This window comes from Streptomyces sp. NPDC101393 (assembly GCF_044767385.1).
Lineage (GTDB): Bacteria > Actinomycetota > Actinomycetes > Streptomycetales > Streptomycetaceae > Streptomyces.
Genome location: NZ_JBIWNU010000004.1, coordinates 1 through 57,047, shown reverse-complemented (window position 1 = coordinate 57,047; position 57,047 = coordinate 1). Strand labels below are relative to the sequence as shown.

Annotated in this window: 48 protein-coding genes, 2 tRNA genes and 2 pseudogenes (1 of these 52 running past the window's edge); 13 read left to right on the top strand and 39 right to left on the bottom strand. The window is 71.7% G+C overall.

The annotated features are described in order from the left end of the window. Both ACIRQ7_RS13735 and ACIRQ7_RS13730 read right to left on the bottom strand, forming a co-directional pair. Positions 1-422, bottom strand: the 5' portion of a protein-coding gene (locus ACIRQ7_RS13735) for an MBL fold metallo-hydrolase (protein WP_404262377.1). 208 nt of this gene lie to the left of the window's left edge; the window shows 422 of its 630 coding nt (coding positions 1-422); the start codon lies at positions 420-422; its stop codon lies off the left edge, out of view. Further along, on the bottom strand, positions 422-1,507 hold the full coding sequence (locus tag ACIRQ7_RS13730; RefSeq protein WP_403670248.1) for an S-(hydroxymethyl)mycothiol dehydrogenase: 1,086 nt from the start codon (positions 1,505-1,507) through the stop codon (positions 422-424). The genes ACIRQ7_RS13735 and ACIRQ7_RS13730 overlap by 1 nt, the downstream gene beginning before the upstream one ends. Positions 1,508-1,768: 261 nt before the next feature. Between ACIRQ7_RS13730 and ACIRQ7_RS13725 the strand changes: the two genes are divergently transcribed. Beyond that, entirely contained in the window at positions 1,769-2,362 is a 594-nt protein-coding gene (locus ACIRQ7_RS13725; RefSeq protein WP_404262376.1) for a hypothetical protein, read from the top strand. 9 nt (positions 2,363-2,371) lie between these two features. On the opposite strand, the gene ACIRQ7_RS13720 is transcribed toward ACIRQ7_RS13725, so the two are convergent. Then, on the bottom strand, positions 2,372-3,694 hold the full coding sequence (locus tag ACIRQ7_RS13720; RefSeq protein ID WP_404263118.1) for an MFS transporter: 1,323 nt from the start codon (positions 3,692-3,694) through the stop codon (positions 2,372-2,374). A gap of 205 nt (positions 3,695-3,899) precedes the next feature. After that, positions 3,900-5,234 (bottom strand): glucarate dehydratase family protein, encoded by a 1,335-nt coding sequence (locus ACIRQ7_RS13715; RefSeq protein ID WP_404262375.1) that lies wholly within the window; start codon positions 5,232-5,234, stop codon positions 3,900-3,902. Between the two features lie 226 nt (positions 5,235-5,460). Here ACIRQ7_RS13715 and ACIRQ7_RS13710 point away from each other — a divergent pair, with 226 nt between their 5' ends. Together ACIRQ7_RS13710 and ACIRQ7_RS13705 are read left to right on the top strand one after the other, a co-directional pair. Next, positions 5,461-6,255 (top strand): IclR family transcriptional regulator, encoded by a 795-nt coding sequence (locus tag ACIRQ7_RS13710; RefSeq protein ID WP_404262373.1) that lies wholly within the window; start codon positions 5,461-5,463, stop codon positions 6,253-6,255. A 176-nt stretch (positions 6,256-6,431) separates the two neighbouring features. Then, on the top strand, positions 6,432-7,256 hold the full coding sequence (locus ACIRQ7_RS13705; protein ID WP_404262372.1) for an HAD family acid phosphatase: 825 nt from the start codon (positions 6,432-6,434) through the stop codon (positions 7,254-7,256). A 15-nt stretch (positions 7,257-7,271) separates the two neighbouring features. On the opposite strand, the gene ACIRQ7_RS13700 is transcribed toward ACIRQ7_RS13705, so the two are convergent. Next, positions 7,272-8,177, bottom strand: coding sequence for a ribonuclease Z (locus tag ACIRQ7_RS13700; protein ID WP_404262370.1), 906 nt, complete (start codon positions 8,175-8,177; stop codon positions 7,272-7,274). A gap of 25 nt (positions 8,178-8,202) precedes the next feature. After that, on the bottom strand, positions 8,203-8,559 hold the full coding sequence (locus tag ACIRQ7_RS13695; protein ID WP_401471596.1) for a histidine triad nucleotide-binding protein: 357 nt from the start codon (positions 8,557-8,559) through the stop codon (positions 8,203-8,205). 362 nt (positions 8,560-8,921) lie between these two features. Between ACIRQ7_RS13695 and ACIRQ7_RS13690 the strand changes: the two genes are divergently transcribed. Then, positions 8,922-9,350, top strand: a complete 429-nt coding sequence (locus ACIRQ7_RS13690) for an OsmC family protein (RefSeq protein ID WP_404262368.1) — start codon at positions 8,922-8,924, stop codon at positions 9,348-9,350. A gap of 124 nt (positions 9,351-9,474) precedes the next feature. Here the strand turns inward: ACIRQ7_RS13690 and ACIRQ7_RS13685 are convergent, their stop codons facing one another. The 4 genes from ACIRQ7_RS13685 to hrcA all read right to left on the bottom strand — a co-directional run bounded on the left by ACIRQ7_RS13685 (position 9,475) and on the right by hrcA (position 13,548). Beyond that, positions 9,475-10,218: a 16S rRNA (uracil(1498)-N(3))-methyltransferase gene (locus ACIRQ7_RS13685; protein WP_404262367.1), complete on the bottom strand. Its 744-nt coding sequence runs from the start codon at positions 10,216-10,218 to the stop codon at positions 9,475-9,477. Further along, positions 10,215-11,303: a nitronate monooxygenase gene (locus ACIRQ7_RS13680; protein WP_404262366.1), complete on the bottom strand. Its 1,089-nt coding sequence runs from the start codon at positions 11,301-11,303 to the stop codon at positions 10,215-10,217. The genes ACIRQ7_RS13685 and ACIRQ7_RS13680 overlap by 4 nt, the downstream gene beginning before the upstream one ends. Before the next feature lie 97 nt (positions 11,304-11,400). Beyond that, on the bottom strand, positions 11,401-12,537 hold the full coding sequence (dnaJ, locus tag ACIRQ7_RS13675) for a molecular chaperone DnaJ (protein WP_401471584.1): 1,137 nt from the start codon (positions 12,535-12,537) through the stop codon (positions 11,401-11,403). Beyond that, a complete protein-coding gene (gene hrcA / locus ACIRQ7_RS13670) occupies positions 12,538-13,548 on the bottom strand; it encodes a heat-inducible transcriptional repressor HrcA (RefSeq protein ID WP_401471581.1) in 1,011 nt (336 codons plus the stop codon). Positions 13,549-13,764: 216 nt separating this feature from the next. Here hrcA and ACIRQ7_RS13665 point away from each other — a divergent pair, with 216 nt between their 5' ends. Continuing rightward, positions 13,765-14,499 carry an MBL fold metallo-hydrolase gene (locus tag ACIRQ7_RS13665; protein WP_404262364.1) on the top strand — a complete coding sequence of 245 codons (735 nt, stop codon included), beginning with the start codon at positions 13,765-13,767 and terminating at the stop codon, positions 14,497-14,499. Positions 14,500-14,588: 89 nt separating this feature from the next. After that, positions 14,589-15,422, top strand: a complete 834-nt coding sequence (locus tag ACIRQ7_RS13660; protein ID WP_404262363.1) for a DUF3097 domain-containing protein — start codon at positions 14,589-14,591, stop codon at positions 15,420-15,422. Here ACIRQ7_RS13660 and ACIRQ7_RS13655 read toward each other — a convergent pair. The 5 genes from ACIRQ7_RS13655 to lepA all read right to left on the bottom strand — a co-directional run bounded on the left by ACIRQ7_RS13655 (position 15,400) and on the right by lepA (position 23,824). After that, a complete protein-coding gene (locus tag ACIRQ7_RS13655; protein ID WP_404263116.1) occupies positions 15,400-15,978 on the bottom strand; it encodes a Uma2 family endonuclease in 579 nt (192 codons plus the stop codon). The two genes, ACIRQ7_RS13660 and ACIRQ7_RS13655, sit on opposite strands and share 23 nt — an antisense overlap. Before the next feature lie 99 nt (positions 15,979-16,077). After that, positions 16,078-17,310, bottom strand: a complete 1,233-nt coding sequence (gene hemW, locus ACIRQ7_RS13650; RefSeq protein WP_401471572.1) for a radical SAM family heme chaperone HemW — start codon at positions 17,308-17,310, stop codon at positions 16,078-16,080. A gap of 62 nt (positions 17,311-17,372) precedes the next feature. Beyond that, the gene (locus tag ACIRQ7_RS13645; protein WP_404262361.1) at positions 17,373-19,373 is read right to left on the bottom strand and encodes a SpoIIE family protein phosphatase; all 2,001 of its coding nucleotides are present in this window, start codon (positions 19,371-19,373) and stop codon (positions 17,373-17,375) included. A gap of 340 nt (positions 19,374-19,713) precedes the next feature. Continuing rightward, positions 19,714-21,603 carry an AMP-dependent synthetase/ligase gene (locus ACIRQ7_RS13640; protein ID WP_401471566.1) on the bottom strand — a complete coding sequence of 630 codons (1,890 nt, stop codon included), beginning with the start codon at positions 21,601-21,603 and terminating at the stop codon, positions 19,714-19,716. Positions 21,604-21,949: 346 nt separating this feature from the next. Then, complete coding sequence (gene lepA, locus ACIRQ7_RS13635) at positions 21,950-23,824, bottom strand: translation elongation factor 4 (RefSeq protein WP_404262359.1); 1,875 nt, start codon at positions 23,822-23,824, stop codon at positions 21,950-21,952. Between the two features lie 216 nt (positions 23,825-24,040). Between lepA and rpsT the strand changes: the two genes are divergently transcribed. Then, positions 24,041-24,307: a 30S ribosomal protein S20 gene (gene rpsT, locus ACIRQ7_RS13630; protein WP_401471560.1), complete on the top strand. Its 267-nt coding sequence runs from the start codon at positions 24,041-24,043 to the stop codon at positions 24,305-24,307. Between the two features lie 382 nt (positions 24,308-24,689). Further along, positions 24,690-25,559 carry a hypothetical protein gene (locus ACIRQ7_RS13625; protein ID WP_404262357.1) on the top strand — a complete coding sequence of 290 codons (870 nt, stop codon included), beginning with the start codon at positions 24,690-24,692 and terminating at the stop codon, positions 25,557-25,559. Between the two features lie 96 nt (positions 25,560-25,655). On the opposite strand, the gene holA is transcribed toward ACIRQ7_RS13625, so the two are convergent. After that, the gene (holA, locus tag ACIRQ7_RS13620; RefSeq protein WP_404262356.1) at positions 25,656-26,642 is read right to left on the bottom strand and encodes a DNA polymerase III subunit delta; all 987 of its coding nucleotides are present in this window, start codon (positions 26,640-26,642) and stop codon (positions 25,656-25,658) included. Between the two features lie 169 nt (positions 26,643-26,811). Between holA and ACIRQ7_RS13615 the strand changes: the two genes are divergently transcribed. Then, the gene (locus ACIRQ7_RS13615) at positions 26,812-27,066 is read left to right on the top strand and encodes a hypothetical protein (protein ID WP_401471551.1); all 255 of its coding nucleotides are present in this window, start codon (positions 26,812-26,814) and stop codon (positions 27,064-27,066) included. Positions 27,067-27,302: 236 nt separating this feature from the next. On the opposite strand, the gene ACIRQ7_RS13610 is transcribed toward ACIRQ7_RS13615, so the two are convergent. Then, the gene (locus tag ACIRQ7_RS13610; protein ID WP_404262354.1) at positions 27,303-27,722 is read right to left on the bottom strand and encodes a DUF3224 domain-containing protein; all 420 of its coding nucleotides are present in this window, start codon (positions 27,720-27,722) and stop codon (positions 27,303-27,305) included. 105 nt (positions 27,723-27,827) lie between these two features. Between ACIRQ7_RS13610 and ACIRQ7_RS13605 the strand changes: the two are divergent. Next, positions 27,828-28,787, top strand: a pseudogene (locus tag ACIRQ7_RS13605) (helix-turn-helix transcriptional regulator); the annotation flags it as partial. Positions 28,788-28,959: 172 nt separating this feature from the next. On the opposite strand, the gene ACIRQ7_RS13600 reads toward ACIRQ7_RS13605, so the two are convergent. The 8 genes from ACIRQ7_RS13600 to ACIRQ7_RS13565 form a co-directional block, all read right to left on the bottom strand. Beyond that, positions 28,960-29,778, bottom strand: coding sequence for an arylamine N-acetyltransferase (locus ACIRQ7_RS13600; RefSeq protein WP_404262353.1), 819 nt, complete (start codon positions 29,776-29,778; stop codon positions 28,960-28,962). Further along, entirely contained in the window at positions 29,778-32,954 is a 3,177-nt protein-coding gene (locus tag ACIRQ7_RS13595) for a ComEC/Rec2 family competence protein (RefSeq protein WP_404262352.1), read from the bottom strand. Before ACIRQ7_RS13595 ends, ACIRQ7_RS13600 begins: the two co-directional genes overlap by 1 nt. Further along, a complete protein-coding gene (locus tag ACIRQ7_RS13590) occupies positions 32,951-33,712 on the bottom strand; it encodes a helix-hairpin-helix domain-containing protein (protein WP_404262351.1) in 762 nt (253 codons plus the stop codon). The genes ACIRQ7_RS13595 and ACIRQ7_RS13590 overlap by 4 nt, the downstream gene beginning before the upstream one ends. 835 nt (positions 33,713-34,547) lie before the next feature. Next, complete coding sequence (locus tag ACIRQ7_RS13585; RefSeq protein ID WP_404262350.1) at positions 34,548-35,393, bottom strand: DegV family protein; 846 nt, start codon at positions 35,391-35,393, stop codon at positions 34,548-34,550. Positions 35,394-35,591: 198 nt separating this feature from the next. Further along, on the bottom strand, positions 35,592-36,362 hold the full coding sequence (locus ACIRQ7_RS13580) for a hypothetical protein (RefSeq protein WP_404262349.1): 771 nt from the start codon (positions 36,360-36,362) through the stop codon (positions 35,592-35,594). A 194-nt stretch (positions 36,363-36,556) separates the two neighbouring features. Continuing rightward, the gene (locus ACIRQ7_RS13575; RefSeq protein WP_404262347.1) at positions 36,557-39,478 is read right to left on the bottom strand and encodes a leucine--tRNA ligase; all 2,922 of its coding nucleotides are present in this window, start codon (positions 39,476-39,478) and stop codon (positions 36,557-36,559) included. Between the two features lie 276 nt (positions 39,479-39,754). Further along, the gene (locus tag ACIRQ7_RS13570) at positions 39,755-41,713 is read right to left on the bottom strand and encodes a protease pro-enzyme activation domain-containing protein (protein WP_404262345.1); all 1,959 of its coding nucleotides are present in this window, start codon (positions 41,711-41,713) and stop codon (positions 39,755-39,757) included. Positions 41,714-42,046: 333 nt separating this feature from the next. Then, positions 42,047-42,119, bottom strand: a tRNA-Ala gene (locus ACIRQ7_RS13565). Positions 42,120-42,270: 151 nt separating this feature from the next. On the opposite strand from ACIRQ7_RS13565, the gene ACIRQ7_RS13560 reads away from it, so the two are divergent. Beyond that, a complete protein-coding gene (locus tag ACIRQ7_RS13560) occupies positions 42,271-43,623 on the top strand; it encodes a glycosyltransferase 87 family protein (RefSeq protein WP_404262344.1) in 1,353 nt (450 codons plus the stop codon). Positions 43,624-44,156: 533 nt separating this feature from the next. Here ACIRQ7_RS13560 and ACIRQ7_RS13555 read toward each other — a convergent pair. From ACIRQ7_RS13555 to ACIRQ7_RS13515, 9 genes are all read right to left on the bottom strand, one after another. Then, positions 44,157-44,390 carry a hypothetical protein gene (locus ACIRQ7_RS13555; RefSeq protein WP_004571982.1) on the bottom strand — a complete coding sequence of 78 codons (234 nt, stop codon included), beginning with the start codon at positions 44,388-44,390 and terminating at the stop codon, positions 44,157-44,159. A 3-nt stretch (positions 44,391-44,393) separates the two neighbouring features. Next, entirely contained in the window at positions 44,394-44,642 is a 249-nt protein-coding gene (locus ACIRQ7_RS13550) for a hypothetical protein (RefSeq protein ID WP_404262342.1), read from the bottom strand. A gap of 184 nt (positions 44,643-44,826) precedes the next feature. Then, a tRNA-Ala gene (locus ACIRQ7_RS13545) sits at positions 44,827-44,899 on the bottom strand. Positions 44,900-45,010: 111 nt separating this feature from the next. Next, positions 45,011-45,664, bottom strand: a complete 654-nt coding sequence (locus tag ACIRQ7_RS13540; protein ID WP_401472322.1) for a histidine phosphatase family protein — start codon at positions 45,662-45,664, stop codon at positions 45,011-45,013. Next, the gene (gene rsfS / locus ACIRQ7_RS13535; protein ID WP_401471516.1) at positions 45,661-46,095 is read right to left on the bottom strand and encodes a ribosome silencing factor; all 435 of its coding nucleotides are present in this window, start codon (positions 46,093-46,095) and stop codon (positions 45,661-45,663) included. The genes ACIRQ7_RS13540 and rsfS overlap by 4 nt, the downstream gene beginning before the upstream one ends. A gap of 209 nt (positions 46,096-46,304) precedes the next feature. After that, positions 46,305-48,161, bottom strand: a complete 1,857-nt coding sequence (locus tag ACIRQ7_RS13530; RefSeq protein ID WP_404262339.1) for an LCP family protein — start codon at positions 48,159-48,161, stop codon at positions 46,305-46,307. Positions 48,162-48,185: 24 nt separating this feature from the next. Further along, positions 48,186-48,797: a nicotinate-nucleotide adenylyltransferase gene (nadD, locus tag ACIRQ7_RS13525; protein WP_404262338.1), complete on the bottom strand. Its 612-nt coding sequence runs from the start codon at positions 48,795-48,797 to the stop codon at positions 48,186-48,188. A gap of 52 nt (positions 48,798-48,849) precedes the next feature. After that, positions 48,850-49,011: a hypothetical protein gene (locus tag ACIRQ7_RS13520; protein ID WP_404262337.1), complete on the bottom strand. Its 162-nt coding sequence runs from the start codon at positions 49,009-49,011 to the stop codon at positions 48,850-48,852. A 115-nt stretch (positions 49,012-49,126) separates the two neighbouring features. Next, complete coding sequence (locus tag ACIRQ7_RS13515) at positions 49,127-49,282, bottom strand: hypothetical protein (protein WP_401471507.1); 156 nt, start codon at positions 49,280-49,282, stop codon at positions 49,127-49,129. A 130-nt stretch (positions 49,283-49,412) separates the two neighbouring features. Here ACIRQ7_RS13515 and ACIRQ7_RS13510 point away from each other — a divergent pair, with 130 nt between their 5' ends. Continuing rightward, the gene (locus tag ACIRQ7_RS13510) at positions 49,413-50,540 is read left to right on the top strand and encodes a M48 family metallopeptidase (RefSeq protein WP_404262336.1); all 1,128 of its coding nucleotides are present in this window, start codon (positions 49,413-49,415) and stop codon (positions 50,538-50,540) included. Here ACIRQ7_RS13510 and ACIRQ7_RS13505 read toward each other — a convergent pair. From ACIRQ7_RS13505 to proB, 5 genes are all read right to left on the bottom strand, one after another. Beyond that, entirely contained in the window at positions 50,503-51,636 is a 1,134-nt protein-coding gene (locus ACIRQ7_RS13505) for a hypothetical protein (RefSeq protein WP_404262334.1), read from the bottom strand. The two genes, ACIRQ7_RS13510 and ACIRQ7_RS13505, sit on opposite strands and share 38 nt — an antisense overlap. 58 nt (positions 51,637-51,694) lie before the next feature. Then, the gene (locus ACIRQ7_RS13500; RefSeq protein WP_404262332.1) at positions 51,695-52,378 is read right to left on the bottom strand and encodes a hypothetical protein; all 684 of its coding nucleotides are present in this window, start codon (positions 52,376-52,378) and stop codon (positions 51,695-51,697) included. Positions 52,379-52,440: 62 nt separating this feature from the next. Next, complete coding sequence (locus tag ACIRQ7_RS13495; protein WP_404262330.1) at positions 52,441-53,709, bottom strand: glutamate-5-semialdehyde dehydrogenase; 1,269 nt, start codon at positions 53,707-53,709, stop codon at positions 52,441-52,443. Positions 53,710-53,839: 130 nt separating this feature from the next. Next, positions 53,840-54,334, bottom strand: coding sequence for a hypothetical protein (locus ACIRQ7_RS13490; RefSeq protein ID WP_401471492.1), 495 nt, complete (start codon positions 54,332-54,334; stop codon positions 53,840-53,842). Positions 54,335-54,643: 309 nt separating this feature from the next. After that, positions 54,644-55,741: a glutamate 5-kinase gene (gene proB / locus ACIRQ7_RS13485; protein WP_401471489.1), complete on the bottom strand. Its 1,098-nt coding sequence runs from the start codon at positions 55,739-55,741 to the stop codon at positions 54,644-54,646. Between the two features lie 562 nt (positions 55,742-56,303). Between proB and ACIRQ7_RS13480 the strand changes: the two are divergent. Then, positions 56,304-57,047, top strand: a pseudogene (locus ACIRQ7_RS13480) (hypothetical protein); the annotation flags it as partial.

Genomic DNA, 57,047 nt, shown 5'->3' with positions numbered 1-57,047 from the left:
CCCAGGTCGGGCGCGTAGAGGCAGACGGCGCCCGGCGCGTGGCCGGGGGTGTGCAGCACCGTCAGGTCGGTGCCGGCGATGGTCAGCACCTGCCCCTCCGACAGTTCCGCGTCCGGCGCGGTGTCCGGGTGGGTCTGCTTCCACAGCGGCAGGTCGTCCGGGTGCAGATGGATCAGCGCCCCCGTACGCAGTGCCAGGGCCGGGGCGGCGTCGATGTGGTCGTTGTGCGCGTGGGTGCAGATGATGGCGCGCAGGGTGCGGCCGCCGAGCGCTTCGAGGATGGCGTCGGCGTCATGGGCGGCGTCGATGACGATCGCCTCGTCGTCGTCGCCGACGATCCAGACGTTGTTGTCGACGTCCCAGGTGCCGCCGTCGAGGGAGAAGGTGCCGGAGGTGACGAGGTGGTCGATGCGGGCCGCCATCAGAGGGTCACCACCGAGCGCAGGACGTCGCCCGCGTGCATCCGCTCGAAGGCCTGCTCGACGTCGTCGATGCCGATGGTCTCGGTGACGAAGGCGCCGAGGTCGATCCGGCCCTGCTGGTGCAGGTCGATCAGCATCGGGAAGTCGCGGGACGGCAGGCAGTCGCCGTACCAGGAGGACTTGAGGGCGCCGCCGCGGCCGAAGACGTCCAGGAGGGGAAGGTCCAGGGTCATCTCGGGGGTGGGGACGCCGACCAGGACGACGGTGCCGGCCAGGTCGCGGGCGTAGAACGCCTGCTTGTAGGTCTCGGGGCGGCCGACCGCCTCGATGACGACGTCGGCGCCGAAGCCGCCGGTCAGCTCGCGGATCGCCTCGATGGGGTCGGTGTTGCGGGAGTTGACGGTGTGGGTGGCGCCCATGGAGCGGGCGGTTTCCAGCTTCCGGTCGTCGACGTCCACCGCGATGATCTTCGCGGCGCCGGCCAGCCGGGCACCGACCACCGACGCGTCGCCGACACCGCCGCAGCCGATCACCGCGACGGTGTCACCGCGGCCGACGTTGCCGGTGTTGATGGCGGCCCCGATGCCCGCCATGACGCCGCAGCCCAGCAGTCCGGCGACGGCCGGCGAGACCTCCGGGTCGACCTTGGTGCACTGTCCGGCGGCGACCAGCGTCTTGTCGGCGAACGCGCCGATGCCGAGCGCCGGGCTCAGCTCGGTGCCGTCCTTGAGCGTCATCTTCTGCTTCGCGTTGTGCGTGTCGAAGCAGTACTGCGGGCGGCCGCGCAGGCATGCCCGGCACTGTCCGCACACCGCGCGCCAGTTGAGGACGACGAAATCGCCGGGTGCGACGTCCGTGACGCCGTCACCGACCGACTCCACCACTCCCGCCGCCTCGTGGCCGAGCAGGAAGGGGAAGTCGTCGTTGATGCCGCCCTGTTTGTAGTGCAGGTCGGTGTGGCACACCCCGCACGCCTGGATCTTCACCACGGCCTCGCCCGGCCCCGGATCCGGCACCAGGATCGTCTCCAGCCGGACGGGTTCGTTCTTCCCCGGCGCGATGACGCCGCGCACTTCCTGTGCCATCGGTACAGCCCCTCTCAAAGATCACTTACGGGACCACTGTGGCGCACTGCCACTGAGCCGTGCCACACCGTACGCGCGCGGGGCGGCGGCGCACAGGACCACGGCCGGGCCATGATCTTCCGGGGCCGGCTGACCGCCGGGGCCCGGCGGCCCGCCCCGGACGTTAGCGGGACGTTAGCCGTACGGTGACAGTTCATCAGCGGCGGCCGACAGTCTTGTTCCACGAACCCGAAGCGCCAGTTGAAAAGAACGGGAAGACCCATGTCGCAGACCACACTCCGCCTCGCCCGCAAGGCCGCCGCCGCCATGGTGATCACTGTCGCCGCGTTCGGGCTCACCGCCTGCCAGGACGGTGGCACCGACAACGCCTCGTCGTCCGCGGCTTCCGCACAGAGCGGCAAGCCCGCCGACCCCACGGCCAAGGACGCCAAGGGCACCGCCGCCGAGGTGCCGGCCGGCACGTCCGCGGAGTCCGGGACGAAGTGCACCGACCAGATCAACTACGCGGGCGACAGCCGCTCCAACGCCGAGATCAACAGCATCGGCGAGGACACCGGCCACTGCCCGACGCCGGAGAAGGGCGACAAGCCGAAGGGCACCCCCGAGAAGTCCGGCACCAGCTGCACCGACCAGATCAACTACGCCGGCGACAGCCGCTCCAACGCCGAGATCAACACCATTGGCGAGGACACCGGCCACTGCCCGACACCGGAGAAGGGCGACAAGCCGAAGGGCACCCCCAAGAAGCCCGGCACCAGCTGCACCAACCAGATCAACTACGCCGGCGACACCCGCTCCAACGCCGAGATCAACACCCTTGGCGACAAGACCGGCTACTGCCCACCGGTCCAGTGAGCCGGGGACTCAGGCACCCGCGGGCGCCGCGTCCGGCGGTGGATCGGCGGCCCCCGCCCCGCCGGTGGCACTGTGGGTGACCGGCGCGGGCCCGGTGGCGGTGCGCCGTCCGCGCGGCCGTTCGTTGCGGCCGCCGCCGCGGATCAGCGCGACGCCCATCGCCGCCAGTACCCCGACCACCGACAGCCCGATCAGCCCGCCGCGGGTCGAACCGGTGGCGTCCTGGAGGATGCCGAAGGCGGTCGGTGAGACGAAACCGCCGAGGTTGCCGAGGGAGTTGACCAGAGCGATGGCGGGCGCCGCGACCCGGGCGTCCAGGTAGCTCTGCGGGATGGTCCAGAAGACCGGTGAGGACGTCTTGAAGCCCATCGCCGCCAGGCACAGCGCGGCCAGCGCCAGCCACGGCGAGACCATGGTGGCCAGCAGGGTGCCGACCGACCCCAGCAGCAGCGCGCCGACCAGGAAGGGGCGCCGCCTGCCGATACGGTCCGAGGCCCGCCCCGCCACGTACACCGCCGCGATCGCGCACAGCCAGGGCACCGCGACCAGCAGCCCGACCTCGAACTCCGAGAGCCCACCGATGTCGTCGACGATGCTCGGGAGCCAGAAGGTGACCGCGTACAGCGCGATGGAGATGGCGAAGTACAGCCAGCAGAACAACAGCATCTGCGGGTCGGTCAGCAACCGCAGCCGGGAGACCTTCGCGGTGCCGCGCGCGGCGGTACGGGCAGCCTGCTCGGCGTCGATCGCCGCCGTCAGCGCGGCCTTCTCCGGCCCGGTGAGCCAGGTGGCGTCCTCCAGGCGGTTGTCCAGGAAGCGGAAGACGACCAGTCCGAGCAGGACGGACGCGATGCCCTCCAGGAAGAACATCCACTGCCAGCCGCTGTGCCCCAGCAGCCCGTGCATCTCCAGCAGCGCGCCGGACAGCGGCCCGGCGATGACCGAGGCGGTGCCCGAGCCCATCAGGAAGATGGCGGTGGCCCGGCCGCGGTCGGCGTCCGGCAGCCACCGGGTGAAGTAGTAGATGACCGCCGGGAAGAACCCGGCCTCCGCGACCCCCAGCAGGAAACGCAGCGCGTAGAACATCTCGGTGCTGGTCACGAAGGCCATCGCGGAGGCCACCAGGCCCCAGGTGATCATGATCCGGGTGAGCCAGATCTTGGCCCCGAAGCGCTCCATCAGCATGTTGCTGGGCACTTCGAAGATCGCGTACGCGACGAAGAACAGACCGGCGCCGAAGCCGAAGGCCGCGGCCGAGATGCCGACGTCGGCACGCAACTGGTCCTGCGCGAAGCCGATGTTGACCCGGTCGACGTAGTTGGCGACGAACATCACGAAGAACAGCGGGACGACCCGCTTGAAGATCTTGCCGACGGCGCTGCGCACCTGGGGATGGGACGGCTCCGGTGCCGGTACGGACGCGGAGGGTGCGGGTTCGGTGCTCACATGCGACTCCGTTGTCGGATGGGCGTCGGTCGGAGGGGCCGGTGTCCGGTGGCCACCTCCGGGGGCGGGGAAGGGCGCCGCGCGCCCCCCTTCACCAGCGCGGGACGGCGGGGGTCAGCCAGTCGGGGTCGGCCACCCGCATGGCCGCGGCGTCGTCGCGGGAGTGCTGGCCGCCGTCGTCGTCCAGCCAGCGGCGGTGCAGGACGGCGAGCCGGTCCCGGTCGAGGACGACGCCGAGACCGGGGGCGTCGCTGACGTCCAGCCGGCCTTCGCGGAAGGTGAGCCGCTCGGTGAGGACGTCCTCGGTCTGCCACGGGTAGTGGCTGTCGCAGGCGTAGTCGAGGTTGGGGACGGTCGCCGCGACGTGGGTCATCGCGGCGAGGCTGATACCCAGGTGGGTGTTGGAGTGCATGGACAGGCCGACGCCGAAGGTGCGGCAGACGGCAGCGAGTTCACGGGTGTTGCGCAGACCGCCCCAGTAGTGGTGGTCGGAGAGCACGACCTGCACGGCGCCGCGGCTGAACGCCTCGGCGATCTCGTCGAAGGTCGTCACGCACATGTTGGTCGCCAGCGGCAGCCCGGTCCCCGCCGCGACCTCCGCCATCCGCGCGGTGCCGCTCGCCGGGTCCTCCAGGTATTCCAGTACGTCCGCCAGCTCCTGCGCCACCTTCAGCGAGGTGCCCACGCTCCAGGCGCCGTTGGGGTCGAGCCGCAGCGGCTGCCCGGGGAATTCCGCCGCCAGCGCGCGGATGGCGGCGACCTCTTCGGCGGGCTCGAAGACACCGCCCTTGAGCTTGAACGACGTGAAGCCGTAGGTATCGGCGAACCGGCGGGCCTGGGCGACGACCCCGGCCGGGTCGAGCGCCGCGCCCCAGTCGTCGCGCTCGCCCCGCCCGCCCGGGTGCTCGGCCCACCGGTAGAAGAGATAGGCGCTGTATTCGACGCGGTCACGCACCTTGCCGCCCAGCAGCGCGTGCACGGGCAGCCCGACGGCCCGGCCCCAGGCGTCGAGGCAGCCGACCTCGAACCCGGAGAGCACCGACAGCCGCAGCTTGTCGGCGGTCTGCACGCCCCGCAGCCCGCCGACGTCGACCGCGTCGGCGCCGGTCGCGGCGGGCGAGTCGCCGCACACCCGGGCGGCGAGCGCGGGCAGCGAGTTCAGGTCCGTGACCGGCCGGCCGACGAGTGCGGCCGCCAACGGGCGGGCGATTTCCAGGTACTTGGTGTCCCCATAGGTCTCGCCGAGTCCGATGGCGCCGCCCGCCGTGACCACCTCGATGATCAGCCGGGGGGTGTACGGCTGGTGCACGCCCTGGGTGTTCAGCAGGGGCGGGTCGGCGACCAGGATCGGGGTCAGCCGGACCTCGGTGATGGTGAGGTCGGCGGCGGCGCCCAGGGGGGCGGCGGTGCCGGCGTGGCGGGTCATCGGGTGGCTCCTACGGGGTCGAGGCCGCTGCCGGGCAGGGCCGCCGGTGCAACGAGGCCATGCGGTCCGGGCGGTGCGCTGCTTCCGCCACGCCGCTCACCCGTCTCCGTATGTAGATGCTGTCCACACATGAAGATGGAGAGTAGGGAGCGCCCGAGCGGCCGTCAATACCCCTGACCGCAAAGGCCCTTGGCCTGCCACGACGCCCGCCCCTTACGATCGGCCCATGGCGGAGACCGGCGGAGTGCGCGAGGTGAAGTCGGCGGGTCGCACCGTCGAGCTGCTGGAACTGCTCGCAGCCCGCGGCGACCGCCCGGCCAGGCTGCGCGAACTCGCCGAGGAGCTGGGCGTCCCGCGCAGCTCGATGTACGCACTGCTGCAGACCCTGATCGACCGCGGCTGGGTACGCACCGACGCGACCGGCTCGCTCTACGGCATCGGCATCCGCGCCCTGCTGACCGGCACCAGCTACCTCGACTCCGACCCCCGGGTACGGGCCGCCCGGCCGTATCTCGACGAGGCGTCCGAGGCCCTGGGCGAGACCATCCACCTCGCCCGGCTGGACGGCCCGGACGTGGTCTACCTCGCCACCCGCGAGTCCCACGAATACCTGCGCACCTTCAGCCGGGTCGGCCGCAGGCTCCCGGCGCACGCCGGAGCCCTCGGCAAGGCCCTGCTGGCCGACCGCGACCCGGCCCGGCTCCCGCTCCCGGAAGGTGAGTTGGCGCAGCTCACCGGGAACACCCACACCGACCGGGCGGCGCTCGCCGCCGACCTGGCGGCGGTCCGCGCGCGCGGTTACGCGATCGACCGCGAGGAAGGCGTGGCCGGCATCGCGGGCTTCGGGTTCGCGCTGCGCTGCGACTCCCCCGCCACCGACGCGATCAGCGCCTCGGTGCCGCTCGCGCGGCTGACCGCCGCCCATGAGCGCCGGATCGTCGCCGTCATGCAGGAGATCCGGGCGAAGATCGAGGCGATCGTGCCGCACGCCCAGGGCCCCACCGCCCCCGACTGGCGCTGACCAGGGCCGGGCGGCCCCCCGCGCTTTCCCCGAGCCTTTACCAAGCGTTGAATCTTCGCGCGTAGATACCGAAATAAGGCTCTGTTAAACCTACTTGGGTCGCCAGAGGTCGTCAGACCTGCCGGGGCCGCACGATCCGCCCCGGTCCCCACCACCGACTTCCCAAGGAGCCGCGCATGCCCCGCCTCGCCCCCTCCCTTCCTGCCCTCTCCCGCCGCGCCCGCACCGGCACCGCGGTGGTCTGCGCCCTCGTCGCCGGCAGCGCCGCGTTCGGCGTCGGCCAGGCGACCGCCGAGCACTCCGTGCCGCGCACCGACAAGGAGATCCCCAACCTCACCCAGGTGCAGGACAAGATAAAGGCGTACTACGGCGACACGGTCACGGCCGACGGGCAGCACTACGCGTCCCCGCACAGCAACTACGCCCGCCAGGTCCGCGGCATCGAGGCGCGGGCCGACCGCTACCTCGACAAGGTGCTCACCCACCAGGGGACGCGGGGCGGCCACGGCGCGCACAAGAAGCCGGCCATCGTCCTCGACATGGACGACACCACGCTGCTCACCTACAACTTCGAGCTGCAGATCGGCTTCGCCTTCAACGAGAAGGCCCAGGACGCCTACCTGAAGAGCACCGACATGGACCCGGTCTTCGGCATGGACACCCTGGTGAACCGCGCCCGCGCCAAGGGCGCCGAGGTCTTCTTCCTCACCGGCCGCAAGGAGGCCCAGCGCGACTGGAGCACCCGCAACCTGAAGAACGTCGGCTACGACGTGCCGCTGGACCGCACGCACGTCTACCTCAAGGACAAGGAACACCCGCCGGCCTACCTGCCCTGCGGCGCGGACTGTACGACCGTCGAGTACAAGTCCGGGACCCGCAAGCACATCGAGTCCCTGGGCTACGACATCGTCGCCAACTTCGGCGACCAGTACAGCGATCTGCAGGGCGGTGCAGGCGACCGGACCTTCAAGCTGCCGAACCCGATGTACTACCTGCCGTAGGCAACACCGCGGCCCTCAGCGCCTCTTGGGGAGCGGCACGCGCATCAGGTCCCGGGCGACGGTGAGTTCGCCCGTGAAGCCCGCTGCGCGTGCCTGCCGCTCGAACTCCTCGGGGTCGGAGTAGCGCTGCGAGAAGTGCGTCAGCACCAGATGCCGCACGCCGCCCCGCACGGACACCTGACCGGCCTGCCCCGCGGTCAAATGGCCGTGATCGGCGGCCAGTTGGGCGTCCTCGTCCAGGAACGTCGACTCGATGACGAGCATGTCGGCGCCCTCCGCGAGGGTGTGCACGCCCGCACACAGCCGGGTGTCCATCACGAACGCGAACCGCTGGCCGGGCCGGACCTCGCTCACCTCGTCCAGGCTGACGCCGTTCAGCTCCCCGGCCCGCAGCAGCCGGCCGACATCGGGCCCGGCGATGCCGTGCGCCGCCAGCCGGTCCGGCAGCATCCGGCGGGCGTCCGGCTCCACGAGGCGGTAGCCGTACGACTCGACGGGGTGCGAGAGCTTGCACGCCGTCAGGACGTACGACGCCGACCGGTCCAGCTCACCGTCGGCGGCGACCGGCCGTTGCGTGAGCCGGACCGTCTCGCGGTAGGCGGTGGCGTAGCGCAGCCGGTCGAAGAAGTGCTGGCCGCTCGCCGGATAGTGCGCGGTGACCGGGTGCGGCACCCGGTCGAGGTTGATCCGCTGGATCACCCCGGCCAGTCCCAGCGAGTGATCGCCGTGGAAATGCGTGACACAGATCCGGTTGAGGTCATGGGCGGCGACCCCGGCGCGCAGCATCTGCCGCTGCGTCCCCTCACCGGGGTCGAAGAGCACGCCCTGCCCGTCCCACCGCAGCAGATAGCCGTTGTGGTTGCGGTGCCGGGTGGGCACCTGACTCGCGGTGCCGAGGACGACCAGTTCGCGTACGGACAACTCCCGCTCCCGACCCTCTGCCCCGTCAGACCAGGCGCTGGAGGTCGCGGCCGCCCAGCACATGCGCATGGGCGTGGAAGACGGTCTGGCCCGCGCCGGGACCGGTGTTGAAGACGATGCGATAGCCGGTCTCGTCGACCTTCTCCTCACCGGCCACCACGCCCGCCTCGCGCAGCACATCACCGGCGATCAGCGGCTCCGCGGCGGCCAGCTCCATGGCGTTGGCGTAGTGGACCTTGGGGATCACCAGGACGTGCGTCGGGGCCTGGGGGTTGATGTCGCGGAACGCGACGGTGGTCTCGGTCTCCCGGACGATGGTCGCCGGCACCTCCCCCGCCACGATCTTGCAGAACAGGCAGTCGGCCTGCGGTTCTCCCGCCACCGGTGAGCTCCTCCCAAGTCTTCGGCCGCCGCCGCCGAGCGCCGGACGGGCCGTTTCGAGCCGCGCCGGCCGCCCCGGCCGGGTCGCTGCCCGGCGTGGCCACCATGCGCCGTACACAGGACGCGTACGCCTCTGGATGCTACCGGGCGCCCCCGACCGGCCCCCGCAGCGACCGGGTGGCCACCCGGTCGCTGCGGTGTGGCGACGTGGTGGACCGATGAGGTGACCCGGTGACAGACGGCCGCGTGTGTGTGCGGACGGCCGGGCCGGGCAGGCGGTCCCGATCAGCCGGTCACGAGGCCGCGGGATCACTAAGCTGGGCCCGCAGACCGCTTTTCGCCCACAACCGGGAGTTATGCACCATGGCAACCACGCGCACCGCCAAGACCCACTGGGAAGGCAACCTCCTGGAGGGCAAGGGCACCGTCGCCCTGGAGTCCTCCAAGGTCGGCACCTATGACGTGAACTGGCCCGCCCGCGCGGAGCAGCCGGGCGGCGTCACCAGCCCCGAGGAGCTCATCGCCGCCGCCCACTCCGCCTGCTACTCCATGGCCTTCTCGCACGGCCTGGCCGGCAAGGGCTACACCGTCGAAAAGGTCGACACCCAGGCCGATGTGACGTTCCAGCCCGGCGAGGGCATCACCGGCATCGTCCTGAACGTCCGCGCCACGGTCCCCGGCCTGTCCGAGGACGACTTCCAGGCGGCCGCCCAGGACGCCAAGGCCAACTGCCCGGTCAGCCAGGCGCTGGCGGGCGTCAAGAACATCACGCTCAAGGTTCAGCTGGTCTGATCCGCCCGGAGCCGCGGCGGCCCTGGCGGCCGCTCCGCCCGGAAAGCAACAGCGGTGCGCCGGCGGGCCCCTGAGGGCCGGCCGGCGCACCGCCGCGTGGCACTCGGCCCCGCCGGGCCCGCGGTCAGCTCCAGCGCCCCGTACGGCCCAACAGCAGCGCCGTCGCGGCCGTACCGGCGGTGGAGGTGCGCAGCACGGTGCTGCCGAGACGGTAGGGCCCGGCGCCCGCCTCGGCGAAGGCGGCCAGCTCCTCCGGCGAAACGCCGCCCTCGGGACCGACGACGAGCACGATGCGGCCGGCGGCGGGGAGTTCGGCGGTGGCGAGCGGGGCGCTGCCCTCCTCGTGGAGGACGGCGGCGAAGTCGGCGTCCGCGAGCAGCGCCGCGACCTGCTTGGTCGTCAGCGGGTCGGCCACCTCGGGAAAGGTCAGCCGACGCGACTGTTTGCCCGCCTCACGGGCCGTGGCCCGCCATTTGGCCAGCGACTTCGCGGCCCGCTCACCCTTCCACTGGGTGACGCAACGCGCCGCCTGCCAGGGGACGATGGCATCGACGCCGGTCTCGGTCATCGTCTCGACGGCCAGCTCACCCCGGTCACCCTTGGGCAAGGCCTGGACGACGGTGATCAGCGGGGCCGCCGGGTCCTCGGTCCGCACCTCGGTCACCGAGACCGTCAGCCGGTCCTTGCCCTCGACGGCCGCGACCGTGCCCCGCGCACCGGACCCGCCGCCGTCCGTCAGCACGACCTCCTCGCCGACCCGCAGCCGGCGCACGGACACCGCGTGCCGCCCCTCGGGGCCGTCCAGGATCAGCGTGCCGCCGGCCCGGACGTCCGCGAGCGAATCGACGAGGAAGACCGGCGCGGTCATGACGCGGCCCCGGGACGGCTCAACGCCGCGCGCGCCGCGTCGAGTTCGGCCACCAGCACCTCGACCAGCTGCCCGGCCGGCAGCTCACGCGCCATGCGGTGCCCCTGTCCGGCCCACAGCGCCATGCCCTGGGCGTCGCCCGCCTTGGCCGCGGCCTTGCGCAGTCCGGAGGTGAGGTGGTGGACGGCCGGGTAGGCGGCCGGGGCGTACGGGCCGTGCTCGCGCAGGAATCGGTTGACCAGGCCGCGGGCCGGCCGCCCGGAGAACGCCCGGGTCAGTTCGGTACGGGTGAACAGCGGGTTGGTCAGCGCCTGCTTGTGCAGGGTGTTGGCACCCGACTCGGGAGTGACCAGGAAGGCCGTGCCGAGCTGCGCCATGGAGGCGCCCGCCGCCAGCACGGCGGCGATCTGCGCACCGCGCATCAGCCCGCCGGCCGCGATGATCGGGATCTGCACGGCCTCGTAGACCTGCGCGACCAGCGAGAGCAGCCCGATACCGGCGCCGGTGCCGTCGGCCTGCGGGTCGTCGCGATGGGTGCTCTGGTGGCCGCCGGCCTCGATGCCCTGGACGCAGACCGCGTCCGCGCCGGACCACTGCGCGGCCTGCGCCTCGGCCGCGGTGGTGACGGTCACGACGGTGTAGGTGCCGACCGCGGCGAACGCGTCGAGGACCGCGCGGGAGGGGCAGCCGAAGGCGAACGAGACGACCGGCACCGGGTCGTCCCGCAGGATCGCCAGCTTGGCCTCGTAGCCGTCATCGACGCCGCCGTACGGGTCGATCTCGCCGAGCGGGGTCTCGTACCAGGTCGATTCGCCGGCCAGCTGCTCGCGGTAGACCTCGACGGCGGCGACATCGGCGAGCGTGGGCTGCGGCATGAAGAGGTTCACGCCGAAGGGCCGGTCGGTCAGCCCACGCAGCTGTTTGATCTCCTGATACATGCCGTCGGCGGTTTTGTAGCCGGCGGCGAGGAAGCCGAGACCGCCGGCTTCGCTGACGGCGGCGGCGAGCTCCGGACGCGCGGAGCCGCCCGCCATCGGGGCCTGCACGATCGGGTAGCGGCAAAGATCGGTCAGCGCGGTGGGCATGACCACATCGTGTCACGTCCACTGTCACACCCCGAACCGGGTCCGCGCCGGTCCCGGGGTCTCCCCCGGAACCGGCGCGGACTCGAACAGCTACGGACTACCGCCCGTTGAAGGCATCCTTCAGCCGCGAGAAAAGCCCTTGCTGCCCCGGCTGAAAGGTGCCCGTGGGGCGTTCTTCACCCCGGAGCTTTGCCAGCCGCCGCAGCAACTCTTCCTGCTCGGGATCGAGCTTGGAGGGGGTCTGCACCTCAACGTGGACGATCAGGTCGCCCCGGCCGCCGCCGCGCAGATGGGTCACGCCGCGTTGGTGCAGCGGGATCGACTGACCGGACTGGGTGCCGGGCCGTACGTCGATCTCCTCCACCCCGTCGAGCGTCTCCAGCGGGCACTTGGTGCCCAGCGCGGCCGCCGTCATCGGGATGGTCACCGTGCAGTGCAGGTCGTCACCGCGGCGTTGGAAGACCGGGTGCGCGACCTCGTGGATCTCGACGTAGAGGTCACCGGCGGGGCCGCCGCCGGGGCCGACCTCGCCCTCGCCCGCGAGCTGGATCCGGGTGCCGTTGTCGACACCGGCCGGGATCTTGACCGTGAGGGTGCGCCGGGAGCGGATGCGTCCGTCGCCCGCGCACTCCGGGCACGGCGTCGGGACGACGGTCCCGAAGCCCTGGCACTGCGGGCAGGGCCGCGAGGTCATGACCTGGCCCAGGAAGGACCGGGTGACCTGCGAGACCTCGCCGCGGCCGCGGCACATGTCGCAGGTCTGCGCCGAGGTGCCCGGCGCGGCGCCCTCGCCGCTGCATGTGGTGCAGACCACGGCGGTGTCGACCTGGATGTCCTTGGTCGTGCCGAATGCCGCTTCGTTGAGCTCGATGTCCAGCCGGATCATGGCGTCCTGGCCGCGGCGGGTGCGCGAGCGCGGTCCGCGCTGCGACGCCGTGCCGAAGAAGGCGTCCATGATGTCGGAGAAGTTGCCGAAGCCCGCGCCGAAGCCGCCGGCTCCCTGGCCGCCGCCCGCCTGCGAGAGGGGGTCGCCGCCGAGGTCGTAGACCTGCTTCTTCTGCGGGTCGGACAACACCTCGTAAGCGGCGTTGATTTCCTTGAAGCGTTCCTGAGTCTTGGGATCAGGGTTGACGTCCGGGTGGAGCTCACGCGCCAACCGCCGGAATGCCTTCTTGATCTCGTCCTGCGAAGCGTCGCGGCGCACGCCGAGTACGGCGTAGTAGTCCGTGGCCACTTACGACTCCGCCAGGATCTGTCCGACGTAACGTGCCACTGCGCGTACCGCTCCCATCGTTCCGGGGTAGTCCATGCGGGTCGGTCCGACCACGCCGAGTTTGGCGACTGCCTCGTCGCCCGAACCGTAGCCGACCGCGACGACCGATGTGGACGCCAGGCCTTCATGAGCATTCTCATGCCCGATACGTACGGTCATGCCCGAGTCCTCGCCGAGCAGCTTGAGCAGCACCACGTGCTCCTCAAGGGCCTCCAGCACCGGCCGGATGGTCAGTGGGAAGTCGTGCCCGAAGCGCGTGAGATTGGCGGTGCCGCCAATGACCAGCCGCTCTTCGGTCTCCTCCACCAGAGTCTCCAGCAACACCGACAGCACTGTCGAGACCGTGCCGCGGTCCTCCTGCTCGAAGGATTCCGGGAGATCCTGCACCAGTTGCGGCACATCCGCGAACCGGCGCCCCACGACACGGCTGTTGAGCCGCGCCCGCAGGTCCGCCAGGGACGTCTCGCCGAACGGCGCCTCGCAGTCCACCAGCCGCTGCTCGACCCGCCCCGTGTCGGTGATCAGCACCAGCATCAGCCGGGCCGGGGCCAGCGACAGCAGCTCGACATGACGGACCGTGGACCGCGTCAGGGACGGGTACTGCACGACCGCCACCTGCCGGGTCAGCTGCGCCAGCAGCCGGACCGTGCGGCCCACCACGTCGTCGAGGTCGACGGCGCCGTCCAGGAAATTCTGGATGGCCCGCCGCTCCGGCGAGGACAGCGGCTTCACGCCGGCCAGCTTGTCGACGAACAGGCGGTAGCCCTTGTCGGTGGGGATCCGCCCGGCGCTGGTGTGCGGCTGGGCGATGAATCCCTCGTCCTCCAGGACCGCCATGTCATTACGGACCGTGGCCGGGGAGACCCCGAGCTGGTGGCGCTCGGTGAGCGCCTTGGAGCCGACCGGCTCCTCCGTCCCGACATAGTCCTGGACGATGGCGCGCAGCACTTCGAGCCTGCGTTCGCTGAGCATCCCGCGCACCTCCACTCCGGCCGTCCTGCCGATTCGTCTCGCGTTCGTCCTGCCTGGCACTCACACGGGCCGAGTGCCAAACACTGAGCCAGTGTACGGCCGGGTAGCACGGGCACGTAAAGGGCGGCTGATCGGCGGCCGTCCCGGCGCGGGCGCCTTGACCGGGTTCGGTGTATCTGCCGGGCAACGCTATCGCGATGGAGCTAGCGTCTCGGTATGCACAGTGGATGGGAAGAGGCCGGTTGGGAACGGCTCGGTGACGGTGTGGCCAGGCGGCGGATGCCCGGCTGGGACGAAACGGTCGGCGTCATCACCGGGTCCGCCGGCGTGATGATCGTCGACACCGGTGCGACGCTGCGCGACGGCGCGGATCTGCGCCGCGCGATCCGCGGCGTGGTGGGCAGAGAAGTGACACATGTCGCTCTTACCCACCCGCATTTCGATCATGTGCTGGGCACCGCCGCCTTCGCGGGCGTCGAGGTCTTCGGCGCGGCCGGTCTCGACGAGCTGCTGCTGCGCGAGCGGGACGCGCTGCGACTGTCCGCGGTGCGGCACGGCGTCGACCCGGACGCGGCCGCGGAGGCCGCCGACCTGCTGGTCCGCCCGCACCACCTCGTGCACGGTGAGCTGACCGTCGATCTCGGCGGCCGCTCGGTGCTGCTCGCCAATGTCGGCCCCGGTCACACCGCCCACGACATGGCCGTCCTGGTGCCGGGCCGGCACGGCGCCGCCGAGATCGTCTTCTGCGGCGATCTCGTCGAGGAGTCCGGTGAGCCGCAGGCCGGCCGGGACGCGCAGCCGCTGCGGTGGCCGGGGGCGCTGGACCGGCTGCTGACACTCGGCGGGGAGGACGCGGTGTACGTACCGGGGCACGGCGCCGCGGTGAATGCCCGTTTCGTCCGTGAGCAACGCGACGCCCTGGCCGCCCGCTTCGGCGTGTCCCCCGCCTGAGCGCGGCCGTCCCCTTATCTTCCGTCCCGTCCCCTGCCCGTCCCGTCCTCCCGGCGCCGCCGTCGGTCACAGAACAGGTCCCGTTCCCCATGCAGAGCAAGCGCTACAGCCCCGACCTCACCCCGTCCTGGAAGAAGCAGCGCCCCGCACCCGAGGTGCCGGCCGATCCCGATCTGGTGGTCGAGGAGGTGGTGACGGGCTTCTGCGGCGCCGTCATCAGCTGCGAGAAGTCGTCACAGGGGCCGACGGTCACCCTGGAGGACCGCTTCGGCAAGCTGCGGGTCTTCCCCATGGAACCGCGAGGCTTCCTGCTGGAGGGCAAGGTCGTCACGCTCGTACGCCCCCGGAGCACGCCCGCCGCCAGCGCCCCGGCGCGTACGGCGTCCGGCTCGCTCGCCGTCCCCGGTGCCCGTGCCCGGGTGGCGCGGGCCGGCCGCATCTATGTCGAGGGCCGGCACGACGCCGAGCTGGTCGAGCGGGTCTGGGGCGACGACCTGCGCATCGAGGGTGTCGTCGTGGAATACCTGGAGGGCATCGACGATCTGCCGTCGATCGTCCGCGGCTTCTCGCCCGGCCCGGACGCGCGCCTCGGGGTCCTCGTCGACCACCTGGTGCCCGGCTCCAAGGAGTCCCGGATCGCGGCCGAGGTCACGGACCCGGATCTGCTGGTCGTGGGGCACCCGTACATCGACGTCTGGGAGGCGGTGAAGCCGTCCTCCGTCGGGATCCCCGCCTGGCCGACGGTGCCGCGCGGCCAGGACTGGAAGACGGGCGTCTGCCGGGCTCTGGGCTGGCCGGAGAACACCGGCGCCGCCTGGCAGCGGATCCTGTCCTGCGTCCGCTCCTACAAGGACATCGAACCGGCCCTGCTGGGGCGGGTCGAGGAGCTGATCGACTTCGTCACGGCCGGCGGTGCGGCCTGACGCCGGGGAGGATGCCGAAGTCGCCGGTGTCCAGCTCGATGCCGAGCAGGTCCAGCGGCACACGGTCGCCGAACTTGGTGATCCGCTGCACCGTGTAGTCGGCCTCGTCGCCGCCGCCGACAGGCTCGGTGAGCAGCACGCAGTGGGCCACGATGGGGTCGATGATCAGGTACGCGGGCACCTTGCCCGCGGCGTAGATCGAGCGCTTGATGCCGTAGTCGCGGTCCACGCTGGTCTTGGAGACGACTTCCACGAGCACCGTGACCACCGCGGACGGCAGGAGGCGCCCGGACTCCGGCCCGGCGTCCCGTTCCAGCACCACGAGATCGGGAACCGGTTCGCTCTGCTCGCTCAGGATGTCGATGTCCTGGGTCTGAAGGCGTTCCCACTTCTGACGCGGGATCTGATCCATGACCTCCTGCACGATCCGGTTATGGACCAGATCCGGCCCCGCCACCATCACAATTTCCCCCCGGAGGAGCTCAATCTTCACGCCCTCGGGAACCTCAATGGTCTCGAAGAGCTCCCTCATCCGGCGTTCGTCCACAGCGGTCATCTCCATGGTTTCGCTTACCGTCGCCGTGTTGGGCGGCCCGGCCAGGGGGAGCCTAGGCAGGTTCGGAGGCCCGTCGCATCGGTTCACTCATTCGGTGACTCAGTCCACCAGATCCCGCACCACGGCGTCAGCCAGCAGCCGTCCCCGGAGTGTCAGAACGGCCCGGCCGGCCTCGTACGGGCCCGCCTCCAGCAGCCCGTCGGCCAGGGCACGCGCCGCCGCACGCGCCCCGTCCGGGGCGAGCAGGTCCAGCGGGCAGCCGTCGGCCAGCCGCAGTTCCAGCAGGATGCGCTCGACGCGGCGGTCCTCGGCGGGGAGGATCTCGCGGCCCGCGCCCGGGGAGCGGCCCTCGGTCAGGGCCTGGGCGTAGGCGCCGGGGTGCTTGACGTTCCACCAGCGCACGCCGCCGACATGGCTGTGCGCGCCCGGTCCGGCGCCCCACCAGTCGGCGCCGGTCCAGTACAGCTCGTTGTGGCGGCAGCGGGCGGCCTCCGTGGTGGCCCAGTTGGAGACCTCGTACCAGGTGAAGCCGGCGGCGGCGAGGCGTTCGTCGGCGATGAGGTAGCGGTCGGCGTGCACGTCGTCGTCGGTCATCGGGACCTCGCCGCGGCGGATCCGGCGGGCCAGCTGGGTGCCCTCCTCGACGATCAGGGCGTACGCCGAGATGTGGTCGGGTCCGGCGCCGAGCGCCGCGTCCAGGGTGGCGCGCCAGTCGTCGTCGCTCTCGCCCGGGGTGCCGTAGATCAGGTCGAGGTTGACGTGGTCGAATCCGGCCGCGCGGGCCTCCGCCACACAGGCCTCGGGGCGGCCGGGGGTGTGCGTGCGGTCGAGGATCTTCAGGACGTGCTGCCGGGCGCTCTGCATGCCGAAGGAGACGCGGTTGAAGCCGCCTTCGCGCAGCTCGGTGAGGTAGCGCGGGTCGACGGATTCCGGGTTGGCCTCGGTGGTGATCTCGGCATGCGGGGCGAGGCCGAATTCGTCCCGGATGGCGGCGAGCATCTTCGCCAGATCGGCGGCGGGCAGCAGGGTCGGGGTGCCGCCGCCGACGAAGACGGTCTCGACGGGCCGCGGGTCGTCGCCGAGGACCTTGCGGGCCAGCCGGATCTCCTCGACGAGAGTGTCGGCGTAGTTGTCGCGGGAGGCCAGGGCGCCGCCGGAGCCGCGCAGCTCGTTGGCGGTGTAGGTGTTGAAGTCGCAGTAGCCGCAGCGGGTGGCGCAGTACGGGACATGCAGATAGAAGCCGAGGGGCCGCCCGGCCGCCCCCGTCAGCGCATGACCGGGCAGCGCCCCGTCCTCGGGCATCGGCTCACCATCAGGCAGTGCGGAAGGCATGAGGACCATTGTCCGTCATGGCGGGGCGGGGTCGGGCCGCGCGGCCGGGCCGGGGGCGGTGGCTACGGTTTCCGGTCGGCCGCCTGCAGGACCAGCAGCGCCAGATCGTCGTCCGGCGGGGTGAGGGCGAAGGCGTGCACGGTTTCGCGGATGTGTTCCGCGATGGCGGTGGCGGCCAGTCCTTTGCAGGCGGCGAGGGCCGTGGCCAGGCCGTCCTCGTCGTCGAACTGGCTGCGGCCGGAGCGGCGCTCGGTCACCCCGTCGGTCACGCACAGCAGCGTCTCCCCGGGGCAGAGGTCGAACGACTCGCTTTCGTACGCCGCGTCCTCGACGACTCCCAGCAGCATCTGCGGTGCCGCGACGACCCGGACCGCGCCGTCCGCGCCGAGCACCAGGGGCAGCGGGTGGCCGGCGCTGGCGAGGGTGCAGCGGGCACCGCCGGAGCCGCCGGCGTACGGCACGATCTCGCCGTAGAGGAGGGACAGAAAGCGGGCCTGTTCGCCCTCGTCGCGGATCTCGACCGGTGACTCGGCGCCCGCACCGGCCGCGGCCACCGCCGCGGCGACCGCGGCGACGGAGTCCGCGGCCTCCCGGGCCATGGTCTTGTTGAGCCGGTCGAGGACCTCGGCGACTCCGAAACCGTCCCGGGCCAGCAGCCGCAGGACGGGCCGGGCCAGGCCGGTCACCGCGGCGGCCTCGGGGCCGCTGCCGCAGACATCGCCCAGGGCGAAGCACCAGCGGCCGTCGCCGGCGTCGAAGAGGTCCCAGAAGTCGCCGCCCGCCCAGGCGCCCTCGCGCGGTTCGTAGACCACCGCCGACTCGACGCCCGGCACCTGCGCACGGCCCCTCGGCAGCAGCCTGCGCTGCAGGACCTGGCTGATGCGTTCCTGCCGGCTGTAGGCACGGGCGGTGGCGACGGCGCGGGCGACCCGGCGGCACAGGTCCTCGACGAGGCCGACGACCTCGTCGGGGAAGCGCAGCAGGCCGCTCCGGCCGAGCACCAGGGTGCCGAGGTGGCGGCCGCCGGCGATCAGCGGGCAGGCCAGGGAGGCGCCGCCGGGGCCGTAGCCGCCCGGTTCCTGCGGCCAGGGCCAGGGGACGGCGGTGGCGGCGTTGCGCAGCGCCCCACCGGGGTCGCGGACGTTCAGGACCGGCGGGTCCTTCTCCAGGGCGGCGCGCAGCGAGTCGATGCGGCTCTCGGAGTAGTGCCAGACGCGGGCGAGCCGCTGCGCCCCGTCGTCGGTGCCGAGGCCGCGGCCGGGCGCCCCGCCGTCGCCGTCGTACAGCCACACCGCGCACCAGTCGGCGAGCCGCGGGACGGTCAGCTGGGCGGCGAGGGAGGCGACCTGGTCGGCGTCGAGCTGTCCGGAGAGGAGGTCGGAGGCCTCGGCGAGGAAGGACAGTGCGCCCTGGTTGATCCAGTCGGCGTCGGAGTGCGGCCCGGCGGGCCGGCGCGGCGCCGGGGCGAGGAGTTCGGCGGCGCGCAGTCCGCGCTGCAGCATCTGGTTGTCGAAGACGTCCTCGGGCTCGGGCCGGCCCGCGGAGCCGCTGACGAGCAGCCGGAACCACACGGTCTTCATGGTGCGGCGGTAGGTGACGCCCCAGGATGCGGCGACCGCGCCGACCAACTGCAGGCCGTGGCCGCCGCTTTCGGAGGCCGGGCCGTCCTCGCGGCCGCGCACCGGCCGGGCCGGGTGGTGGTCGGAGACCTCGATGACGACGCCGGGAACCCCGTCGTCGAAGTCCGGGTCCGTACCGGATCCGCCGGTCTCCGGCGTGGCCGCCCGCCCGTCGCCCGCCTCCAGCCGGCAGCGCAGTTCGACGGTGGTGCCGGCGTGCACCACGGCGTTGGTGACCAACTCGCTGACCAGCAGCACCGCTTCGTCCGCGAGCCGCTCGGTGAGGTCCTCGGCGCCGGGCAGCCGCCGGGCACTCCAGTCGGCGAACGCGGTCCGGACGAACTGCCGGGCGGCGGCCGCGGCCCTCGGGTCCCCGGGCAGGCAGGCCCGTCGGGAGAGGACCGCCGTGATGTCGTCCCGTCGTGATGAAGTTGTCGTCGTCATGAGCAACTCCCCAGCAGCTCCGCACGGCGCCGGATGCGCCACCGACAGAGTGACAGACCGAGCGCAGCCATAAGCACCGAGTCACCGAACTGGGTGGTCGCAGCCGTGATCCCGGCCGGCGCGGAACGGAGTCGCCGATGCGTACGGGAAACCTGTATGGACACCTGCGGGCGTGGGGGCGCTGGGGCCGCTGGTGCGAAATCCCAGTGGCCCATGGGGGCTCACGCGCCCGCCGCGCCCTCTCGCGCACCGGCGCAGCACAACGGGGCGGCGCACAGGAGGCGGACTCCTGCGCACCGCCCCGTGAGGCAGCGAGCCGCGGCGTGCCCGCGGCGGTGGGTCACGCCTCGCGCGAGCCCGCGTACATCTCGTCGAGCAGGTCCTTGAACGTCCGCTCCACGACAGGCCGCTTGACCTTGAGGCTGGGCGTCACCTCGCCGTGCTCGATGTCCAGGTCACGCGGCAGCAGCCGGAACTTGCGGATCTGCTGCCAGCGCTGCAGGCCTTCGTTGACCCGCTCGACATAGCCGTCGATCAGCTCGCGGGCCCGGTCGGTGGCGACGACCTCGGCGTACGTCTTGCCCTCCAGGCCGTTCTCCTTCGCCCAGCCCATGATCGTCGGCTCGTCGAGGGCGATCAGCGCGGTGCAGAAGTTCCGGTTGGCACCGTGCACCAGCACGTTGGAGACGAACGGGCAGACGGCCTTGAACTGGCCCTCCACCTCGGCCGGGGCGATGTACTTGCCGCCCGAGGTCTTGATCAGGTCCTTCTTGCGGTCGGTGATGCGCAGGAAGCCGTCATCGGACAGCTCGCCGATGTCGCCGGTGTGGAACCAGCCGTCCGACTCCAGGACCTCGGCGGTCTTGTCGGGCAGGCCGTGGTAGCCCTCCATGATGCCGGGGCCGCGCAGCAGGATCTCGCCGTCCTCCGCGATCCGTACCTCGGTGCCGGGCAGCGGCTTGCCGACCGTTCCGGTGCGGTAGGACTCGCCGGGGTTGACGAAGCTGGCGGCGCTGGACTCCGTCAGGCCGTAGCCCTCCAGGATGTGGATGCCGGCGCCGGAGAAGAAGTAGCCGATCTCGGGCGCGAGCGCGGCCGAGCCGGAGACGGCGGCGCGCATCCTGCCGCCGAAGGCCTCCCGGAGCTTGGAGTAGACGAGCGCGTCGGCGACCTTGTGCTTGGCGCCGAGCGCGAAGGGCACCGAGGCGTTGCCGGTGCGCCGGAAGTTGTCCTGGGAGACCTTGGCGTACTCGCGGGCCACCTCGGCCGCCCACTGGAAGATCTTGTACTTCGCGCCACCACCCGCGCGCGCCTTGGCCGCGACGCCGTTGTAGACCTTCTCGAAGATCCGCGGGACGGCCGCCATGTACGTGGGGCGGACGATCGGGAGGTTATCGATGATCTTGTCGACCCGGCCGTCGACGGCGATCACATGGCCGACCGAGATCTGGCCGGCGGTCAGCACCTTGCCGAAGACGTGCGCCAGCGGCAGCCAGAGGTACTGGGTGTCTTCCGCGGTGACCAGCCCGGTCGCCTGGATCGCGCTCGCCATGTAGGACCAGCAGTCGTGCGGCAGCCGGACGCCCTTGGGGCGGCCGGTGGTCCCGGAGGTGTAGATCAGGGTGGCCAGCTGGTCGGCGCGCAGCGCACCGACCCGCTCCTTGACGCAGCCCGGGTTCTTCTCCAGGTGGTCGGCGCCGCGGCGCTCCAGCTCGGCGAGCGAGAGCACCCAGCCGTCCGGGTCGCCTTCGGCGGGCTGTGCGTCCGCCTCCTCGATGACGACGACGTGCGCCAGGTCGGGCAGCTCGGCGCGCTTCTCGCGGGCCTTGGCGAGCTGCGAGGCGTCCTCGGCGATCAGCACCCGGCTGCCGGAGTCGGCCAGGATGTAGGCGGTCTCCTCGGTGTTGGTGCTGGGGTAGACCGTGGTGGTGGCGGCGCCGGAGCACAGCACACCGAGGTCGGCGAGGATCCATTCGACGCGGGTGGCGGCGGCCAGTGCCACCCGCTCCTCGGGGCGTACGCCCAGGGCGATCAGGCCTGCGGCCGCGGCGTAGACGCGCTGGGCGGCCTCGGCCCAGGTCATCGCCTTCCAGTCGTCCGGCCCCTCGCCCGAGGCGGCCGGGACCGGATAGCGATAGGCCTCGATATCGGGCGTGGTCGCGACCCTCTCCAGGAAGAGGGTCGCCACTGAAGGCGGCCGGTTCTCGATCAGCGTGTGGGTGTCCGTCACGGCATCCTCCGGGGCCCGCTTCGTTGCTGGTGACTCGCGAGTAACCTTTGAGCAGTGATCAGACTAGAGCCCGTATCGCCGACGCGTAAGGGGCTACGGCCGACTCGTTCACGATGTGACCAGTGCGATAGGTGTACATAGCATGATCGCTACCCGCCCGAGAGCCGCGCACACCGCGAATTCCCAGGCCAGAGACCGTGTCACGAACCGCCCGACCCCGGAACGCCACGCTCCGCATTTGCTCCGACACCCACCCGGACAGCCGACAGGGCGCCGGCCCCCACGGGAGCCGGCGCCCTGACCGGACGCTCGGAAACGGCCGCCGCGCACCGCGGCCGCCGGCGTCCTACTTCTTCGACTTCGCTTCGCCGTCGGAGTCCGAGGACAGCACCGCGATGAAGGCCTCCTGCGGCACCTCGACGCTGCCGACCATCTTCATCCGCTTCTTGCCTTCCTTCTGCTTCTCCAGCAGCTTCCGCTTACGGGAGATGTCGCCGCCGTAGCACTTGGCGAGCACGTCCTTGCGGATGGCACGAATGGTCTCGCGGGAGATGACCCGGCTGCCGATGGCGGCCTGGACCGGGATCTCGAAGGCCTGCCGCGGGATCAGCTCGCGCAGCTTGGCGACCAGCCGCACGCCGTACGCGTACGCCTTGTCCCTGTGCGTGATCGCGGAGAACGCGTCGACCTTGTCGCCGTGCAGCAGGATGTCGACCTTCACCAGGTCGGCGGCCTGCTCGCCGGTGGGCTCGTAATCCAGCGAGGCGTAGCCGCGCGTCTTGGACTTGAGGGCGTCGAAGAAGTCGAAGACGACCTCGGCGAGCGGCAGGGTGTAGCGGATCTCGACCCGGTCCTCGGAGAGGTAGTCCATGCCGAGCAGCACACCGCGGCGGTTCTGGCACAGCTCCATGATCGAGCCGATGAACTCGCTCGGCGCCAGGAGCGTCGCCCGGACGACCGGCTCGTGCACCTTGTCGATCTTGCCGGTCGGGAACTCGCTGGGGTTGGTGACGATGTGCTCGGCGCCGTCCTCCATGTCCACGCGGTAGACGACGTTCGGCGCGGTGGCGATCAGGTCGAGCCCGAACTCACGCTCCAGGCGCTCGCGGACGACCTCCAGGTGCAGCAGGCCGAGGAAGCCGACGCGGAAGCCGAAGCCGAGGGCCGCGGAGGTCTCCGGCTCGTAGACCAGCGCGGCGTCGTTGAGCTGGAGCTTGTCCAGCGCCTCGCGCAGCTCCGGGTAGTCCGACCCGTCCAGCGGGTACAGCCCCGAGAACACCATCGGCTTGGGGTCCTTGTAGCCGCCCAGCGCCTCGGTCGCACCCTGGTTGAGGGTGGTGATGGTGTCACCGACCTTGGACTGGCGGACGTCCTTCACACCGGTGATGAGATAGCCCACCTCACCCACGGACAGGCCGTCGGCGGCCTTCATCTCCGGGGAGTTGGTGCCGATCTCCAGCAGCTCGTGGGTGGCGCCGGTGGACATCATCCGGATGCGCTCACGCCTGTTCAGCGTGCCGTCGACGACCTTCACATACGTCACGACACCCCGGTACGCGTCGTAGACCGAGTCGAAGATCATCGCGCGGGCGGGCGCGTCCTTCACGCCGACCGGGGCGGGGACCTCGCGCACCACCTTGTCCAGCAGCTCGGCCACACCGACGCCCGTCTTGGCGGACACCCGCAGCACGTCCTCGGGCTCGCAGCCGACGAGGTTCGCCAGCTCCGCGGCGAACTTCTCGGGCTGTGCGGCCGGCAGGTCGATCTTGTTGAGGACGGGAATGATCGTGAGGTCGTTCTCCATCGCCAGGTAGAGGTTGGCGAGAGTCTGGGCCTCGATCCCCTGAGCTGCGTCGACCAGGAGGATGCAGCCCTCGCACGCGGCGAGCGAGCGGGACACCTCGTAGGTGAAGTCGACGTGGCCCGGGGTGTCGATCATGTTGAGGATGTGGGTCGTGCCACTGTCCTCCTCGCCCTCCGAGGGGGCCCAGGGCAGCCGGACCGCCTGGGACTTGATCGTGATGCCACGCTCGCGCTCGATGTCCATGCGGTCGAGGTACTGCGCGCGCATCTGCCGCTGGTCGACGACACCGGTCAGCTGGAGCATCCGGTCGGCGAGCGTCGACTTGCCGTGGTCGATGTGCGCGATGATGCAGAAGTTACGGAGGAGAGCCGGGTTTGTACGGCTCGGCTCCGGCACGTTCGTAGGTGTCGCGGGCACGCAGGGTCCATTCAGTGAACGCGGGTAGGCGGGACTCGAATCCGAGGTCCTGCCCATGGTCCCATGAGCGCGGGCCCCGGTCCGGTTCGGTACGGCCGTCCCGGGCCGGTTTGGGGCGTCGAACGCCCTGCTGGTAGCCTGGTCCACTGCGCTTCGTGCCCTCTTTCCAGTGCGCGGCGCAATTCGAAACTCCAACGAACCTGAAAAGGCTCTTTCGTGGCGAACATCAAGTCCCAGATGAAGCGGATCAAGACCAACGAGAAGGCTCGTCAGCGCAACAAGGCTGTCAAGTCCACTCTGAAGACCGCGATCCGTCGCACCCGCGAGGCCGTGGAGGCCGGTGACCTGCAGAAGGCCACCGCCGCACAGGCCGCCGCTGCCAAGACGCTCGACAAGGCCGTCAGCAAGGGTGTCATCCACAAGAACGCCGCCGCCAACAAGAAGTCGGCGCTGGCCAAGAAGGTTTCCGGCCTCCAGGCCTGAACCTTCGACTACTGCACCACCCCGTAACACCCCTGCCGGCAGGGACCCAGCGGCCCCTCTCTCCGCTCCCTGACGGTGCACACCGCGCCGCACACGGCCTGCGTTCGCCACGCGGGTGCGGCGCACCCGGCTCGGCCGGCGGAATCCCGCCGAGGAGCCGCGAACGCTTGATGCGAAGGCCCCGCCTTTGCCCCTTCCCCGGGGCAGGCGGGGCCTTTCGTCATGCGGCACCGATGTACGGCGTCCGCTGACGGGGATCCCCCGGGAAGGGTGGGGCCCCTGTTGAGGGTGTCGGGCGTGGGGCATCTCGGCAGGGCCATGACCAGGGTTCCAGCGCCGCACGACGGGGTTCGTTGTCGGCGGGGTCCGATATTCTGCCGCCATGTCGATATCGGGGGAACAGCACAATCCCTACGCGCAACCACAGCCCAACCCCTACGGCCAGGTGCCCGCGCAGCAGAATCCGTACGCCCAGCAGGGCCCGCCGCAGGGAGCTCCGCACGGGCCTCCCGGCGGGTACGGCTATCCGGCACCGGGTGTTCCGGGCGCGCCCGCAGGGGCGCCGGGCGCTCCGGGCGGCTCGGGAGGCCGGGGCGCGTCCGGTTGGCTGTGGGCGGTCGGCGGCGCGTTCGCCGCCTCCGCGATGTGGGCGTCCGTGATGTTCGCCACCGGAGGCTTCGGCGGCTCCGAGGCCAGTCCGGACCTCGCCGGCTACTCCTATACCAGTGACCTGTGCGCGGACACCTCGATGACGCCCTTCGAGAACGCCGACTACCGCACGAAGCAGAACACCGGCACGGCAGCGAAGGACCCCAACCCGCAGCACAGTGGATCGCAGCAGCCCTCGCTCGACTCCATGTGGTGCAACATCTCGCTGGAGCAGAAGACCGCGAGCAGCTCCGACTACTCCTCGACGCTCGTCTACAACACCGCCACCCTGCACAAGAAGAGCGACCCGGGGCCGGAGTTCGGCGACGGCTACCGCGCCTACGAAAAGCAGGACACCTCGGTCGACTACCGCGTCGAGTCCGTCTCGGGTCTCGGCGACGAGGCCTACCTCGTGACGCGGAAGGACGAGGGCAGCAGCAGTAGCGGCTCGTATGTGATCCTCGGCGTCCGCGACGGCTGGATGACGTACCAGTCGACGTGGTCCAGTTACGCCTCCAGCAGCGCCGGCAAGCAGCCGAGCTCGGAGGAGGTCGCGACGATGCTGAAGAGCAGCGCGACGGAGACCCTCAGGCGGCTGCGCTAGGGCACGCCCGCTCAGTCCCTGGGGGCTGAGCGGTCCTGATCTTCCGCGCCGGGCCCGGGGCCCCTTGTGGATCATGCCGGGTGGCGGGGTCCTGCCTCAGCGGGAGGAGCGGGCCGCGCGGGCGATGGCCACGACGGCCTTCTCCAGTGCGTACTCAGGATCGTCCCCGCCGCCCTTGACGCCCGCGTCGGCCGCGGCCACCGCGATCAGCGCCGTCGCGACCCCGTCCGCCGACCAGCCGCGCATCTGCTGCCGGACCCGGTCGATCTTCCAGGGCGGCATGCCCAGATCGCGGGCGAGGTCGCCGGGGCGGGCGCCGCGCGGAGCGGACGCCAGCTTGCCGATGGCGCGGACGCCCTGCGCCAGCGCGCTGGTGATCATGACGGGGGCGACTCCGGTCGACATCGCCCAGCGCAACGCCTCCAGTGCTTCCGCTGCCCGCCCCTCCACGGCGCGGTCGGCGACCGTGAAGCTCGACGCCTCCGCCCGGCCCGTGTAGTAGCGCGCGACGACGGCCTCGTCGATCGTGCCCTCGATATCGGCGGTCAGCTGCGAACAGGCCGAAGCCAGCTCGCGCAGATCGCTGCCGATGGCATCGACCAGCGCCTGGCAGGCCTCCGGTGTCGCGGAGCGCCCCATCGCGCGGAACTCGGCGCGCACGAACGACAGCCGGTCGGCCGGCTTCGTCATCTTGGGGCAGGCCACCTCCCGCGCACCGGCCTTACGGGCGGCGTCCAGCAGGCCCTTGCCCTTGGCTCCGCCGGCATGCAGCAGCACGAGCGTGATCTCCTCGGCTGGCGCGCCGAGATAGCCCTTCACGTCCTTGATGGTGTCCGCGGACAGATCCTGGGCATTGCGCACCACCACGACCTTGCGCTCGGCGAAGAGCGAGGGGCTGGTCAGCTCGGCGAGGGTGCCGGGCTGCAGCTGATCCGAGGTGAGGTCGCGCACGTCGGTGTCGGCGTCGGCCGCGCGGGCGGCCGCCACCACCTGCTGCACGGCGCGGTCCAGCAGCAGGTCTTCCTGGCCCACCGCGAGCGTGACGGGGGCGAGGGGGTCGTCGTGTGCTGTCTTCCTGGCCATCGCGGAACAGCATCCCACGCCCCACTGACAGTCCGGCCCGCGAGCCGCGGGCCCGGCCCCGCACACAGCGCCCGGGGCCGCCCGGCATGACGGGCGGACCTTCCCGCCCCCTGGATACACCGCCCGGCCCGGTGCCCGGACGACGCTCCCGCTACCGGACAATGGCCGAGTGAGCGATGCACAACACCTGCGACACGTACTCGTACTCCCCGACCGCGATGCGGCGGAGGAGGTGGCCGAGGCGCTGTCCGAGCGGTTCGGCGTCACCGAGGAGCCGCAGCTCCTGCGCGACGCGCTGGCCGGCGAGGACGACGCCGAGGACGCGCAGTGGCTGGTGGTGGTCGAGGACCCGGCCGCCGCCTACGACCCGGCCCGGCTGGACGGCCTCGCGGCGGAGTACGAGGGCTGGCGCGAGGCGGAGTGAGCGAGCGGGCCGGGAGCCGGCGTTCGTGATGGACCAGCCGAGGCCGATGTCCCCTCGGCTCCGGAAGAGGAACCTGCCAGGCTCCGTACGTCGGCCCGGGTGGGGCGTGGCCAGTTCGGGCGTGGGGGTCAGTCCGGGCGTAGGAGCCGGCGCGGGTGTGGTGGTTGGCGCCGGTGCGGCGGCCTGCCCCGGTGTAGTGACCGGTTCGGGCGGGGTGGTCAGTTCGGGCGCGATGCTCAGTCCAGTTGGTAGTCGAAGGTGTACGGGACGGACGGTTCGCCGGGCTTGGCGGTGTAGCTGCCGGCTCCGCTGAGCGTGGCCAGGGCGCCGGCCCCTGATTCCGGTACGACCTCGAAGGTGCAGTGCACCGCCCCGTCGGGGTCGAACCACCCTCGCTCCTCGACGGCGAAGGTGCCCTCGCGCCCGTCGAGACTGCCGGTCAGCACCTGCATGCCGGTGAAAGTGCCGGTCTTCTCCGAGACGTAGACGATGCTGTACTCGCAGGTCGTCGCCGCGGCCGTGATGCCGCCGGAGAAGGCGTTGGTGACGGAGGCATGGGCGAGTTTCGGAGTCGCGTCGTCCGGGGTGACACTGCGCTCCTCCCAGTTGGCGAACGTGAAGTGGCCGGCGGTGGTGCGCGCGGGCAGGGGAGTCATGGAGTTCCTCTCGATCGGCCGGCCGGTCTCTTCCGTACGGCACGGGACAAGCCTGCACCCCGTACCTGACACCTCCTGTCAGGTACGGAAAGGACAATGGCTCTCATGCGTGCCGACCGGCTTCTGTCCCTGCTCCTGCTGCTCCAGAACCGCGGGCGGATGACCGCCCCTGAACTCGCCGCCGAACTGGAGGTGTCCGTCCGTACCGTCTACCGGGACATCGAGGCGCTCAGCTCGTCGGGCGTCCCGGTCCACGCGGATCGCGGTCCCGCGGGCGGCTATCGCCTGATGGACGGCTACCGCACGCGGCTGACCGGTCTCACCGACTCCGAGGCCGGGTCACTCTTCCTCGCCGGAGTGCCGGGACCGGCACAGGAGCTGGGCCTCGGCGCGGTGCTGGCGACCGCCCAACTCAAGTTGCAGGCCGCTCTTCCCGCCCAACTGGCCGACCGGGCACGGCGTATTCAGGACCGCTTCCACCTGGACGCACCGGCGTGGTTCCGGGCCGCCGACCCGGTTCCGCACTTGGCGCCCGTTGCCGAGGCGGTGTGGGAACAGCGTGTGCTGCGTGTCCACTACCGGCGTTGGGGCGGTGAGGTACACCGCGAGCTGCACCCGCTCGGCATCGTGCTCAAAGGCGGCATCTGGTATCTGGTGGCGCTGGCGGAAGAGGCCGTGCGGACGTATCGGATATCGCGCGTTCTGGATCTGGCCACCACCGGGGAAGGATTCGAGCGGCCGGCCGGATTCGATCTGGCTGCCTACTGGGAGGAATCCTCACGTCGTCTGGAAGCCGCGCTGCATCAGGGAACCGCTCTCCTGCGGATCTCACCGCTCGCGCAGCGGCTGCTTCCCGCGCAGTTCGGAGCGGCGGGCTCGCGTGCCCTCGCGGACGCCGGACCGCCGGACCCTCAGGGCTGGGTACAGGTGGAGATGCCGGTCGAGGCGCCGGCCGTCGCTGTCAGCGACCTGCTGCGCCTCGGCGCCGAGGCGGAGGTGCTCGGTCCGCCCGACCTGCGGAAGGCCATGACCGAGACCGTGACCGTACTGGCGCACCGGTACGCGGGCAGCGGCGGGCCAGTTGAGGACGGGGCGGTTGGTGCCGCAGTAGGCAAAGCCGTTGCCGGCGCGGCAGATGGAGGCATCTCAGGGGGTCGCGAGGCAGTTGATGGCGCGGCAGGCACAACCGTTGGTGGCGCGGTAGTTGAGGAGGGAGTGGGCCGTGGCGGGGCGGGCGTCACGGGGCCGGCCGGGGCTCCCGGTCCAGCGTGATGCCGAAGTGGTCGAGGTAGGCGGGGAGGACCTCGTCAGCACCGAGCTCACGCTCGTCGCGGGTGCCGTCGGCCCCGGTGCTCACGAGGGTGCGTCCGGACAGGGTGATCCGTCCCGTCTCCGTCAGCCGTGAACAGATCAGGCTCTGCGTGAAATGGGACGCGGGCGAGGTGCGGTGCCACCAGCAGCCCGCCCTGAAGTCGGCGAGCACACGCGGCCGTTGTTCGAGGCGGTACTGCGCGACGCCGTCACGGTAGACATCCAGATCGCCGTGGCCGTGGACGTCGCCTTCGCGGCTGCCCTCGCGGCCGGGTGCCGCCGCGGGAGCCTCCTCGATACGGAAGACCCCGCCCGGATCGGTCTGATCGGAACGGCTGTCCAGCCTCAGCGGGTAATGGCTGTGCTTGCCGAAGCCGACATCGGTCAGCAGCGGTCCATCGGGGGTCCGTACGCGCAGCGCGAGGTGGTCGTACGGGATGCCGAGGCCGTCGGGGCCGAAGACGCGGGCGGACAGCAGCTCGACGTCATAACCGAGGGCACCGAGCAGCGCGGCGAACGCGCCGTTGAGTTCATAGCAGAAGCCGCCGCGCCGGGCGCCGACGATCTTGTCCAGCAACGGCTGCTCCGCGAGCACGATCTCCTCGCCGAGGTGGATGGCGAGATTCTCGAACGGCACGGCACGCAGATGGCTCAGCTGCAGGATGCGGAGCGCATCGGCATCCGGGAACGCGGGGCGGTTGGCCTCGATCCGCTCCAGGTAGGCGTCGGCGGCGGCGGTGTCCATCAGCGGAGTGTCCTCATCGTCCGGAGTCTATGTGCCGGGAATCCGCCCTGGAGCCGGACACGGCCAGCGGTGGGTCTCTTATCCGCGTACGGCCGCCAGGGCCGGAACGGCGACGGGCGGGGCGGCGAGGGGCGAGGCGGCGAGGGGCCCGTGAGGGTACGGGGCCCGTGGGGCGGCGAGGGGCCCGTGGAGCGACGGGCTATGGGTGGACGAGCGGCTGGGCGACGGGCCGTGGGGCGACGGGCGGCTGGGCGACGGGCCATAGGGCGACGCTCGGTGGGGCGACGGCCCATGGGGCGGTGGGAGGCCGGCCGGCTGCCGGAGCGGTGGCCTCGGGTTGTCGTGGACAGCCGGTCGGGGGTGCCCAGGACCGCGAGGGCGCCGTCGGTGTCGGTGCGCAGCACCTGTGCGCCCTGGGCACGCAGCGCGGTGACGGTGCGCGGCGCCGGGTGGCCGTACGGGTTGTCCGCCCCCGTGGAGATCAGCGCCAGGCGCGGAGCCACTCTGCGTAGCAGTCCTGGGTCCTGATAGCCGGATCCGTGGTGCGCCACCTTGAGGACGTCGACGGGGCCCAGCTCCGGGTGCGCGGCCAACAGTGCCTGCTGGGCCGGTGGTTCGAGGTCGCCGAGCAGAAGGAGGGTGAGCCCGCCCGTATGAACGAGCAGCGTGACGCTGGCGTCGTTCGGACCGTGATCGGCGGGCGGCGGGAGGGCGGAGCCAGGGGCCCCGGGGGATCCGGGGGTCGTGGGCTCGGGTGCCGGTGGCCAGAGGACCTCCCAGGTCAGCGGGCCCAGGTGGCGCCGCTCCCCCGGTGTGGCACGGATGACCGGCACGCGTGCGGCAGCGGCCTGGCCATGAACGAACTCGGCCTGCCCCGCAGGCTCTTGGAGTGTCGTGGTCTCGATCGCGCCGACCGCACGGCCCCGCAGCACGCCAGGAAGACCGTCCACGTGGTCGGCGTGGAAGTGCGTGAGCACGAGAAGCGGGATACGGCGCACACCGAGGTCGGTGAGGCAGCGGTCGATGGCGCGGGGCTCGGGCCCGGTGTCCACGACCAGCGCCGTGCCGTCGCCCGCCGCCAGGACCAGGCCGTCCCCCTGCCCGACGTCACAGACCACGGCCCGCCAGCCGGGTGGTGGCCAACCGGTGAGAACGCGGGTGAACGGAGCGGGGCGCCAGATCGCCAGGACCAGCGCCAAGGCGCACAGCGCGCTCAGCCAGGGGCGGCGGAGCAGCCGGCGGCCCACCGTCGCCAGGGCGAGGGTCGCGGCCGCCAGCAGCAGCCCGCCCATCAGCCCGCCGGGCCACCCGAGGTCCGCACCCGGCAGCGCCGATCCCGTATGGGCAATGCCGGCGATCCACTCGGCCGGCCAGCCCGCACACCACGCGAGCGCCTGGGCCACGGGGGCCGCGGCCGGGGCGACGGCCAGGGCGGCGAAGCCCAGGACGGTGGCGGGCGCGACGGCCAGTTCGGCCAGCAGATTGCACGGCACCGCGACCAGGCCGACCCGGGCGGCGATCATCGCGACGACGGGTGCGCAGACCGCCTGTGCCGCGGCAGCGGCGGCGATCACCTCGGCGATCCGGGGCGGTACCCGGCGGCGCTGAAGGGCGGCACTCCAGCGGGGCGCGAGCAACAAGAGCGCCCCCGTTGCCAGTACGGAGAGCAGAAATCCGTAACTGCGGGCGAGCCAGGGGTCGTAGAGCACCAGCAGCAGAACGGCGGCCGCGAGCGCGGGCAGCAGCGTGCGGCGGCGTCCCGTGCCGATCGCGAGCAAGGTGATCAGCCCGCAAGCCGCGGCCCGCAGCACGCTCGGGTCCGGGCGGCACACGACCACGAAGGCCAGCGCGAGGCCGCCACCGATGACTGCCGTACCGCGCAGTGACAGGCGCAGGCGCGGTGCCAGTCCCCGTCGTTCGGCGCGGGACGCGAGATGGGGCGGGCCGATCAACAGGGCGAGCACGATCGTCAGATTGCTCCCGGACACGGCGAGCAGGTGGGTCAGGTCGGTGGCCCGAAAGGCGTCGTCGAGGTCGGGCGGCACCCGTGAGGTGTCACCGACGACAAGGCCGGGCAGCAGCGCACGGGCGTCGGGGCGCAGGCCGTCGGTGGCCGAGCGGAGGCCGGCGCGCAGGCTGCCGGCCATCCGTTGGAGGGCCGATGGCGCACCGGTCTTGCGCGGTGCACCCTCCGCGCTGACCCGTAAGACCGAGGCAACCTGATCGGACGGCGACATCGGTGGCGCGGCACGGGCCACCACCCGGATACGGGTCGACGGCAGCAAGCCGCGCCACGCCGCGGACGACCCACGGAGCGCCTCACCTCCGGACTTTCGCGGCACCTCCTGCGAGCCATTCGTCGCCCCCTGGGAAGATCCACCGCCTCTCTCCTTGCCGACGCCCCTCTTCTCCTCTCCCTCCCCCCTCGCGTCGTTGCCGCTCTGCTCCTCCCCGCCCCACTGCCCGTCTCCGCTCCTCTGCTCGTCTCCGCTCCCGCGCTCCTTGCCGTCCTTCTTCGCCTCCCTGCCGTGGTGCTGTACGACGACCAGGGCCGGGGTACGGACGGAAGTGACGGCGCCGTCCGGCGTGGTGACGCGAAGGGCGTCGGCCGTGAACACCAATGACGGGGGCGTCCGTTGGGACCCCCGCACCTTCGGGCGGGTCACGCGTGGATCACCGGTCACCTCCAGCTCCACCGTCACCTGGGCATACCGCTGGGCCCAGGCGGGCAGCGGGCCACGCCGCAGATCCGCCGCGTGCAGCGCCGATGATGCCGCCCCCGCCGCCGCGCACAGCAGCACCGCCGCCACGGCCACCAGCGCACCGGCCGACCAAAGACGAGGCCCACGAAGCCGCACGGGGCCGGGACCAGGACCAGAGCCGGGGCCAGGCTGCGGTTCACTCGCCCCCTCCCTCCGCTCCGTTCGGCGGCGCGCCACGGCCGCACCCCACGCGAGAGCCGCCAGGACGAGGGCCAGGGCACAGGCCACCGCCACCGCCTCTCCCGGCGCGCCCAGCCCGATCGCGGCAGCCGCCCAGGCGGCGAGCGCGGGCGCGACGAGCCGGAGGTCGGCGGGGCCTTCCTGGTGGGGATCGGAGGCGCCGTGCGGTGACGGGGCGGTGGCGTGCACCGTGGCACGGTGCGTAGCGCCGGACGCGGCGCGGGTCGTGGTCACGGCTGCACCAGCGGCCGCAGGTCGGCGAACCGTCGGTCGCCGATGCCGGTCACCTGACGGAGCTGGTCCACCGACGTGAACCCGCCGTGCTGGTTGCGGAATTCGATGATGTGCCGGGCCAGGACAGGGCCCACCCCGGGCAGGGTGTCGAGTTGCTGCTCGGTCGCCGTGCTGAGGCTCACCGGACCGCTCGGACCGCCCTGCCCTCCCGGGCCGGCCCCAGCGCCCGACGGCCCGTTCGCCGTACCGCCGGCGGCCCCGTCACCGGCATCGGCCCCCGGGCCGGCCGCCCCCGCTCCCGTCCCTTCACCCCCGACCACGATCTGTTCACCGTCGGCCAGCAGGCGGGCTCGATTCAGTCCCCTGACGCTCGCACCCCGCAGCACACCGCCGGCGGCCTGCAGCGCATCGGTGACCCGGGAGCCGGCGGGAAGCCGGTGAATTCCCGGGCGGCGGACCTTGCCCGTGACATCGATGACCAGTTGCCGTCCCGCTCCGCCCTGCCCGCCGCCCGGCGCCCCCGCGGGCGGCGGCAGCGATGACGGCTGCGAGGAAGCGGCCGAAGAGGGAGGGAAGTTGCGGTGAGGATCCCCTGCCCCGCGGTCGGCCACCGGGGCGCGTACCGGCTCGGGGCCCGCGGCCCAGAAGTGCTGGACGGCGAAGCCGACGGCCACCACGAGCACCAGAGCCAGGGCGGCAAGTGCCTTCGGGTCGGTGCCGCACCGTAACTGCACCCACAGCGGGAGGCGTTCGCGCACCGCCAGCCGCGCACGCTCCCAGCGCCGGGCCGGACCGCCCCAGGGGGCATCCTCGGGCGGGCCCGCCCGATCGCGAGAAGGGCCTGGCAGACCCTCCCAAGAACGCGGTGAGGCCCTCGGACTCGGCGGGGTGCCTTCGTTGAGACGGGTTGGGGCGTCCCGGACACTCGGTGGGGCGCCTTCCCCAGGACTCGGCCCAGGGCTCGCCCCAGCACTCGGCCCAGGGCTCGCCCCAGGACTCGCCCCAGGACTCGGTGGGTCGCCCGGCTGCGGACTCCGTGGGGCGCCTTCCCGGGGATTCCACGGAGCGTCCTCCCGGGGACCCGGCGGACCGCCGCCTTCCCATGTACTCGACCGGTCATCTCCCTGGGACCTCGGGGGATCCTGGCGGCGCCGGGGAGGTTCCGTTGCATCGGGCGGCAGGGTCGCCGGGCCCGGGGCCGTCGCACCGGTGGCCCCGGCGGCGTCGAAGAGGGCCGCTGCCCGCACCCGTAAGGCGTCCGCCTCGCCCTGGCGCCGGTCGGCACGCCGCGCCCCAGGCCCGCTGCGAGGCCTCGGTCCTCGCGCCCGGCCACGGGCAGGCGAGCCGGCCCCGGCCACCCGCGCCTCATCAACACGGTCCGGAGCAGGCCGAACAGAGCCCACGCGCGGAGCGAAGAGAGCCGGCGGGTCAGAGTCGGCGGAGGGAGCGGAGGGCGCTGTCGGAACGGTTCGAGTCGTCATGGCAACTGACCGTAAGCACCTCGCGCGGATCCCGCCGAGCGCACTCAATTTCCGTGGACGACCGGCCCATTGTGGATAACTCCGTCACCCACAGGACGCCCGGCAGACCCGTTCAACGCGGTGACACCACAGCCCCCAGCAGTCCCGGCCCGGTGTGCGCGCCGATCACCGCGCCCACCTCGCTCACATGCAGCTCGTGCAGTCCGGGCACCCGCTCCCTGAGCCGCTGGGCCAGCGCGTCCGCGCGTTCCGCCGCCGCGAGATGATGCACCGCGATGTCGACCTGCCCCTCCCCCGCCCGCTCCTCGGCGATCTCCTCAAGCCGCGCGATGGCCTTGGACGCCGTACGGACCTTCTCCAGAAGTTCGATCCGCCCGTCGGCCAGTTGGAGGATCGGCTTCACGGCGAGCGCCGAGCCCAGCAGCGCCTGGGCGGCGCCGATCCGCCCGCCGCGCCGCAGATAGTCGAGCGTGTCGACGTAGAAGTAGGCCGAGGTGCCGGCCGCGCGCTTCTCCGCCGCGGCCACCGCCTCGTCGATGTCCCCACCGGCCTCCGCCGTCTCCGCCGCTGCGAGGGCGCAGAACCCGAGGGCCATCGCGACCATGCCGGTGTCCACGACACGTACGGGCACCGGGGCTTCCTTGGCCGCGAGTACCGCGGCGTCGTAGGTGCCGGAGAACTCCGAGGAGAGGTGGAGCGAGACGATGCCGGTCGCGCCGGACGCCGCGACCGCCCGGTAGGTGTCCGCGAACGCCTCGGGGCTGGGCCGGGAGGTGGTCACGGACCGGCGCTTCTGGAGCGCCTGGGCGACGGATCTCGCGGAGATCTCGGTGCCCTCTTCCAGGGCCTGGTCCCCCAGGACGACGGTCAGTGGTACGGCCGTGATGCGGTGGCGTTCGATCGCCGTCCGCGGCAGGTAGGCCGTGGAATCGGTGACGATCGCGACATGGCGGGACATGACTGGGAGGTTATCCGGGGTTGCCCACGCCCGACAGTGCGGGCCCCTCCTCAAGATCCTCCCGGTATGGCCAAGGCTCCGCCAAGAGCCTCTGCCTCCACTGTCCACACGCTTGCCCGGACGCTCCGGCCACCACGCCGCGGGCTCCCGTGCGGATGCTCTCAGACCGTGCTCGCGAGCCGTGCCTCAGGGCGGCCCTCAGGTCGTGCTCTCGGGCCGCGAGGACTTCTGCCAAGGGTAGGACGGCCGGGTCCGCGGGTCGCCGGCGGTGATCGCCGACGCCGGTGCTTCCTCGGCCGGCGGGCCCCAGGAGTACGGGTTGTCGACCGCACCGGCCGGCCGCGCTCCGGCACCCGAAGACCCGTCGGCAGCGGGACGTGCGGCGCCGTCCGTCGCCGGCTCGCCGGCCGCCCCGCGCTCCGGCTCCCGGGTCCAGTGGCGCAGCGCCCCCGCCTCCAGGTCGATCTGGTCGCTGAGCGCTGACAGGTCGTCCTCGGCGAACTTGCGGGCGCGGTCGCGCGCCGCCCACCGGAGAGATTCCGCGGAGTGCGTGATGCGCTCGGTGCGTTCGCGCAGGTCGGGCAGGAGGGCCGCGATGGACGCGCGGTCGGGCTCCCGCTCCAGGCGCTTGAGTTCGGCGTCCAGCTCGTGGCCGTGGGCGCTGAGCCGCTGGAAGAGGGCGTCGGCCTCGCTGAGCGAGGCGTCCTCCGGGGAGCCGGTGCGCAGCACCTCCTGGGTGGCGCGCATGGAGGTGCGCAGCGACAGCCGCAGCTGGGCCAGCTCGCCGACCACTCCGGGCTGGCCGAACTGGCGGGCGCGCAGACCGGTGTCCTCGACGGTTCTGCGGGCCTGGGCGACCGTACGGTCGACGCCCCGCTTGGCCACCCGGACGGCCTTCACGGTGACGAACACCCCGGCCGCGACGAACAGCACGAAGAGCAGCGCGAGGATCGCGAATACGGCTTCCATGGGCTCTCCCCAGCGGTGTCGGCGGCGCCGGTTCCTCACCCGCGCCCTGTACCTCAACGGTAAACGGCTCGGGCAGGCCAGGGGTTCCATTCGAACCCCCAACCTGCCCGTAGGGGAAAGCACCTACTCGCGGCCGCAGCCCCGCCGACGGGGGGATGCGCCCCCGCGCCTGCCCCGGCGCTGACGCCGACCGATTACGCGGGCACGATGTTGACCAGCTTCGGTGCGCGCACGATCACCTTGCGGATGCCCGCGCCGTCCAGCGCCGCCACCACGGCGGGCTCGGCCAGCGCGGCCGTCTCCAGGTCCGCGTCGGAGATCGACGGGGCGACCTCCAGCCGGGCCTTGACCTTGCCCTTGATCTGCACGACGCAGGTCACGGTCTCGTCCACGACGTACGCCGGGTCGGCCACCGGGAAGTCGGCGTGCACCACGGTGCCGCTGTGGCCCAGCTTGCGCCACAGCTCCTCGGCGATGTGCGGCGCCAGCGGGGCGACCAGCAGCACCAGCCGCTCCGCGACCGAGCGCGACAGCGGGCCGCCCACCTTGGTCAGGTGGTTGTTCAGCTCGGTCACCTTGGCGATGGCGGTGTTGAAGCGCAGGTTCGCCATGTCCTGGGTGACGCCGTCGATCGCCTTGTGCAGGGCGCGCAGGGCGGCCTCGTCGGGCTCGGTGTCGACAACGGTGACCTCGCCGGTCGCCTCGTCCACGATGTTGCGCCACAGGCGCTGCAGCAGGCGGTACTGGCCGACGACGGCGCGGGTGTCCCACGGGCGGGACACGTCCAGCGGGCCCATCGCCATCTCGTACAGCCGCAGCGTGTCCGCGCCGTATTCGGCGCAGATCTCGTCCGGGGTGACGGCGTTCTTCAGGGACTTGCCCATCTTGCCCAGGACCCGGCTGACCTTCTCGCCCTGGTGGTAGTAGGCGCCGTCGCGCTCCTCGACCTCGGTGGCCGGGACGGCGATTCCGCGGCTGTCCCGGTAGACGAAGGCCTGGATCATGCCCTGGTTGTACAGCTTGTGGAAGGGCTCGGAGGACGCGACGTGACCCAGGTCGTGCAGCACCTTGGACCAGAAGCGGGCGTACAGCAGGTGCAGTACGGCGTGCTCCGCGCCGCCCACGTACAGGTCGACGCCACCGGCCGGCTGACCGTCGCGCGGGCCCATCCAGTACTGCTCGATGCCCGGGTCGACCAGCGCCTCGGAATTGTTCGGGTCCAGGTAGCGCATCTCGTACCAGCACGAACCCGCCCAGTTGGGCATGGTGTTGGTCTCGCGGCGGTAGCGCTTGACGCCCGCACCGTCCCCCAGGTCCAGCTCGACGTTGACCCAGTCCGCGTTGCGGGACAGCGGGGTCTCCGGCTGGGTGTCGGCGTCGTCGGCGTCGAAGGTGCGCGGCGAGTAGTCGTCGACCTCGGGCAGCTCCAGCGGCAGCATCGACTCGGGCAGCGCGTGCGCCACGCCGTCCTCGTCGTAGACGATCGGGAAGGGCTCGCCCCAGTAGCGCTGCCGGCTGAACAGCCAGTCGCGCAGCCGGAAGTTGACGGTGCCCTCGCCGATACCGGCGGCGGCCAGCCAGTCGGTGATCTTCTCCTTGGCCGCGACCACGCCCAGGCCGTCCAGCGACAGCGACCCACCGGACGAGTTGACGATCTTCGCGTCGTACGAGCCGAAGGCATCGTCCCAGGTCGAGGCGTCGGTGCCGCGGTCGTCCGACGGCTCGACGACGCAGCGCATCGGCAGCTCGAAGGCGCGGGCAAAGGCGAAGTCGCGGCTGTCGTGTGCCGGGACGGCCATGATCGCGCCGGTGCCGTAGCCCATCAGGACGTAGTCGGCGATGAAGACCGGGACCTGCTCGCCGCTGACCGGGTTGGTCGCGTACGCGCCGGTGAAGACGCCGGTCTTGTCCTTGGCCTCGGCCTGCCGCTCGACGTCCGACTTGGCGGCCGCCTGCTTGCGGTAGGCGGCGACGGCCTCACCGGGAGTGGCGTGCCCGCCGGTCCACACGTCGTGCGTGCCCTCGGGCCAGGCGGCCGGCACGATCGAGCCGGCGCCGTCCTCGGCGCCCGCGACCAGCTCGTGCTCCGGGGCCAGCACCATGTACGTGGCGCCGAACAGGGTGTCCTGGCGGGTGGTGAAGACGGTGATCTTGTCGTCGCCCACGGGGAAGTCGACGCGGGCGCCCTCGGAACGACCGATCCAGTTGCGCTGCTGCAGCTTGATGGCCTCGGGCCAGTCCAGCGCGTCCAGGTCGTTCAGCAGACGGTCGGCGTAGGCGGTGATGCGCATGTTCCACTGGCGCAGCTTGGCCTTGAAGACCGGGTAGTTGCCGCGCTCGGAGCGCCCGTCGGCGGTGACCTCTTCGTTGGCCAGGACCGTGCCCAGGCCGGGGCACCAGTTGACCGGCGCGTCCGAGGCGTACGCCAGACGGTATTCACCCAGGACCTCGGCCCGCTCGGCGTTGCTCAGCGCCGCCCAGTCGCGGCCGTCGGGCGTCTGCCGGCTGCCCGCCTCGAACTGCGCGATCAGGGTGCCGATCGGGCGTGCGGCGTCCGCCTCCGGGTCGTACCAGGAGTTGAAGATCTGCAGGAAGATCCACTGGGTCCACTTGTAGTACGCGGGGTCGATCGTTTCGACCGAGCGGCGCTGGTCGTGGCCCAGGCCCAGGCGGCGCAGCTGGCGCCGCATGTTCACGATGTTGGCCTCGGTGGAGACCCGGGGGTGCGTGCCGGTCTGCACGGCGTACTGCTCGGCGGGCAGGCCGAAGGCGTCAAAGCCCAGCGTGTGCAGCACGTTGTGGCCGGTCATGCGCTGGTGGCGGGCGTAGACGTCGGTGGCGATGAAGCCCAGCGGGTGGCCGACGTGCAGCCCGGACCCCGACGGGTACGGGAACATGTCCATGATGAACTTCTTGGGACGCGCCACCAGCGCGGCATCACCCGCCAGGTCGCCGCTGGGGTTGGGGGCCTCGTAGGTCCCGTCCTGCTCCCAGAAGGCCTGCCAGCGTGCTTCGATGTCGGCGGCCAGCGCGGCCGTATAGCGGTGCGGCGCTGCCACTTCGGTGGGGGCACCGCCCGCGCCGTCAGCAGCGGGGGAGGTGGTCGTCTCGCTCATCGTCCTCAAAGCTCCATCGATCGTCTCTGCCTGCGGCTGCTGCGGGCACGGTTTCTGCGGAAACAAAAATGCCCCTCGCACAGGAGGGGACGCCGCGCCGATGCCGACCCGGGCGGCCACAGCGGATGGCCCGGTCGGGACTGATCAGCGCGGCCCGCTAAGCAGAAGGCGTACGGCACGCATGGCGTCAGGGTACCGCAGCGCGTGTGGGGCCCGCGCGGAGGATTCCCCCCCGCGCGAGCCCCGCCCCTGGAGGGCGCGCTCCCCGATCCGGGATCAGGGCCGGTAGGAACTCACATATCCGGTGCCCGGCGAGCCCACGCCCGTGACGTCGTCGTACCCGACGCCGGCGTGCAGTGAGCTGTCCTTGCCCAGGCTGCGCAGCGAGGTCGTGGTGCCCTCGCTGTTGTCCGCGCTGTTGTTGTAGTCGGTGCGGACGACCGCGAGGTCACGGCCGGCGCCCAGCGGGTGGTCGGTCACGTCGTGGTAGGCGGCGGTCCCGTAGCGCTGGTAGATGCCGGGGTTGGCGAAGCCGATGGCGACGCCGTGCCGGGCCTGCTGCGCCAGCGCCTGGACGCCCGCGATCACCGGCGCCGCGAGCGAGGTGCCGCCGATGCGGTATTCGGAGTAGCCGAGCGAGCCGTCGGTCTGCGTCTGGGTCTGGCCCACCAGGAAGCCGGTGTTCGGGTCGGCGACCGCCGCGATGTCGGGGACGGTACGCATCGCGCCCGCGAGCCCCGTCTTGGACAGCGAGTCCGGTACGACGCCGCGCTGGTAGTAGGGCTGCGCGACGGTCTTGCTGGTGCCGCCGCCCGCTCCGCCGCTGAATGCGCCGGGGAAGCCGCTCCAGTCGTTGCCGTCCTTGGAGAGGACGGCCTTCTGGGTGCCCCAGCCGGTCTCCCACTGGTAGGCGTCGTGCTTGCCGACGGCCAGCGACGTGCCGCCGACCGCGGTCACCCACGCGGAGTTCGCCGGGGTGTCCACCTGCTTGGTGCCCGTGTTGGCGACCTCGTCACCGTTGTCGCCGGAGGAGAAGTAGAAGCCGATGCCCTGCACCGCGCCCTGCTGGAAGACCTGGTCGTAGGCGGCGGCGACGTCCGGGGTCTCGTTCGCCTCGATGTCGCCCCAGGAGTTGGAGACGATGTCGGCGAGGTGCCCGTCGACGACCGTGCCGAGGGAGTCGAGCAGGTCGTCATCGGCGCAGGAGGCACCGCCGACGTAGACGATGTCGGAGTCCGGGGCGACCGCGTGCACGGCCTCGACGTCGAGGGTCTCCTCGCCGTACCAGCCGGCCGCGTCGCACTCCTCGATGTGCGAGTAATCCTTGGGCAGCACCTGCGAGAGCTGGCCGCGGCGGTAGCGCTGGTCGCCGTTGCGGGCGGCGTACGTGCGCGCGTCCCGCGCGATGGTCGGCGAGGCGTACGCGTCGGTGATCGCGACCGTGACGCCCTTGCCGGTGTACTTCTTCGCCCCGTAGGCGGCCCGCAGCTGCTTGCCGGTGTAGCCCTTGACCGCGTACGGCGCCTTGCTCCCGTAGGCGGACGGCAGCTTCTTGTCCGTCTTGGAGCCGTAGTACGAGGAGAACGGTCCGGCGTTACGGAAGACGGCGGACGGCGGGGGCAGTTCGGTGGCGTGGTGCTCGGCGAGCCGCGGCGCGTTGTCCAGGCCGGTGACCGTCAGCACGGCGCCGCCCAGGGTGGCGGGTGCGGAGGCCGCGGCCGAGGGCGCGTGGTAAGTGTGTCCGCTCTTGCGGTAGTTGTGCAGGTCGGTGGCGAAGGCGCGCTCGGCGGCGGCCGCGTCGCCCTTGACCGTCACGAAGCGCCGGGAGGTGGCGGTGACCGTCAGGCCGGACTTCTTCAGCCAGGCGGTCACCTTGACTATCTGGTCCTGCGTCGCGCCGTAGCGGGCCTTCACCTGGGCGGGGCTCAGGTACTTGCCGTACGCGGCGGAGTGCGGGTCGGACACGGCCTTGGCATAGCCGGCGAGCCCCTTGGCGTCGCGGCCCGCCAGGTAGACGCGGGCGGTGATCTCCGCGGAGCCGGAGGTGGCGCCCTGGTCGGCCTGCCGGGTGGCCCACAGGGGCTTGGTCCCCTGCAGCAGCTGTCGGCCGCCGTCGTGGCCCGCGGCGTCGGCCGCGGGTGCGCCGAGCGCGAGCGCACCGGCGACGAGCGGCAGCGCCGCTGCCCAGGCCAGCCCGGCGCGGGTGCGCGGCGCTCTGGAACGGCTTGATCTCATGTGACCCCCTGATGGCGAAGCGGTCGATGGGCGGTGACGCGGCCCGCCGGTACGCCGGTGCGCGGCACGTCACAAGCCGGGAATGTGGTGAAGGCGACATTCACGCGATGCGTCACTCTTTCGGTGAACCGTTCATGTCAGGGGCATGCGATCGCCAAGAAGCACCCAAGGAACGGCATGGAATGACCACGAACGGTCTCGGAGCAGACAGCCAACACCCCTGAGCGGTCAGCGCGCTGAGGGCGCATCAGCGCGAGGCGGGAGACGCCACCACTCCGGAGGGCAGACACAACGAAGCGGGCCGTCCGATCGGACGGCCCGCTTCGATCACTGTGGAGCTAAGGAGAATTGAACTCCTGACCTCCTGCATGCCATGCAGGCGCTCTACCAACTGAGCTATAGCCCCTTGCTTGCGCCGCCCGGTTTCCCTCGGCGGCATCGCCTACATTACACGGCCCTCCCGGGCTTCTGCCAAATCGTTCTCCCACGGGCCCTTCAAGGCCACGAGGGGTACTGTCGGCCGTCCGTGCCCGATTCGTCCTGGGGAGCCGTACGCCGTGACCGCGCTGGAGCTGGAACAGTCCACCGACCCCCGCGGCACCGCTCCCGGCCGGGGCCTCCTCCGCCGGCACCCGACCCTGATGGCGGGCCTGGCCTGCGTCGTCTCCTTCGCCGCCTTCTGGACCGTGCAGCGCCTCGCGCACGTGACCATGGTCGACCTCATGGTCTACCGCGCCGAGGGCTGGACCGCCCGCACCGGCGGGGACCTCTACGACATGGTGGCCACCTCGGCCCGCCTGCCCAACACCTACCCGCCTTTCGCGGCACTGCTGTTCACCCCGCTCACCCTCTTCGGCGTCCCGACGATGCGCACCCTGGCCACCGCCGGCAACCTCCTGCTGCTCGTCTCCGTCGTCCATCTCTCGCTCCGCCTGACCGGCCGCCCGCACCGGCTCCCCCGGCCCGCGGCCACGCTCGCACTGTCCGCGCTGCTGGTGTGGTGCGAGCCGGTGTGGACCACGCTGCGCTACGGCCAGATCAACCTCCTCCTCGCCGTCCTCGTCCTGTGGGACCTGACGCGTAAGAGCACCCACCGCTGGGCCGGCGTCGGCATCGGCATCGCCGCCGGACTGAAGCTGACCCCGGCGCTGTTCGCCGTCTTCCTCTGCCTTGCAGGCCTGGCCCGCGGCCTGCGGCTGATGCGCTCCGGTGCCGGTGCCCGGGCCGCCTGGAACCCCTGGCTGCGGCAGGCCGCCGTGGCCACCCTGACCTTCCTCGGCACCGCCCTCCTCTCCGCCGTCGTACTGCCCCGTGACTCCCACCGCTTCTGGACGGAGATCGTCTTCGCCGCGGACCGGGTCGGCGAAGTGGAGATCACCGCGAACCAGTCACTGCGCGGCGCCCTCGCCCGGCTTCTGCACACGCACGACCCCGGTGGCGCCTGGCTCGTGGTGGCCGGGCTGACCGCCGCCCTCGGGCTCGCGCTGGCGACCGGGGCACTGCTGCGCGGGGAACGCGCCTGGGCGGCCGTCGCCTGCGCGGCGACCGCCCTGCTGGTCAGCCCCATCTCCTGGTCGCACCACTGGGTGTGGGGCGTACCGCTGCTGATCCTGCTCGGCTCCGAGGCCCTGCAGCGCACCGGCGGCGCGGCCCGTCGCTGGTGGGCGACGACGGGCGCGATGGGCCTGCTCTTCGGCTCGTTCGCGCTGTGGTGGGTGCCGCACCGCTGGCACCACCACGAGGAACTGCACCAGAACGGCCTCCAGATGCTGCTCTCCGACGTCTACCCGATCGCCGGTCTGGCGCTGCTCGCACTCACCGCGGCCCGTCTGTGGCGGCTCAGCGGCCGCCGTGGTGATGGTCTTCTTCCGGCTGTCGAGGAGGAAACGCCGGCGCCTCCGGCGGCATGACGACGCAGGCGCGCACCCTCCCCGCGCCCCAGCCTTCCAGGAGAGGACAGCGGCGGCAGGAACCGCCCGCAGGCGCCGCGGAATTGGCCGATCACTGCGACCAACCGGCCCTGTGGGGCCTGAGGGAGTGCTTCCCGCCCTGGGTGCCGGGGGATGTCAGCGCGGTGCCGCCGGACGCCAGGGGGCCCGGGTGCCGCCCAGTTCGCTGCCGAGGCCGAAGCCCGCGGTCGGAATCCGCAGGACCGCTGTCGCGGCGCAGGCTCTCCGGAAGTTGGTAGGGCGGGCATCCGCCACCTGGCCTGGCCTGATCGTCGTGTCGTCACGATGCGACCCCCGTGTCACTCCCCCGTGCCGCCGGCCATTTCCGACGGCAGCTCTGATCCCACAACGCCCCGCAGATACCCGGGAGTTCCGGTTCTGCCGGTATCGACCCGAATGTGTCCGGGAGAGCAATGGACCGTGCCGCGCGGTCCGTCAGGCCGTGGCGAATGGGCGGCCCCGAACCAGGCCGTCCCGAATCAGACCGCCGCTGATCAGGCCGTCGCGAACGAGTAGAAGCGCTTCAGCGTGCAGTGCTCGTCCAGCAGCCGGCCGTAGATCGGCTCGCCGTCGAGCTCGCGGTAGGTCTCGATCGGGTCGCCCTTTATGACCAGGGCGCGGGCACATTCCTCGCACCAGTACTGGTAGTCGGCGTTGACCGGCTCCATGTCACGGACGATCGGCGTACCGCTGCCGCACCAGTCGCATTTCCTGCTGTGGGCGCCCATCAGTCAGCTCCAGCTGTGGCCGCAGGCCGTACAGACGAAGGAAATACCTCCGTTGTCGCCCAGCACCTGTGCGACATGGACCGAACCACAAGCGGGGCACTGCAGGGCGGAGTCATCGCCACCACTGCGGGCGGAGCGGGGGCCTTCGGCAGGGCAGGTGAAGCGGAGCGCGTATTCCGGCAGCCAGTCATAACCCTGCGCCTCGGCCACTTCGAGCAGATCATTGACCTCCTCGAGGATGCTCGTGGGCATCTCGCTCTCTCCTCCCCTGCCGGCGCCGTCCGATTCTGCCACGGACGGCCGGACCGGGTCAGGACCGTCGGGCGCCCACCGCATCCGGGCGACCGGAGACGGCGCTCCCCCGATACAGAAATCCCGCCCTCTCGCTCACCAGTGTCGGGCACTGGATCCGCGAGAGGACGGGATCTCCGGGCTGTGGAGCTAAGGAGAATTGAACTCCTGACCTCCTGCATGCCATGCAGGCGCTCTACCAACTGAGCTATAGCCCCGGGTCTTGTTCCGCCCCTCCGGGTTTCCCCCGGCGGCGCCGCGAACAAGATGAACTTTAGCCTGCGACCTGCCCGGATGTGAAATCCGGGTGGCCGGGCCCGCCCGCGGGCTCAGTCGTCGTCGCCGAGCACCGGCTCCGGGAGGGTGCCGGCGTTGTGCTCCAGCAGGCGCCAGCCACGCGCGCCCTCGCCCAGCACGGACCAGCAGCAGTTCGTCAGGCCGCCCAGGCCCTCCCAGTGATGGGAGTCCAGGCCGAGCAGCCTGCCGATGGTGGTGCGGATGGTGCCGCCGTGGCTGACGACGACCAGGGTGCCGTCGTCGGGCAGCTTGTCGACGTGCGCCAGCACGACCGGGGCGGCCCGGTCGGCGACCTCGGTCTCCAGCTCGCCGCCGCCGCGCCGCACCGGCTCACCGCGCTTCCAGGCGGAGTACTGCTCGCCGTACTGCGCGAGGATCTCGTCGTGCGTCAGGCCCTGCCAGGACCCGGCGTACGTCTCCCGCAGCGCCGCGTCGTACGTCACCTCAAGGCGGGTGAGGGCGGCCAGCTCGCGTGCCGTGGCCGCGGCCCGCTGCAGGTCGGAGGCGATGATCGCGTCCGGCCGCAGGGCAGCCAGCAACCGGGCCGCGCGGTGGGCCTGGCCGACACCGGTCTCGGTCAGTTCGATGTCCGTCGATCCCTGGAAGCGGCGCTCCAGATTCCAGGCCGTCTGGCCGTGGCGCCACAGGACGACGCGGCGGCCCCGGCCGCCTTTGGTGCCGTTCAGTGCAGCTCTCCGTCCTGCTCGTCCGCGGTGGCCTCGGCGTGCGCGGCGGCCTTGCCGCGGGTGGCCTTGGCCTCCTCGGGGAGGTCGATCTCGGGGCAGTCCTTCCACAGGCGCTCGAGGGCGTAGAACACGCGCTCCTCGCTGTGCTGGACGTGGACCACGATGTCGACGTAGTCGAGGAGCACCCAGCGGGCCTCGCGGTCGCCTTCGCGGCGCACCGGCTTGGCGCCGAGCTCCTTGTTGAGCCGTTCCTCGATCTCGTCGACGATCGACTTGACCTGGCGGTCGTTGGGCGCCGAGGCCAGCAGGAAGGCGTCGGTGATCGAGAGGACGTCACTGACGTCGTACGCGATGATGTCGTGCGCGAGCTTGTCGGCCGCTGCCTGAGCGGCGGCGTTGATGAGCTCGATGGAGCGGTCCGTGGCGGTCACAAGCGGCTTTCCGGGTCGAGGGCAGCTTCTCCGGCCGGGGCACGCGGCTCGCGGCGAAGCCGCGGCGCGCCGCAGTCCCCCATGGGCAGCCGGAAAGGCGATCAGGTACCCCTCAAGGGTCTCACGGACCACCGACACTCCCGGCGGGCTTTCACCGGCTGCCGGCCCGGCCCTGCCGAAGGAGGCGGTAGCCGGGCCGTATCCCCTGGTCAGCCCTTGAAGTCCGGTCCCAGAACGACCGTGATGTCGGCGTTCGCCGCGCCCTTGCCCTGCGTGACGGCGCCCGCCGGCAGGCCCAGCGTCTTGGCGACCTCCGCCGCCTTCGCCTTCTGGCCCGCCTCCGCGTACGTCACCCGGGACGTGCTGCCGGCCGCTCCGGCGGCACCGCCGTCGACGAAGGTGTAGCCGCCGTTGACCAGCGCGGCCTGCGCCTTACCGGTGGCGGCCTTGTTGCCGGTGGCGTTGCGGACCGCGACCCTGGTGGTCGCGTCCGGGTCGGTCTTCTTGACCGTGCCGCCGAGCACGTCCTTGACCACGGTCTGCGAGGCGGTCCTGTCGAGCGTCCCGTCGGCCTGCACCGGCAGCACGGTGGTGTCGTAGGCGCCCGTCTTGGCCAGTTCGGCGCGCTGTGCCAGCGAGCTGCCCAGCTCGGCCTCGGTGAGGGGCGGGTCGAGCACCTGGAGCAGCGCCTTGACGGTGGCGGTGGCGCCCTCCGCGTCGCTGGAGACCTTCTTCAAGGTGGCCTGCATGACCTGTCCGAACCGCTGCAGCTGCTTGGCCTGCGGCTCGCCGGTCCGCTGGTAGGTGGCGTAGGCGACGGCCGCCTGGCCGTTGAGGTCCTGCCCGCGGCCCTGTTTGACCGCCGGGGAGTCGCCCTTCTTGGCACCGGGCACGGTGGCGTCGGTGTCGAGGGTGATGCCGCCGACCGTCTCGACGAGGTTCTCCAGATACGGGGTGTCCAGCCGCCAGCTGGCCTTGAGGTCGGCGCCCAGGAGGCTGTTGAGGGATTCCCTGGTCGGGTCGGTGCCCTCGTCCTTGAAGGACTTGCCGAGCGTGGTGGGGGTCCCGTCATCCTTGGGGACGGTGAGGTTGTTGGGCAGGAGGACGGTGGTGCCCTTGTGGGTGGTCTCGTTGTCCACGAGCAGGGCCGTGGAGCTGTTGCCCGTCTTGGTGTCCTTGAGATGCACCACCAGCACATCGCGCTTCTGCCCGCTGCCCGCGGCGGCGGCGCCGGTGTCCGCGCCGGCCAGTCCGGGCAGCTTGCCCGCCCACCACAGATAGCCGGCGCCGCCGGCGACCAGCAGGGCGAGCACCACCGACAGGGCGACGACCCGGCTGCGGCCGCGGCGCTTGGCCTCCTCGCGCCGCTCGGTGCGGCTCTCGGTGAACTTCAGCCAGTCGATGACGTCTTCGGAGTCCTCGTCCGGCTCCTCGATGAACGAGAACTGCTCGGTCCGGTACTCCGCGTCCGAGGAGTCCGACGAGGCCGGGGGCTCTGCGGAGGCAGGAGGTCCGGACGGGGCCCGGCGCTGCCCCGGAGGACGCTGCTGCCCCTCAGGGGGCCGGCGCCCGCCCTCGTCGTGGTGGCCGGGCTGCTCGCCGTACGGGACCTGCTCGTACGGCGACTGCTGCGCCTGCTGCGGAATCCACTCCTGCTGCTGTTGCTGCTGGTGCGGGGGCTGCTGAGGCTGGGTGTACGGGTCGAACTGCTGGGGGTAGCCGGGCTGCTGCTGCACCTGACGGCCGTACGCGTCATAGCCGTACTCCTGGCCGTGCTGCGGCTGCTGCTGCGCCTGCTGCGGGATCCACTCCTGCTGCTGTTGCTGCTGCTGGTGCTGGCCCTGCTGCGCCCCGTAGGGGTCATAGCCGTCGTAGGACGGGGCGGCGGGGGCGACCGGCTGCCCGTACTGGTCGTAGTGCTGCTCGTAGGACTGCGGGGACGCGTCGCGGTACACCGGCTGCCCGTAGGCGTCATAGGTGTAGCCCTGCTGACCCGGCTGCTCCTGGGCATACGGGTCGTGGGCATACGGGTCCTGCGGCCCGTACGGATCCTGTCGGTCGCTCACCGGTGCCCCTTTCCGTCAGCCCCGTCAGCGGTCGTTGCGGTACAGCTCTTTTTTGTCGATGTAGCGCACCACACCGTCCGGCACGAGGTACCAGACCGGATCCGCTCGGACGACCCGCGCCCGGCAGTCGGTCGAGGAGATGGCCAGCGCGGGCACCTCGACCAGGGACACAGCGCCTGCGGGCAGCCCCGGGTCCGCGAGGACATGGCCGGGCCTGGTCACCCCGATGAAATGCGCGAGCGAGACCAGTTCCTCGGCGTCGTGCCAGGTCAGGATCTGACCGAGGGCGTCGGCGCCGGTGATGAAGAACAGGTCCGCATCGACGTGCTCGACGCGCAGATCGCGCAGGGTGTCGATGGTGTACGTCTTGCCGCCACGGTCGATGTCGATGCGGCTGACGGAGAACTGCGGATTCGACGCGGTCGCGATGACCGTCATCAGATACCGGTCCTCGGCCGGGGACACCGTCTTGTGGCTCTTCTGCCACGGCTGGCCCGTGGGGACGAAGATGACCTCATCGAGGTGGAACTGGCTGGCCACCTCGCTGGCGGCGACAAGGTGTCCGTGATGGATCGGGTCGAACGTGCCGCCCATCACTCCGAGTCGCCGCTTCACGGGCCCTGTGTGCTCTCCCATGCGTGCAGACCCTACTGGGCGACGCGCCGTGCCGGGGTCCGGGTGCCGGGGCTCAGCGGTCCCGGTTGAAGCGGGTGACGACCCACAGCAGGAGAAGCAGGACAATCAGGGCGCCGCCACCGGTCAGGAACGGGTTCAGGCTGTTGTGATTGCCACCCTCCTGTCCGCCTTCGGCAAGGGAGACCAGGGAGTGTGCGGCGGTGTGCAGGCTCATCGTCAGCAGAACCAATCCGGGCTGGGGTCGGGCAGAGACTTCCGCCACATCGTAAGCGTCCCCTCACCCCGGGCTCACGGCGACTCCACCCGGAGGGGCGGCGGCCGCGCCTCAGTCAGTCCTGGCTGCCGTAGCCGCGCAGCAGGAACCAGGCGAGCAGGGCGGCGCCCACGACACCGACGATGATCACCACACGCAGAATCCAGCCGGGACCGTCGGCATGGGAGGTCTCCTGGGCTGCTGCGGCGAGCAGCAGGCTCGGATGCGGCATGACAGTGCGCTCCCTTTGTGCGGTTCTGTGGGGTCATTGATGCGATCGCCAGCGTACGCCCGAGCATCCAATCGGCTGTCAGCGGCGTCCTCTACGCTGAACACACGCAGTCGAACAGGGGGAGGCCCCAATGACGGAGAGCCCAGGCGGCAGCGAAAACGTACCGAGCCGGGACCGCAGGCGGTTTCCGGGAATCTCCTCGCGGTCCTACGAGCACCCGGCGGATCGCTCGGCGCTGGTCGCGCTGCGCAAGCTGAGCGGGTTCGACACCGTCTTCAAGACGCTCAGCGGCTTGTTGCCGGAGCGCAGCCTGCGGCTGCTCTTCCTGTCGGATTCGGTCCGGGTCGGCGAGCAGCAGTTCGCCCATCTCAACGACATGCTGCGCGACGCCTGCTACATCCTGGACCTGGAGAAGGTCCCGCCGATGTACGTCAATCAGGACCCGCAGCCCAATGCCATGTGCATCGGTCTGGACGAGCCGATCATCGTGGTCACGACGGGCCTCGTCGAGCTTCTCGACGAGGAGGAGATGCGGGCGGTGATCGGCCATGAGGTCGGGCACGCCCTGTCCGGGCACGCGGTCTACCGCACCGTGCTGCTGTTCCTGACGAATCTGGCGATGAAGGTCGCCTGGATCCCGCTGGGCAATGTCGCGATCATGGCGATCGTGACGGCGCTGCGCGAGTGGTTCCGCAAGTCGGAGCTGTCGGCGGACCGCGCCGGACTGCTGGTCGGGCAGGACCTGCAGGCCTCGATGCGGGGTCTGATGAAGCTGGCGGGCGGCAATCATCTGCACGAGATGAATGTGGACGCCTTCCTCGCGCAGGCCGAGGAGTACGAGTCGGGCGGCGATCTGCGCGACTCCGTGCTGAAGATCCTCAACGTCCTGCCGCGCAGCCACCCGTTCACGACGGTGCGGGCGGCCGAGCTGAAGAAGTGGGCGGCCAGCCGCGACTACCAGCGGATCATGGACGGCCACTACCCGCGCCGTGACGAGGACAAGGACACCTCGGTCTCCGACTCCTTCAAGGACTCGGCGAACCACTACGCCGACTCCGTGCGCAACAGCAAGGACCCGCTGATGGGTCTGGTGCGCGATATCGCGGGCGGTGCGGGCGACTTGGGCGGCAGGCTGCGGGACACGGTCTTCCGCGCCGGCGGCCCCCGTCCCGACGGCGCGGCCGGCGAGGGTCCGGACGGCGCCAACGGATCGGGCGGCGCTAACGGATCGGATGGCTCGGGTTCGGGCGGGAAGTAGCCGCCAGTTCGCCGCAGAGCGAGGGGTTGGCCCGGCTCCTGGAGTAGGGGTCGGTGCCCGACGGCCGGTCGTCGCCGGCGTGCTGTCCCGCAAGGAGCGGACGCAGCGCGTCGGCCGGCTTCGAGGAGCAGGCCAGCGGCCCTGCCTGGAGGCTGCTCTGCTGCACTTCCAGCCGGTGGTCGTTGAGGTCGTCCCGGCCGAGGCGGAAATGCACCTCGCGGCGGACGGTGAACAGCGAGGCGGCGCCCGGCGTGGCCTTGCCGACGCCCTGACCGGTCCGCCCCGCGGAGTCGCCGCGCCCGCCGTCGGCCGGCCGTACGGCGTAGACAAAGGTGTAGTCGGCGGTGATGTCGAGGGCGTCCGGGCTCAACTCCGCCGCAGACAGAGTGCCGTTGACGCGGACGTTCTTGTCGGCGAGTGCGGTCACCTCGGGGTCGAAGCGGACCAGCCAGCCGGTCGCCGCATGGCGCCCGTCATCGTCGGGATGCGCCAGACTCCGGTCGAACTGGTCGAGTTGGCCGGTGTCGAGCAGCAGCCGCACCGGGCGTACGGATCCGCCGGTGAGCGTGGCCGGATCCAGCGAGGAGCGGACGACATAGTCCTTGGCGATGCTCAGCGCGGCGACGATCTGGCCGTCGGAGAAGTGCTCGGTGCGCCGGACCTCGGGCAGATTGACACCGGCGGCCCCGATGCGGAAGTGCGCCGCTGGGCTGTGCGCGAAGAGATCGGCGGGGGTCGCACCGGGCACGGCGCCGGTCGGCGCGAGCGGCACGACGGAGGACCGCAGCGGCTGCACCGCCACCGCCCCGGGGTTCCGGTACGGGTGGCGTACACCCATGTAGACGGCGGTGCCGAAAGCGAGCACGATCAGCAGCACGAGCAGGATCGCCTGCCGGGAGCCGCCGGCCCGCAGCCAGCCGTGCCGGGTTTTGACGGCCGGCGAATGATGCTCGCCGAGCCGTTCGTCAGCGGAGAATTCCTGTAGCCGGGCAGCGCGCACAAACGATTCGTCGAAGACAACGGATCGGTATTCGTCCTCACCGCCTCCCGGGGCGCCCTCAGGCGTCCCTTCGGGAGGGTCACCAGGCCCGCTCATACAACAAGAGTAGGTCCGCGGAGGCGAACATAAACTCCGGGGGCGCGGCGACTTCCCGTCAGTGCGGCCTGGGCACCGCGGAGGCCGACGGCCGGGCGGATCCCCCGGGCGGCGACGGCAGCAGGCCGGGACCCGCCGTACGGGCGCTCTCGGCCCCGCCGGAGGACGGTGTGTCCACCCCGCTGGTGGCCGGCGCCGGCGCCGGGCTCTGATTCCTGCCGGAGGCACCGCGGTAGACGGCGCTGAAAGCCAGCGCGACCAGCCCGATGCCCATCACGACGGCCAGCACCCAGGCCATCGGCCGGTGCCAGCGAGCGCTGCTGCGGTAGGGCCGCAGCGCCCCGCCGTACGGGCCGTACGGACCATACGGGCCGTACTCGCCATATTCGCCGTACTCGCCGTAGCCACCCGGCTCGCCGTACGCGTCGTAGTCGTCGGCGTCCGGGTCCAGGCCCTCCGGGCCGTGGCGGCGGCGCCTGCGGGTGCGCGGTCCCCCCTCGCCGTCCGGATCCTCGGGGCCGAAGGCGGTACCCGAGCGGGCCGCCTCCGCCTCGGCGCGGGCCTCCGCGGCGGCGAGCAGGCGCTCGTCGGCGGAGGGCTCATGGATCTTCGCGGACCGTACGAAGGCCTCGTCGAAGACCACGGAGGCGAATTCTTCGTCCGCGCTTCCGTGGCTCCCGGGGTGGTGCTCTTCGGGCTCTTCGCCGTCCGGGAACGGCTTGCCCCCCACGTCGTCCGGCACGCGTCCAGGTTAGCCCCGGCCGGTCGATTTGGGCAGGGAGAGGGGGGAATCCGGGGGACGGTTCAGCGGGTGTGGCCGTCGCCGGTGAGGATGTACTTCGTGGAGGTCAGTTCCGGCAGCCCCATGGGACCGCGGGCGTGCAGCTTCTGCGTCGAAATGCCGATCTCGGCGCCGAAGCCGAACTGGCCGCCGTCGGTGAAACGGGTGGAGGCGTTGACCGCGACGGTCGTGGCATCCACCAACTGGGTGAATCGGCGGGCCGCGGCCTGCGAGGTGGTGACGATGGCCTCGGTGTGACCGGAGCTCCAGCGCCGGATGTGCGCCACCGCGGCGTCCATGTCGGCGACCACGGCGGCCGCGATGTCGTACGAGAGGTACTCCGCCGCCCAGTCCTCGTCTCCGGCGGGCGCGACCATGCCGGGGCCCGCCTGCTGCCAGGCCTCGTCGCCGTGCACGATCACGCCGGCCTGGGTGAGCGCCTCCAGGGCGCGCGGCAGGAACTTCTCCGCGATCCCGGCGTGCACCAGGACCGTCTCGGCGGCGTTGCAGACGCTGGGCCGCTGCGCCTTGGAGTTGACGAGGATGTCGACGGCCATGTCGATGTCGGCCGCTTCGTCGACGTAGACATGGCAGTTGCCGGTGCCGGTCTCGATCACCGGGACGGTGGACTCCTCGACGACCGTGCGGATCAGCGAGGCGCCGCCGCGCGGGATCAGCACGTCGACCAGGCCGCGGGCGCGCATCAGCTCGCGCACCGAGTCGCGGCTCTCACCCGGCACCAGCTGCACGGAGTCGGCGGGCAGTCCGGCGCCCTCGACGGCGTCCCGCAGCACGTCCACCAGCGCGCTGTTGGAGGCGTACGCGGAGGACGAACCGCGCAGCAGCACGGCGTTGCCGGACTTCAGGCACAGGGCGGCGGCGTCCACGGTCACATTGGGGCGGGCCTCGTAGACGATGCCGATCACGCCGAGCGGGACCCGGATCTGCCGCAGGTCGAGGCCGTTGGGGAGGGTCGAGCCGCGGACGACCTCACCGACCGGGTCGGGGAGGGCGACGACATCGCGGACGTCGGCGGCGATGGCGGCGATCCGCTCGGGGGTGAGGGTCAGCCGGTCCACGATCGATTCCGAGGTGCCGGCGGCCCGCGCCTTGGCGATGTCCTCGGCGTTGGCGGCGACGATCTCGCCGGTGCGCGCCACCAGGGCGTCGGCGATGGCGAGCAGCGCTCCGTCCCGGGCCGTACGCGGCAGCGGCGCCAGGACGGCGGCCGCCTCCTTCGCGCGGCGGGCGGTCTCAAGGACGGGCGAGGACTGCGATGCGCTGCTGGTCATGGCCGCAAGCCTAGCCGGGAGGCAGGCTGCGGCCACGCCGTATTTCACAGTGCGGGACGCGGCCCGTCAGGTGCCGGACCGGCCTCCGCGGGGAGCCGCCGTACGGCACTCATGACGGGCGGCGGGGGGCTCAGTAGGGGTGGACGCCCACCGGTGACGCAGGGGGCGGTCCGTAGCCCTCCGCGATGCGCTGGTGATAGGTCTCACGGTCGATGACCTCCAGCCCGACGATCTCCCACGGCGGCAGCTTGGCCGTCGAGCGGTGTTCGCCCCACAGCCGCAGCGCGACCGCCGCGGCGTCGTGCAGGTCCCGCGCCTCCTCCCAATAGCGGATCTCGGCATGGTCGTTGGCGTAACGGCTGGTCAGCAGGAAGGGATGGTCGTGGGCGAGCTGTTCGAGCGCCCGCCTGACCTCCTTCAAGGGGGCCTCGGCCCCCGAGACGCTGAGGGTGATGTGCCACAGCCGGGACGCGTCCCGGCGCTCGCCCTCCGGTGCCGGCTGCGCCGTCCCGTTCCGCTCCGCGCACCGCTCGTCAGCCGGCCCGGCTTTCTCACCGGCCCCGACGCTGGTCAGGGTGCGCTCCGCCGTCCCTCGGGGCAGTGCCCCTGGGCGCCCTCGTCTCACCGGCGGCCTCCTGTGATGCGAATCGCTCCGCCCTCGGGGTGCGGAGCCGATAGGTGCGGTCGTACTTCGGCGTGTGCGCTGACGCGCTGCGGGCGCCGCTCCCCTACGGCGCCCCGCAACAAAGTTGACCAGTCCGCGGGCCGTCGCGGGGGCGTTTTCGCGAAGGTCCCCGTGGAAAGGCAGGTCTTCGCACCCTGGTCCGTACCGCGTTTCGAGCACCGCGCCGGGCGCCGGCCCCTGCCGGCTGCCTCCGGGAGGCAGTCGGCGAAGCACCCCGGACGATGCCCCGCAGGGCCGTCCGGCAGGCCTTCAGTGGTCCAGCAGCACCAGATCGTCGCGGTGTACGACCTCCCGCTCGTACGCCGGGCCCAGCTCGCGGGCGAGGTCCCGGGTCGAACGCCCTATCAATCGGGGGATTTCCCTCGCATCGAAGTTGACGAGGCCCCGGGCGACCGCCTGCCCCGCGCCGTCCCGCAGCTCGACCGGGTCCCCGGCGGAGAACTCGCCCTCGACCGAGGCGATACCGGCCGGCAGCAGCGAGGAGCGCCGCTCGACGACGGCCCGCACCGCCCCGTCGTCCAGGACGAGCGCACCGCGCGGTGTGGAGGCGTGCGCGAGCCAGAGCAGCCGGTCGGCGGAGCGGCGGCCGGTACGCAGGAAGTGGGTGCCGGTCGGGCCGCCGGCCAGCGCGTCGCCGGCGTGCACGGCGGAGGTGAGGACGACGGGGATGCCGGCCGCGGCCGCGATCCGGGCCGCCTCGACCTTGGTGACCATGCCGCCGGTGCCGACCCCGGCCTTGCCGGCGCTGCCGATGGAGATGCCCGCCAGGTCCTGCGGCCCGCTGACCTCCGCTATCCGTGAGGTCCCCGGGGTGGACGGGTCGCCGTCGTAGAGGCCGTCCACATCGGAGAGCAGCACCAGCAGGTCGGCGCGGACCAGGTGGGCGACGAGCGCCGCCAGCCGGTCGTTGTCGCCGAAGCGGATCTCGTCGGTCGCGACGGTGTCGTTCTCGTTCACGATCGGCACCGCGCCCATGGCCAGCAGCTGGTCCAGGGTGCGGTAGGCGTTGCGGTAGTGGGCCCGGCGGCTGGTGTCGTCGGAGGTCAGCAGGACCTGTCCGACGCGGCGGCCGTAGCGCGCGAAGGAAGCGGTGTAGCGGGCGACCAGCAGGCCCTGGCCGACGCTGGCGGCAGCCTGCTGCCTGGCCAGGTCGCGGGGGCGGCGGTCGAGTCCCAGGGGCGCCAGGCCGGCCGCGATGGCACCGGAGGAGACCAGCACGATCTCCTTGTCCTGGTGCTTGGCGAGCACATCGACCAGCGCGTCGACCCGGTCCGCGTCCAGCCCCCCGGCGGCCGTGGTCAGCGACGACGAGCCGACCTTCACCACGATCCTGCGGGCGTCCGCCACGCCTTCCCGTCGCGCGCCGCCGCCCCCGGCCGAGGCCCCTCGGGCCGCCCCTTCCCCGTCGTGCCTTGCGCCTGCCACCTGCGTACCCCTGTGTCGCCGATCCCGCGGCCGTACGGCATTCCGTACGGCGGCCCTACGGGCGCAATCTACGGCAGGGCGGGCGACGGGCGCGCCGTGATATCGCCTGGCGGACGCCTCGCCGGACACGGGGCGTGAGGTATCCCTCGTCGCGGACGCCCGGCAAGCTCCTCCGCCCCTCCCGGCTCCGGTGATTCAGGAGATTTCTGAGATTCTTGAGAAACCCGGGATTCCTGGCCATTCCTTGCGGATTTCCGAGGGATTTCCGGATTGCGGTAAGACGGAAGGCCCGGTCCAGAGGTTGCGTTCGATTGATCCGCTTTCGCGGTGATGAGAGCCACAGCAGATTGTCACCAAGGCCAACAAGGTCATACGGTCGGGTGTCCCTTGGTCCCGTATCGCCGCTCCAGCGGCGTCGCAGCGCGGGACCCGGCCGCCCCCCACGGCCTCCCCCTGACCGTCTTGCTGCCAGGAGCCCTCCCCCGTGCCTTCCGCCGGAATCGCCCCCCGCCGCGTCGTACAGCTCGCGGCGCTGCTCGCGATGATGGTCGCGTTCACCGCCCAGCTCGTCGGTGCGCTGCTACCCGTCATTCCGCTGTTCATCGTCGCGTCCGTCGTCAACCTGGTTCTCGACCTGGTTCTCCAGCACAAGCAGCCCGGCCTGCTCTCGGTGCTCGGCAGAATCCGTTTCGACGTGACCGTGCGCCAGCTGCTGCGCGACATGCTGATACTGGTCGGCCTGCTGCACATCGACGGCATCAACCCGCTCAAGGAGCAGGCGCCGCTCACCATCACGCTGCTGCTCTTCTACGGCACGCATTTCGTGTGTCAGGCGGTGGCGGTGCTGGTGCGCAGGACGCGGGCGCTGCCGTTCGTGACGCGCAACATCGATGCGTCGGCGCTGCGGCTGTCGGATGCGCCGCCGCGGATCCTGTCACGGCAGACGGGCCGGCGGCTGTTGCGGTTCGCGGTGCCCAGCACGGTGGGCATGATGCTGACCGCGATCACCACCGACGCGTACTGGGGCGGTATCGGCCTGGCCCTGTCGCTGGTGCTGTCCGCGGGCGGCACCCTCTACCTGGGCACCTGGCTGCTGCCCTCCAAGCGCATCGCCGGCGAGGCCCGCGCCCTGCAATGGCTGGACCAGTGGCTGGCCGACTACCGGCCCACCGTCGGCATGTACTTCTCCGGCGGCTCCTCCTCCGCCTACCAGGCCAACATGTGGCTG

Bases quoted from the DNA above. Each gene is read 5' to 3' on its own strand.
- ACIRQ7_RS13730 (WP_403670248.1), bottom strand. From the start codon at position 1,507: ATGGCACAGGAAGTGCGCGGCGTCATCGCGCCGGGGAAGAACGAACCC.
- ACIRQ7_RS13725 (WP_404262376.1), top strand. From the start codon at position 1,769: ATGTCGCAGACCACACTCCGCCTCGCCCGCAAGGCCGCCGCCGCCATG.
- ACIRQ7_RS13720 (WP_404263118.1), bottom strand. From the start codon at position 3,694: ATGTTCGTCGCCAACTACGTCGACCGGGTCAACATCGGCTTCGCGCAG.
- ACIRQ7_RS13715 (WP_404262375.1), bottom strand. From the start codon at position 5,234: ATGACCCGCCACGCCGGCACCGCCGCCCCCCTGGGCGCCGCCGCCGAC.
- ACIRQ7_RS13710 (WP_404262373.1), top strand. From the start codon at position 5,461: ATGGCGGAGACCGGCGGAGTGCGCGAGGTGAAGTCGGCGGGTCGCACC.
- ACIRQ7_RS13705 (WP_404262372.1), top strand. From the start codon at position 6,432: ATGCCCCGCCTCGCCCCCTCCCTTCCTGCCCTCTCCCGCCGCGCCCGC.
- ACIRQ7_RS13690 (WP_404262368.1), top strand. From the start codon at position 8,922: ATGGCAACCACGCGCACCGCCAAGACCCACTGGGAAGGCAACCTCCTG.
- ACIRQ7_RS13685 (WP_404262367.1), bottom strand. From the start codon at position 10,218: ATGACCGCGCCGGTCTTCCTCGTCGATTCGCTCGCGGACGTCCGGGCC.
- ACIRQ7_RS13680 (WP_404262366.1), bottom strand. From the start codon at position 11,303: ATGCCCACCGCGCTGACCGATCTTTGCCGCTACCCGATCGTGCAGGCC.
- hrcA (WP_401471581.1), bottom strand. From the start codon at position 13,548: ATGCTCAGCGAACGCAGGCTCGAAGTGCTGCGCGCCATCGTCCAGGAC.
- ACIRQ7_RS13665 (WP_404262364.1), top strand. From the start codon at position 13,765: ATGCACAGTGGATGGGAAGAGGCCGGTTGGGAACGGCTCGGTGACGGT.
- ACIRQ7_RS13660 (WP_404262363.1), top strand. From the start codon at position 14,589: ATGCAGAGCAAGCGCTACAGCCCCGACCTCACCCCGTCCTGGAAGAAG.
- ACIRQ7_RS13655 (WP_404263116.1), bottom strand. From the start codon at position 15,978: ATGACCGCTGTGGACGAACGCCGGATGAGGGAGCTCTTCGAGACCATT.
- hemW (WP_401471572.1), bottom strand. From the start codon at position 17,310: ATGCCTTCCGCACTGCCTGATGGTGAGCCGATGCCCGAGGACGGGGCG.
- ACIRQ7_RS13645 (WP_404262361.1), bottom strand. From the start codon at position 19,373: ATGACGACGACAACTTCATCACGACGGGACGACATCACGGCGGTCCTC.
- ACIRQ7_RS13625 (WP_404262357.1), top strand. From the start codon at position 24,690: ATGTCGATATCGGGGGAACAGCACAATCCCTACGCGCAACCACAGCCC.
- holA (WP_404262356.1), bottom strand. From the start codon at position 26,642: ATGGCCAGGAAGACAGCACACGACGACCCCCTCGCCCCCGTCACGCTC.
- ACIRQ7_RS13610 (WP_404262354.1), bottom strand. From the start codon at position 27,722: ATGACTCCCCTGCCCGCGCGCACCACCGCCGGCCACTTCACGTTCGCC.
- ACIRQ7_RS13600 (WP_404262353.1), bottom strand. From the start codon at position 29,778: ATGGACACCGCCGCCGCCGACGCCTACCTGGAGCGGATCGAGGCCAAC.
- ACIRQ7_RS13585 (WP_404262350.1), bottom strand. From the start codon at position 35,393: ATGTCCCGCCATGTCGCGATCGTCACCGATTCCACGGCCTACCTGCCG.
- ACIRQ7_RS13580 (WP_404262349.1), bottom strand. From the start codon at position 36,362: ATGGAAGCCGTATTCGCGATCCTCGCGCTGCTCTTCGTGCTGTTCGTC.
- ACIRQ7_RS13575 (WP_404262347.1), bottom strand. From the start codon at position 39,478: ATGAGCGAGACGACCACCTCCCCCGCTGCTGACGGCGCGGGCGGTGCC.
- ACIRQ7_RS13570 (WP_404262345.1), bottom strand. From the start codon at position 41,713: ATGAGATCAAGCCGTTCCAGAGCGCCGCGCACCCGCGCCGGGCTGGCC.
- ACIRQ7_RS13555 (WP_004571982.1), bottom strand. From the start codon at position 44,390: ATGGGCGCCCACAGCAGGAAATGCGACTGGTGCGGCAGCGGTACGCCG.
- ACIRQ7_RS13550 (WP_404262342.1), bottom strand. From the start codon at position 44,642: ATGCCCACGAGCATCCTCGAGGAGGTCAATGATCTGCTCGAAGTGGCC.
- nadD (WP_404262338.1), bottom strand. From the start codon at position 48,797: ATGGGAGAGCACACAGGGCCCGTGAAGCGGCGACTCGGAGTGATGGGC.
- ACIRQ7_RS13520 (WP_404262337.1), bottom strand. From the start codon at position 49,011: ATGAGCCTGCACACCGCCGCACACTCCCTGGTCTCCCTTGCCGAAGGC.
- ACIRQ7_RS13515 (WP_401471507.1), bottom strand. From the start codon at position 49,282: ATGCCGCATCCGAGCCTGCTGCTCGCCGCAGCAGCCCAGGAGACCTCC.
- ACIRQ7_RS13510 (WP_404262336.1), top strand. From the start codon at position 49,413: ATGACGGAGAGCCCAGGCGGCAGCGAAAACGTACCGAGCCGGGACCGC.
- ACIRQ7_RS13505 (WP_404262334.1), bottom strand. From the start codon at position 51,636: ATGAGCGGGCCTGGTGACCCTCCCGAAGGGACGCCTGAGGGCGCCCCG.
- ACIRQ7_RS13495 (WP_404262330.1), bottom strand. From the start codon at position 53,709: ATGACCAGCAGCGCATCGCAGTCCTCGCCCGTCCTTGAGACCGCCCGC.